Raw genomic sequence first — 57,671 nt, 5'->3', positions numbered from 1 at the left:
CCCCATGGCTCTCGCGCGATAGCCAGAAGTCCGGTGCCATCGATCTCGACCACGTGGGGCACTTCGAACTGAACAACAGGTACATCGCCCGGCAGCCGTGAAGGAAGCCCCAGCCGAAGCATCAGCTCACTCGTCGACGGTTCCAGTCCGAAATCCCGAAGGACCTGGGCACTCACCTCCAACGAACCCGAGGCATAAACGCGGGAGCATGCAGTTTCAGTCACGCATGAACCTCATGCAGTTTCAGCGGGCAGGGATCGACGCCGCGACGAGCGATTTCCCCGAACACCTGGCTTCCGCGGTCCCCGGGGCACCGGCACCTCCTCGCACAACCCGCCGGATGGTGCGCAGCGGCACCGATCCACCTGGCTCAGCAGACCGGCACCGCACATGCAATGTGGCTAGGTCGTCGCCCCGATGGTGCGCTTCTGAAGCGATTCGATCTTTGCCTGTATTTTCTTCAGACCCACCTTTCCGCAACCCACGAGCGTCAACTCACGAAGCGCGGAAAGATCATTGATGACCTCGATGTTGGCAATCTTCTTGCAGTACTGGATATCCAGTTTCTTGAGCTGCTCGAGCCCCACCAGTGCACGGATGTCTGTCAGCGAACTCAGATTCTTCAGCCATACCGACGTCAACGCGGCAAGTGTCTCGATGCCATCGAGGCTTTTCAGCTTCGTGCCACCCAACAGTCCCAGGCGTTCGAGGCCACCAGCCGATGCAGACAGGATGTTGAAGATCTCACCATCCACGGGGACATTCAGAATGTTCAGTTCTTCCAGAGGCAGGGCCAGGGCCTGCCTGAGATTCTTCAATGACCTGTCTGGATAGAGCGAAAGTACTTTCAACGCGGGGAAGCTTGATGTGTCGAAGCGCACCGGCACGTCGACATACAGCGTCCTCAGATTGGGTAGCACAACGCCCGGCCAGGCCAACGTCCCCGTGCCAAGATGGATGCTCAATGCCTCGATGCTCTCAGGCAGAAGCCCCTCCTCGAGTCCATCCATGATCGACGGTGCGATCGATCCCGGCCCGATGCTGAGCGTCTTGAGACCCCGCATTTCCCTGAGGATCTCCGGAAGCGCTTCGAGCTTGTCGCCGGGAGGTGACCAGAGGTGAACCTGCTCGATCCGGGCGAGCCTCTCAGTGTTGAAAGGGGCGTTGAAGAACACCAGCTCAGCACCCGGAGTCGGGAATGCTGCTTCGTGTCTGCCATGCATCAGAACAACTTTCTGCACGCGCTTTCCGATCTGGCCGATGCCCACGTGCTGCAGCCGCGTCTGCGCGCCAGCGGATGCTGCCGGTGCGCACCCGGCAACTAGCGCCCAAAGAATAGTTCGTCGTACTGGCCATTCATCGCCGCAGTGAGAAATTCGTCGAATGTCTCGGCAAGCCTAGTAACATTTTCAAACTCAGGCTCAACGCCGTGCACAACCGCCCCAGAGCTCCGGCCCAGCCCAACGAATTGATAGTCTCCGTCGACCGCCATAAAAATCGGCAAATACTCTGCCCAGAACTTTCGAACATCCTCGCCATCAGCATCCGTCATTGCAGCGTCAATGCTCATCTTCTCAAACTCATCCCAGGAGAACGCGCCATCCGAGACACCCGCAAACTCCTCGATTGAGACGAACCACCGTGACTCATCCTTGTTCGAGAGCGATGTGAAATTCGAAAGAAACTCCAAGTAAAAGGCCGGAACATCTGCATTTATCGAATCATCGATAACAGGTGGCGATCCATCACCACCATCCCTACCAACCAAAATCCAGCCCTTTCCCACAAGAAAATCCAGGAAATTCGAATACAGAATATTCATATCAGCTCCTACACTGCGCCTTTATCACATTTATTATTCTTCTCTGCAATCCAGTTGCAGCACTATGATTCGGATTCTTAATTTTTCTCGTTTCATTCGTAATCGTTAGTACCTGCCCCTCTGGCCCACCCAGCGCCAAGCCGTGAGGATGATGGCCACCGGATTCTCCAGGTTTAGCGCGAATAACGTCCACTTCCGATTTCGGCCGATAGAACACGGGCGTACTATCCGGGTCGATGCCCTGCCACTCAGGCGCGCTCTTGAATTTATCCCTAGCCTCCTGCAATAGATCTGGGTAATCCTTCAACCACTCAGCAAGTGTTTTTGTTACATAGAGCCCCAGCGCATCAAACCAGCGAAACGGATTCCTTGCATATCCATATATGTTTACTCCACCAGCAATAGCAATTGGATCCTCTGAAACATACGAACCCGCGTGCGGATCGTAATAGCGATATCTATTGTAGTGGAGGCCGGTTTCAAGGTCCGCGTACTGCCCTTGGAATCTGATGAAGTTGTGAACCCCGTCATCGAAGCGTTCCTCATGCAACTTGCCCCAACCATCATACGAGCCTGACCAGCCGCACCTCCCGTCGCGACAAAGCAGCCGGATGGGCCGTCCATTAGGATCAACTTGATAGACCCATACCTCCTTGCCCGGTTGGTTTTCCTTGACCTTGGCACCCGAAGATCCCAGCTCGCCCACTAGGCTTGAAACGGGATCGGCAAATGCCGCTTCACTGTGAAGCGGCTCGGGTGGCTTTTCACCGCGCTCGACCACCTCGGCGGCAATGATTAACCCACTTGAGCCCAATGATGCTCCACCGCCCAACAAACCGATACCGCTTTTACTGGCCCCAACTGTGGAACTCACTGGTATTGAAGCACGATTACGATGTAGCAGAGCATCTGCGCCGCTCGCTGCGGGAGTTGGAGCACTGCTAGTTGCGCTTACGCCCCTGCTGGAGCGCTCTACAACCAACGCCAACGGCACAAACGTACCCGGGTAGTACACATACTCCCGCACCCGCTCATGCAGCCTCTCCAGCTGCCGCTGCCGACGCCGTACCTCGACCAGGCTGCCCACATTCCCCACCCACACCGGCGCCGCCTCTTCGGCGTCATTGGTCTGCTGCACTTCGCCCAGCAACGCATCACCATCCCAGAAGAACCACGTCGTCTGCGTCGGGTTGCGCTTGAACACCCGCCGCCCCAGCGGGTCATAGCCGTAGTACGTTGACTGCCCGTTGCGGCGGCTCTCCGCCAACCGATGGTTGGCATCCCAGATCAGCGTCAGGTCATCCGGCGCATCCCCTTGCGGTGCGCCCTTGCGCACCAGATCACCCGCCCGGTCAAACACGTAGTGCACGCCCTGATAGGTGCCTTCGCGCGTCCAGGTGGTCAGGTCGTCGTCGTCGCCGCCTACCACCTTGCGCGCCTGCACCTGCTTCACTTCGGTGCGCAGCCGGTCGCCGGCCGGATCGTTGAAGTAGCGCTCGACCCTTCCCTTCGGGTCGATATGCTGCAGCAGGCGCCCGATCGCGTCGTAACGGTACTCATCGACGCCCTGTGCGCTGTCGCTACGTTTGGTCAGGTTGCCACTGCGGTCGTAGTCGTAACGCGTCTCGAACAACGGGGCGGCATCTTTCAACACCGACTGTGAGGTCAGCAGGTTGCGGCTGTCGTAGGTGAACTCGCGTTGCAATTGCGGGCTCAGCTGCTCGCGCGTGGTGCGGCCCAGCGCGTCGCGCTCCATCGAGATCGGCGGCTCGTCATTGATGGCCACCGATACGGTCTGGTCGCGCAAGTCGTAGCCGAACGCTAACCGATTGCCGGCAGCGGTCTCGCGCAGTACGCGGTTGCCTACTTCATCATAGGCATAGCCGACGCGGAACCCGTCCTGCAGTTCCTCCAGCAATTGCCCCAGCGGGTCATACCGGCGCTTCACTGTACGCACCGGATTGCGCAGCTCGACAATCTGGCCCTGCACGTCGTAGACAAAGTGTTCCTGTACCTGCTGTCCAGGATGGCGTACATCCGGCAGCGTCTTGCGGGTGATGCGCCCGAGCTTGTCGGTGGTGAAGGCGATGCGCTGGCCCAGCGGATCCACGGTGGCGGTCAGTCGTCCGGCCGCGTCATAGGTATAGCGCCGCGACTGCCCCCAGTAGTCCACTTCCTCGACGATGCGGCCCAGCGCGTCGCGCACCAGCTGATAGGTTTCGCCGCGCTGGTTGACGACCGCGATGAGCTGCTCTTCGGTGTCGTAGCGGTACTCCACGCTGTGCCCATCGGCCTGCAGGCGCTTGCTGATCTGTCCGATGCCCACGTACTGCAGCCGCGTCTGCGCGCCCGCTTCGTCGGTATAGCGCAGCAGCTGATCTTCGGCATCATACTCGCAACGCACACCGTTGCCGTCGGGGCCAGCGGTGGCCAGTAGGCGTCCCTTGGCGTCGTACTCGTAGCGGCTGACCTGCCCCAGCGGATCGACCTGGCGCAGCAGGTTGCCGAGTGGATCATGCTCAAACCGGCTCTGATGGCCCAGCGCATCGATAACCGCGGCCACCAGTCCATGACGGTCATAGCGCAGTTGCGTGACCGCGTGCCGTGCGTTGGTCTGCGCCTGCAACTGGCCCTGTGCGTCGTAGTCGAAGCGGGTGGTTGCACCCAATGGATCGGTCTGGCTGACCAGCAGGCCCTGGCCATTGTAGGCCTGCTGCCAGTCGACACCATCCGGCGTACGCAACGACACCATGTGGTCGTCCAGGTCGTACTCCATCTGGATCGACGTGCCATCGGCGCGGGTCAGGCAGACCAGGTTGCCATGCGCATCATAGGCAAACGCCGTGCGCAGCCCCTCCGGGTCGGTCACGGCCACGGTGCGCCCGAAATCGTCGTACTCGAACAGCGTCACGCCATCGAGCGGATCGATCTCGCACAGTGGCAGCTGGTTCTCGTCAAATTTGACCACGCTCAGGTGACCCAGCGAGTCGGTCACCCGGGTCTCGCGCAGCAGCGCGTCGTACTCGAAGTGATAATCGTAGAGACCACCATCGCCCCACGAATGCACCACCCTGCCCTGCGCATCGAACGCATAGTGGAACGACAGGCCCACGCGGTCGGTATGCCGCACCATGCGGTGACGTTCATAGGCAAACGTGCGTGGCGCCCCCAGTGCGTCGACTGCCGCCAGCAGGTCACCTTCGGCACTGTACCGGTAGCTCACCAGCGGATGGGCCAGGCCGGTGGCGGGGTCGTGCAGGGCCATGCGCTCAATGTGGCCGTGGCGCGCCTCCACTTCGATGAAGCGGCCCTGCAGGTCACCGATACCGCTCTCGACGATGCGCACCAGATGGCCGTCGCGACGCTCGAAGCGCCAGTGGTTGCCATGCGCATCCTCGATGCGCTCGATCGGCCAGGACTGCGGGCCCGGCAGCGCGCTGACACCTGCAGGCAGCTCGCCACCGAACACGTACTGCAGGCCGTTCTTGAAGCGCACCCGCCACTGCCCGCGCCGCCTCAGCAGGCGCGCGCCATCGACGAAATCGAGAATCGCCCCAGCCTCTCCCTCAGCGGGCGGCAGCTCGGGGAAGAACGCGACCTGGTCGGGGCCGGACAGCCAGACGCTGCCATCGGCCAGCAGCTCCAGGCGGATGTCTGCCGGCGTCTGCCAGCCCGCGCCGCACAGACCCGGCGCGTCCGCGTGGCGCGAGCCGTAGCTGCGTTGCCAAGTGAGCGGCAAGCGGCCCGGTACATCGAAATCCTGGTGGTTGACCACCACGCTGCCATCACGGATATCCACCGGCTCGGCGCGAAGCACCTTGCACTTCAGGAAACCCGAGGGCAGGTTTCCCCACTTGCCCCGCCGCCAATTGGCAAAGGCATCCATCTTCTTGCGGAAGAACGCACTCTTGCGCAGCTTGCCCAGGCCTGCGAACGCCGCGCGGAACGCGAGCGCGGTCCATGACACCGTCGGTGGTCCTCCCACCTTGACGCTGGTGGGAATGGCCACGTTCAGGCCGGTCGGCAGTGACATCGCCCGAAGTGGCTTCTTCGGCTTCTTCACCCGGAACGGGTTGATCATGCCGGCCAGATTGCAGTCCAGCACCGGCATCGCCAGCCGCGAGAACGGCTCGCCATCGGCCGACACGGTACGACTGCCCATGAAGATCTCTTCGCCGTCGAACTGCGGCCCCATCGGTGCCGCCAACGGCGGCCCCCACACACCGAGCGGGATGTGGATGTCCAGACCGCCGGTACCGGCGGTGCCACGATGCACGCCGTTGACCTTGATGGTCGAACCGATGAACGGGATGTAGTCGAACGGATCGAGCACCAGGCCGATGTGCGGCGTCGGCAGCGGGCACGGCGGCACCGCATACATGTGGATGTCGATACCCAGCTGCGGATCGAAATGCTTGGCGGCGATGCTCACGGCAACACTCCCTGTTGCGTTACAAGGCGCGGAACAACGCGCGCAGGAACGCCTTTACTTCGTCACGGTACTCGGCGCTGATCCAGGTCACGACGATGATGCCAAGCACGATGGCCACCAGCATCACCACGGTCTTGTTCGACTTCATGCAACAGCCACTCCTGTAACGGCGGGCCCTGCAGCCGCCGCCACGGGCGACTGCAGCAGGCCACTGGGATCGGGCAGCGGCTGCATCGCCGGGGGCTCGCTCCACACCGGAATCTCGTGGTCGAGCGGGTGTTCGATCGCCGGCAGGCCGTTCCAGCCCGGGTCGAGGAAATCACGGCCGACGGCCACGATCTTGCGGAAGAATTCGTCACCGCCCTGGATCAGCCGCTCGCGTTCCTGCTGCGCACGATGAAAGCCGCGCTCCAGCGCGGCATCGAGCTCGGCGTCGATGGCATCCAGCGCCGGACGCGGAGGACGCGGGCCGAGTGCGCGCCCCTGCGCGTCCGCCTTCTCCAGCAGGCCGGTGCTGGCCTGCAGGTAGTCAGTGGCGACCTGCTGCAGTTGTTCGCAGCGTCGTGCGTCCTGAAGCTGCAGCAGATCCCACAATGCCTGCGGCAGCGTCGTTGCCTTGCGGTCGGCCGGCGCCAGCGGCTTGGCGATGCGGATCGCCTCCAGCAGCTGCGTGCGCGCCGCCTCGCGCTGGCCCGCCTGCACGTGACACCAGCCCGCCATGCGCTGGCCCTCCAGTGCGAACATGGGATGCGGAATGCTGGCTGCGGACGCGGATGCCTGCAGGTAGGTGTGTGCCGCACGCTCGGGTTGCTTGGCCGCCAACCAGCAGCCCGCTTCACCGAACCAGCTCTGCATCACCAGTTCCGGCGCGGCAGGATTGCCGCTGGCACGTGCACCTTCTGCGGCGCTGCGTGCCTGCCGGTAGCTGTTGATCGCCTGGCTGTGATCGCCATGTTTCAGCCAGGCACCAGCCACCATCATCTGCACCACCGACTGCTGGTCCTGCCAGCCATGCCGCTGCGCCAGGCCCTGCGCGCGTCCGGCGCGGGCCACCACCTGCGACGGACTGCCTCGCTCCAGCAGCAGCATCAGGTCCGCCAGCAGCTGCCGGTACAGCACTTCCGGACCGCGACCACCGGATTGCGCGGCGGTATCCCGGGCAATCGCAAACATGTCGACCGGTGCGGTGACCACCCGTGCGGTCCTGGCATGACGCTCCAGCAGCGGCTGCCAGCGCGGGTCCTCTTCGGTATCCACCAGCACCAGTCGCAGGCGCTCTCCCGGCGCAGCGGCCAGCGCCGCATCCAGCCAGCGCTCGAAGCCTTCACCGGGCACGCAACGCTCCGGTTCCAGCACGGCAGCCAGCAGGCGCAGATGCTCGCCGTGATGGTCGATGAAACTCTCCAGCACATCGACCACACCCTGCGCGCTGTCCGGATGCGCCTCGCTCGGGCCACGCCAGCCCAGTGGCACCTGCTGCGCGCGCAGCTCGTCCTGGCTGGCCAGATAACGGTCGAGCAGATCCTGCTTGACCTGCCGGCTGTAACGGAAGCCCAGCTCATAGGCGGTATCGATGCGCAGGAAGCAATCCGGCGTATCACGCCCTGCGTCGTTGCGCTGCATCTCGAAGAACGCGGCCAGCAGGCGGCTGGCGGCAGCCGGCAGACGCCATACCAACAGGCGCCTGCTGCTGTCGGCGCTGGCCTCCAGCCAGGCATCGCGCAATGCGTTCAGGCCGCGCAGCATGGGGGTGTCCTGCATGGTGTATCTCCCGTGCTGTTCAGCAGTTGAGCTTGATCTCGCTGCCGTTGACTGACACACCGCCTGCGTCGATGACCACTTCCGAGCCACCGGCGGTGATCTTGATGGCGCTGTCGGTGATCTCGATGACCGAGCCACCCACCTTGGTGGACAGCTTGACCGCCGACTCCAGGCTCATCGCGCCATCCGAGCCCTGGCTGTGCGTACCGGTCACGTCCTGGCTGAAATTGCCGGTGACGTCGATCACCCGCTCGCCGACATTGCTGTCGTCGACCTTGCCCTGCACGCTGCGCTTGTCATGACCGGTAATGGTCACCTCCCGCGCGGCGTTCAGCGTCTCCGTCACCAGTCCGCCAACCGTGCGACTGGAGGTCGAGGTGACGGTCTCTGTCCACGTGCCGGTGCGCTGGCTGGTGAAGTTGCCGGTCAGGGTGGTCTTGAAGTCGCCGGTGATGGTTTCGGTATAGCCGGCTGCGGAGATCGTCTTGGTTTCGCCTGCTTCGTACTTCTCGGTCACCGCGCCGGTCACATTGGTGGTGCGGGTGCCGGTAACGCCGAGCGTGTCGGTGCCGGTGACCGTGATGCCACGGTTGCCGCCGACGCTGATGTCCTGGTTGGCGCCGACGTCCATTCGATGGTTGACCGACACCGATGTGGACTTGTTGTTCTTGACGCTGGCGTTCTGGTCGTTGAGCACGGTGGTGACCATGTCACGCTGCGCCCGCATGTTCAGCAGCTCGCCACCGGCGCCATCATGCATGGTGATCTCATTCCAGCCCGCGCCCTTGACCGTCTTCGACTTGAGGCCGCTCACCTCCATGCCGAACGGCGGCATGTTGTCCTCGTTGTAGACACGACCGGTGATGATGGGGCGGTCCGGGTCGCCATCGAGGAAATCGACGATCACCTCCTGGCCCACGCGCGGCGGCGACACGCCACCCATGTCGGCGCCTGCCCACGGACTCGCACTGCGGATCCAGCACGAGGCATTCTCGCGGCGATCCAGCTGGCGGTCCCAATGGAACTGCACTTTCACCCGGCCGTAGCGGTCGGCATGCAGCTCCTCCCCCGGCGGACCGACCACGGTGGCGGTCTGCGGACCCGGCATGCGTGGCCATGGCGTCCGCCGCAGCGGCCTGTAGGGGATGCGACGGCGCAGCACCTCGGCCTGCACTTCGACACTCGGGGCTTCAGCGCTGCCGAAATCGGCAGCGAAATTATTGTGGCCTTCCCGCTGCACGCTCACCACGAAGAAGCTGCGGTCGGTATCGTCACGTCCGATGAAATCCGGGTGCCGCTCCAGTTCGAAGCAGGCGCCGGCATCGAGCTCACCGGCGTTGCCCGCGCACTCGAACAGCTTGGTCGGCCACGCCACTTCCTCGTTGCGCACCGCCGCCAGCGCCTGGCCAATGCGGCTGTTGGTGAAACGCGCCGCACCGTCGTAGCGGTACTGCTCGAGCGGCGGCAGCAGGCCCAGCGGCACCTGATTGCCCTGGTTGCCATCCAGCGTCTGGCCCGGCTGCTTGAAGTCGAAACTGCGCAGGGTCTGCACGCTGGGCCCGACGCGTCGGCGTGCACCCCAGCGGTGCAGACCGGTGCTGGCCAGCGTGCCCTGGTCGGACACGAACGCGATGGGCTGCGGTTCGCCGTGCGCGGTGCTCAGCGTTGAATCGTCGCTGATCACCATCGTATGGCCCTCTTCGTCATGGACGAAGCTGTAGTACAGGCCGGCATCTTCCAGCAGGCGACTGACGAAGGCGAAATCGGACTCGTTGTACTGCACACAGTACGGCAGTGGCGGCAGCTTGCCGGCATTGAGGTCGTAGCGGAACTTCGCCAGCTGTGCGTAGCCCTGGAACACCTCCTCGATGATCTGCAGCACGTTGCGGTCCTGGAAGATCCGGCAGTTGCAGGTGTAATCGAGGAAGGCGAACCAGGGCGCGAGCTCGGCCCGGTAGGCACTGAACTGGGCCTGTTGGCCGGTACTGGCGAACTCGCGCACGTAGCCGTGCACGCTGCGGTTGCCGAATTCATCGCCCAGCTGCAGGCGCAGCGGCTGCCCGACCAGCTGTTTCAGTTCCAGCCGCGGCTGGACCGACAGCAGTTCGATACGGTAGGCGAACGGGCTGGACACCGCCTCGCTGCCCTCGAAACGCTTGACCAGGAAAGTGTCCGGATCCAGAGCGGTTTCGACGCGGATCAGGCGTCGGTCCTGGTGCAGGCGCTGCAGTGCGGCGCCGGGAAGCAGTGATTCGGCGTACATCGGGCGTTCCGTCGTCCCATGTTGGTCGTGGCCCGACTTTGCCACCGGCAGGTGACATGCGCCAGCTTTTTGACGCTTTTGCCTCTGAATAAAGAGATGAATTCATTAAGGAAATTCAAGGAACTGCGAATTTCCTCACATTTCCTTCCCCGCGACCCCGTCGCCAACGCTGGCCCCGGCGGGAGTGCGCGAACGCTGCCTCACGCCGGCAGGCAATGCTCGACAATCAGCTGGATGGCGCTACCACCGCGATAGTCGTCGCAGGCCAGCCGGTAGGCCAGATGCACATGGCGGCTTGGCGCATTGCCGTGCCAGCCGCCAAAATGGATCGCGTTGATCGTGCCAGGCACGCCAGGCAGGCGCAGTTCCAGCTTGAGGTGGCGTTCCTTCAGCACGCGCCAGTTGGCCACCTCGAAATGGCCATCGAACAGCGGCTCCGGGAAGCCCTGCCCCCAAGGACCGGCCAGGCGCAGCGCATCGGCATGGCGATGGTCGAGCTCGTCCGCTGCCAGTTCGCCGTCGCTGAGCACCTGCTGTTGAAGTGCCGCTGGGTCGAGCATCTCCAGCACGACGGCAACGAAGGCCGCCTTGAAGGCGTCGACATGATCGAGCCGCAGGCTGAGGCCGGCCGCCATGGCGTGACCGCCGAAGCGCTCGATCAGGCCGGGATGTCGTGAATCGACCAATGCCAGCGCGTCACGGATATGCAGGCCCGGAATCGAACGCGCGGAGCCACGCAGGGTGTCGGCACCGGGCTCGGCCGGCGCGAAGGCGATCACCGGCCGGTGCAGGCGATCCTTCATCTTCGAGGCCACCAGACCGACCACGCCCGGATGCCACTCGGCATCGAACAGGCATGCCGCCACCGGCCGCTGCCCGGCCATGTCCAGCACAACTCGGGTCAGCGCCTGCTCGGCATCGTCGGTCATCGACTGCTGCACGGCGCGGCGTTCCGCATTGATCTGCTCCAGCGTCTGCGCGATCTCCCGCGCCTGCCGCGGGTCCTCGGTCAGCAGCAGCGCGATGCCCAGCGCCATGTCTTCCAGCCGACCGGCGGCATTCAGGCGTGGGCCCAGGGCGAAGCCGATGTCGGTCGCGGTCAGACGCGCCGCGTCGCGCCCACTGGCTTCGATCAGCGCCTTCAGGCCGACACAGCCCTGCCCCGAACGCAATCTGCGCAGGCCCGCACTGACCAGTGCGCGGTTGTTCGGATCCAGCGCCACCAGGTCGGCCACGGTGCCGACCGCCACCAGGTCCAGCAGCGTGGTCAGGTCCGGGCCCTTGCCATCGGCGAACACGCCGGCCTCGCGCATCCGCCGGCGCAGCGCCATCAGCACGTAGAAGATCACGCCGACACCGGTCAGCGACTTGCTGGGAAATGCGTCGCCATCCAGGTTCGGATCGACGATCACGTCGGCCGCAGGCAGCTGCGGGCCCGGCAGATGATGGTCGGTGACCAGCACCTGCCAGCCACGCGCCTTGGCGGCCGCGACGCCGGCATGGCATGCAATGCCATGGTCGACGGTGACCAGCAGGTCCGGCTTCAGCGCGACCAGTTCCTCCACCAGCGAGGGCGACAGTCCATAGCCGTGCACCATCCGGTTGGGCACCGCGTGGAAGACATGCTGTGCGCCGAGCATGCGCAGGCCGCGCACGCCGACCGCACAGGCGGTAGCGCCATCACAGTCGAAATCGCCGACCACCAGGATGCGCTTGTCATTGGCGATGGCCTCGACCAGCAGGTCGACCGCAGCGTCGATGCCGGTCAGCAGTTCGGGGGCATGCAGATTGCCCAGCTTCGGCAGCGCCAGTTCCGGCGTCCCCGCGCCACGGCTGGCATAGAGACGTGCAAGCAGTGGCAGCGTTCCCTCCGGCCATGCAGCCGGCGTCGCTGCCTCACGGCGTCGGATTGTCGGCGTATCGGAAGACGGCAGCGCTGGATCGGCGGCAAGGGACATCGGCATCGCCGGTTACGAAAGACAGAGGGATGATACCGCGCGTGGGAGAGGCTGGCGGGATTGCGCCCGGCACCTGCGGTAGTGCCGGCCGCTGGCGGCAACCCCGGCAAACATCGGGGTCAGAGCCGTTCTCCGATGGAAAACGGATCCGACCCCCGCTCGACCGAGGCCCCGCTCAATCGTGCAGCTGCCGTGGCTTCTTCCAGAACTGCCAGCGCTGTCCGCGATCCAGCTGGAACTGCAGGCCGTCCTCGAAATCGAGCACCAGCCGCTGCAGTTCGCCACGCTTCAACGCGGCCAGCAGCGGGCGGATCGCCTCGTTGCCCAACTGCTGCAGCGAACGCAGCTGGCGCAGGTCAACCAGCGCATCGACAGCCTGCTCACCATCCACCGCCACGCCAGCGGCCTGCGCCAGGCTCTGCAGCAGCGCATCGCGGCTGCGCACCTGCGCATGCACCGTGCTGACCGACACCGGCATCACGCCACCGCCCCAGAACCACAGCGAATTAATCGGCTGCTGGCCCTGCGCGGCGCGCTGCTGGTTCCAGGAGTGGTTGTGCAGCAGCACCTGCGCCTCGGTCATCAGCGCCCGCCAGCGGCGGCCGCCCTCGCCTTCCGGCAGGTGCGAGAACAGGTCATCGCCGAGCACCTCGTCGGGACCGTCGAACGCCGGCAGTGCGGTATCGATCGGCAGCCGCAGATACCAGCGCGACGGATCAGGCGCGTCGAGCACGAAGCCGACCTCGGCGAACAACGGCTGCAGCACCGGCAGCAGGGCGAGGCTGTCTGCCAGGGTTGGTCGCAGGGTTTCGCCGTAGGCCATCATCCGCGCGCCATGCATGTCCGGCACCATGCAGGCCGGATCGGCGCGCAGCCAGCTGGCACCGGCCGCATCGCCCACGTCACGCTGGCGGGTCAGCGCGGCCACCGGCCAGTGCGGCGCGGCGACCGTGAAATGGCGCATCAGCTGCGCCCGTTCACCCGGCTCGACCTGCACCGTAGTGGCACGGCCGAGCGCACGTGCCACATCGTCCGGCAGCGCAGCCGCGGCAAAGCGGCTGCGTGCGGGCAACAGCAGGGTCGCCGTCGCCACGTGCTCAGTCCACGTAGCTGACGCTGACGATCTCGTACTCGCGCTGCCCAGCCGGGGCGTCGATCACGATCGAATCGCCTTCCAGCTTGCCGATCATCGCGCGCGCCACCGGCGAGGAAATCGCGATCAACCCCAGCTTGATATCCGCTTCGAGGTCACCCACGATCTGGTACTTCTTCTCTTCGTCGGTTTCCACGTCGGCCAGGGTCACGCTGGCGCCGAACACCACCTTGGAGCCGGCATTGAGCTTGCTCACGTCGATGATCTCGGCGTGCGACAGCTCGCCTTCCAGCTGCTTGATGCGGCCTTCGATGAAGCCCTGTTCCTCGCGCGCGGCGTGGTACTCGGCATTCTCCTTCAGGTCGCCATGCTCACGCGCTTCGGCGATCGCGGCGATCACCTTCGGCCGCTTGACCGACTTCAGGTGATCCAGTTCGTCGCGCAGCTTCTGCGCGCCCTTCATCGTGATGGGGGCTCTCATGCATTCAACTCCTTGTGCAGCTCCTGCAGCGACCAGACGGGGCCGGTGCCGCGGAATTCCAGTGAATCCACCAGCGCCTTGGCGCCGGCAATGGTGGTCGAGTAGGTGACGCGGTGCTGCAGCGCCTCGCGACGGATCGAGAACGAGTCGTTGATCGCCGACCGACCTTCGGTCGTGTTGACGATGTAGACGATCTCGCCGTTCTTGATCGAATCGACGATGTGCGGACGACCCTCGACCACCTTGTTGATGATCTCGCACTGCATGCCATGCTGCTGCAGCCAGGCGGCGGTGCCACGGGTGGCCACCAGGCTGTAGCCGCGCGCCAGCAGCGCCTTGGCGACCGGCAACACGCGCTTCTTGTCCGGGTCGCGCACCGACACGAAGGCCTTGCCGATCGGCGGGGCCTTGATGCCGCCGGCTTCCTGCGCGCGTGCGAAGGCGGCGTTGAAGCTGCGACCGACGCCCATCACCTCGCCGGTGGACCGCATTTCCGGCCCGAGGATCGGATCGACGCCCTGGAACTTGGCGAACGGGAAGATCGCTTCCTTCACCGAGTAGTAGTCCGGCACGATCTCTTCGGTCGCGCCCTGCTCGGCCAGGGTCTTGCCGGCCATGCAGCGTGCGGCGATCTTGGCCAGCGGCATGCCGGTGGCCTTGGACACGAACGGCACCGTGCGCGAGGCACGCGGGTTCACTTCAAGCAGGTAGACGGTGTCGTCGCCCTCGTCGCTGGTCTGGATCGCGAACTGGGTGTTCATCAGGCCCACCACGTTCAGCGCCTTGGCCAGCTCCACCACCTGGCGACGCAGCTCGGCCTGGGTCTCGGCCGACAGCGAGTACGGTGGCAGCGAGCACGAGGAGTCGCCCGAGTGCACGCCGGCTTCTTCGATGTGCTCCATCACGCCACCGATCAGCACGTTGCCATCCTTGTCGGCGATGATGTCGACATCGCACTCGACAGCGTTGTCGAGGAAGCGGTCCAGCAGCACCGGCGAATCGTTGGACACCTTCACCGCATCACGCACGTAGCGGGCCAGATCGGCTTCGCCGTACACGATCTCCATCGCACGGCCACCGAGCACGTAGCTCGGACGCACCACCAGCGGGTAGCCGATCTCGCGGGCCAGCAGCAGGGCTTCCTGGTCGTTGCGGGCGATACGGTTCGGCGGCTGCTTCAGGCCCAGCTTGTCCACCAGCTGCTGGAAACGCTCGCGGTCCTCGGCCAGGTCGATGGAGTCCGGGCTGGTACCGATCACCGGCACGCCATTGGCTTCCAGCGCGCGCGCCAGCTTCAGCGGCGTCTGCCCGCCGTACTGCACGATCACGCCCTTCGGCTGTTCCAGCTCGACGATCTCCAGCACGTCTTCCAGCGTCAGCGGCTCGAAGTACAGGCGGTCGGAGGTGTCGTAGTCGGTCGAAACGGTTTCCGGGTTGCAGTTGACCATGATGGTTTCATAGCCATCCTCGCGCAGCGCCAGCGCCGCATGCACGCAGCAGTAGTCGAACTCGATGCCCTGGCCGATGCGGTTCGGACCGCCGCCCAGGATCATGATCTTGTCGCGGTTGCTCGGCGCGGCCTCGCACTCGTCCTCGTAGGTCGAGTACAGGTAGGCGGTGCCGGTGGCGAACTCGGCAGCACAGGAGTCCACGCGCTTGTAGACCGGGCGCACCTTGTGGGCACGACGCAGTGCGCGGATGGCCGCTTCGTTGGTGCCGGTCAGCTGGGCCAGGCGGGCGTCGGAGAAACCGGCACGCTTGAGCTTGCGCAGACGCGCAGCGTCGAGCGCGTCGATGCCGTCGGCAGCCACTTCGCCTTCGGCAGCGATGATTTCCTCGATCTGGTCCAGGAACCAGTGGTCGATGAACGACAGCGCATGGATCTCTTCCACGCTCATGCCGGCGCGGAACGCGTCGGCCACGTAGAACAGGCGCTCCGGACCCGGAGCCTTCAGCTCGCGGCGCAGGGTCTGCAGGTCTTCCTCGTTGGCCAGGTCCAGGCCGGTCGGGTCGAAGCCGACCTTGCCGGTTTCCAGGCCGCGCAGCGCCTTCTGTACCGATTCCTGGAAGGTGCGGCCCATCGCCATGACTTCGCCCACCGACTTCATCTGGGTGGTCAGGCGCGCATCGGCGGCCGGGAACTTCTCGAAGGCGAAACGCGGAATCTTGGTGACCACGTAGTCGATGGACGGCTCGAACGACGCCGGGGTCAGGCCACCGGTGATCTCGTTCTTCAGTTCGTCCAGGGTGTAGCCCACGGCCAGCTTGGCGGCCACCTTCGCGATCGGGAAGCCGGTGGCCTTGGAGGCCAGCGCCGAGGAGCGCGACACGCGCGGATTCATCTCGATGACGACCACGCGGCCGGTCTTCGGGTTGATGCCGAACTGCACGTTGGAGCCGCCGGTATCGACGCCGATCTTGCGCAGCACGGCGATGGAGGCATCGCGCAGGCGCTGGTACTCCTTGTCGGTCAGGGTCTGCGCCGGGGCCACGGTGATCGAGTCACCGGTGTGCACGCCCATCGGATCGAGATTCTCGATCGAGCAAACGATGATGCAGTTGTCGGCGGTGTCACGCACCACCTCCATCTCGAATTCCTTCCAGCCCAGCACCGACTCTTCCACCAGCACTTCGGTGGTCGGCGACAGTTCCAGGCCGCGGCTGACGATTTCCACCAGCTCTTCGCGGTTGTAGGCGATACCACCGCCACTGCCGCCCAGGGTGAAGCTCGGACGGATGATGGTCGGGTAGCCGACGCGGGTCTGGATCTCCAGCGCTTCGTCCAGCGTGTGAGCGACGGCGGCGGTCGGGCACTCCAGGCCGATCTCGCCCATCGCCACGCGGAACAGCTCGCGGTCTTCGGCCATGCGGATCGCTTCGCGCTTGGCACCGATCAGCTCGACGTTGTACTTCTCCAGCACGCCGTTGTCGGCCAGGTCCAGCGCGCAGTTCAGCGCGGTCTGTCCCCCCATGGTCGGCAGCAGCGCGTCGGGCTTCTCCTTGGCGATGATCTTCTCGACCGTCTGCCAGTTGATCGGCTCGATGTAGACGGCGTCGGCCATCTCCGGGTCGGTCATGATCGTGGCCGGGTTGCTGTTGACCAGCACCACGCGGTAACCCTCGTCGCGCAGGGCCTTGCAGGCCTGGGCGCCGGAGTAGTCGAACTCGCAGGCCTGGCCGATGACGATCGGGCCGGCACCGATGATGAGGATGGTCTTTAGGTCAGTGCGCTTGGGCATTTTCTTCTCTAAGTCAGTACAGCGTGACAAGGGGGAGTGATCGCACGCTGTCGATCAGGAATCTCGATCCGCAGCGCCGCGCCGGGAGGCAGCAGCAATGCGGGGGCTTACGGTCCATCGCGGTGCCACCGGTCGCCGGTGGCCTGCGGATCACGCCTTGGCCTGTTCCATCAGGGTCACGAAACGGTCGAACAGCGGACCGACGTCGTGCGGGCCCGGCGACGCTTCCGGATGGCCCTGGAAAGAGAACGCCGGCACATCGGTGCGTGCGATGCCCTGGTTGGTGCCATCGAACAGCGACCGGTGGGTCACGCGCAACGTCGCCGGCAGGGTGGCTTCATCGACCGCGAAACCATGGTTCTGCGAGGTGATCATCACCCGGCCACTGTCCAGGTCCTGCACCGGATGGTTCGCACCATGGTGGCCATGGCCCATCTTGACGGTCTGCGCGCCCGAGGCCAGGCCCAGCAGCTGGTGGCCCAGGCAGATGCCGAAGGTCGGAATCTTCACGTCGATGAAGGTCTTGATCGCGGCGATCGCGTAATTGCACGGCTCCGGGTCACCCGGGCCATTGGACAGGAAGACACCGTCGGGCTTCAGCGCCAGCACTTCAGCCGCCGGGGTCTGCGCCGGCACCACGGTCACTTCGCAGCCGCGTTCGGCCAGCATGCGCAGGATGTTGGTCTTCACGCCGAAATCGTAGGCCACCACCTTGAAGCGGGCCGGCACGCTGACGAAGGCGTTGGCATCCAGGTCCAGCTGGCCCTCGGTCCAGACATAGGTCTTCTCGGTAGTGACGACCTTGGCCAGATCCATGCCCTTCAGGCCTGGGAACTTGCGGGCGGCTTCCAGCGCCTTCTCAACATCGATGTCACCTGCCATCAGCGCACCGTTCTGGGCGCCGTTCTCGCGCAGGATGCGGGTGAGCTTGCGGGTATCGATGCCAGCGATGGCCACCACGCCACGCTGGATCAGCCAGTCCTGCAGCGACACCTGGCTGCGCCAGTTGCTGGGGCGGCGCGGCACATCGCGCACGATCAGGCCGGCCGACCACACCTTGGAGGCTTCGTCGTCCTGGTCGGTCATGCCGGTGTTGCCAATATGCGGATAGGTCAGCGTGACCATCTGCCGGGCGTAGGACGGATCGGTCAGCACTTCCTGGTAACCGGTCATGGCGGTGTTGAACACCACTTCACCGACGGACAGGCCGGGCGCGCCTACGGATTCGCCCTCGAATACGGTGCCGTCTTCGAGGACGAGGATTGCGGCTTGGGTCACGGAAATCTCACTTTGGCTACCGAGGGGGTGCCGAAGTCACGCCTGTGCTTCACGGAAATCCGGTTGCAAAAAAGCGCGGACGTGCGGTTCAGGACCGGTCCGGCTTTGGTGATTCGGCGAGTGCGAATTGTAGCGCTGCCGGAGCGCTCGCGCCAGCGGTTGAATCGTTTCATGAACAGGCGACTGCGTATTCATTTCAATACGCCCGCGTGTGCAAAGCGCGATGGCCGGGGTCGGATCCCTTTTCATGCGGGAAAAGGGCTCTGACAGCAATCGCGGCGAGGGGTCAGATCCCTTTCCGTGGGAAAGGGATCCGACCCCGTGAATCAGTCCGCCGGGGTGTCCAGCAGGTCGCGCACCCGGTAGCTCCCGGGCGCCCGCCCCTGCAGCTGGCGGGCGGCAAACAGCGCACCGCGGGCGAAGATGTCGCGGTTGGTCGCCCGGTGGACCAGTTCGATGCGCTCGCCCAGGCCGGTGAACTGCACCAGATGCTCACCCACGATATCGCCGGCCCGCAGGCTGGCGTACTGCGGATCCGCCCCACCCCGCTGCGCGGCTGCGCCCAGGGTCAGTGCCGTTCCCGAGGGCGCATCCTTCTTCTGCGTATGGTGCGATTCCACGATGTCGCAGTCCCAGCCCGACAGAGCCTGCGCAGCGCGCTCGACCAGCTCGTCCAGCACCGCGACACCGAGGCTGAAGTTCGAAGCCCACACCAGCGGAATGCGCGCCGCGGCGGCGTCCAGCGCTTGGCGCTGCGCACTGGAGATGCCGGTGGTACCCGATACCAGGCCTGCGCCGCGTTCAACGCACAGGGCCAGCATCGCATCGAAGCCTTCCGGCAGGCTGAAGTCGATGGCCACATCGAATGCCGGCGCCCCTGCCAGCTCGCTGGCGGCAAAGAACGGCACTCCGTCGACCACCCGCTGGGCCGGCGCGCGGCCGGTCACCGCCGCCACGATCTGCAGGGTTTCGGGATGATCGGCGGCCAGCCGCAGCAGGGCCTGGCCCATGCGCCCGGAAGCGCCGTGAATGAGCAATCGCAGGGGAGTCTGGTTCATGCCCCGCAGGCTAGCGGCAGCATGCCCGGTCCGGCAAGCATCATCGCTGCTACGCTGCAGGACTCTTCATGCAATGGACCGCATTTCCCATGCAGATCAGCGAACAGCTGGTACTGGTCACCGGCGCTGGCCGCGGCCTTGGCCAGCATATCGCCCGCGCATTCGCCGCGCAGGGTGCCCGGATCATCATCAACTATCACCGCAGCGAGGCGGCCGCACGTGCATTGGCGGTGGAGCTGGGCGGGCAGGCACTCGCGCTCCGCGCCGACGTCACCGACCGGGGCCAGATCGAGGCACTCCTGCAGCAGGCGCTGGCGCATTTCGGCCAGGGCGTGACCACTGTGGTCAACAATGCATTGGCCGACTTCTCCTTCAATGGTGATGCGCGCGACGGCGCTGCCGACATTGGCTGGCCGGCGTTCCAGGCGCAGTTCGAAGGCAGCGTGCGCGGCGCGCTCAACACCGTGCAGGCCGCCCTGCCCGGCATGCAGGCGCGCGGTTTCGGCCGCATCATCAACATCGGCACCAATCTGTTCCAGAACCCGGTGGTGCCCTATCACGACTACACGGCCGCCAAAGCCGCCCTGCTTTCGCTGACACGCACCCTGGCCGGCGACCTGGGGCCGCACGGGATCACCGTCAACATGCTGTCCGGCGGCCTGCTGCGCAGCACCGATGCCAGCGCCGCGACACCGCAGGCGGTGTTCGATTACATCGCCGCCAACACGCCACTGCGCAGCGTGACCACGCCGGCCGAGTTCGCCGACGCCGCGCTGTTCTTCGCCAGCCCCTGGGCGCGCGCGGTCACCGGCCAGAATCTGGTGGTGGACGGTGGGCTGGTGCGGGATTGACGCTTCGGCGAGCGCAGCAGCCCCCGCTCTCTCCCGGCATCGTCAGTGCTGCTTCGGCGGCGTCGGCCCGCAGCTGTCGCAGCCACCACAGGCACCGCCGCCGCCACTGACAGGGGGCGCGATCCTGCGGCCCAGCGCCTGCAGCCAGCCGGCGCGGCCGGGCTTGAGCAGCGCCAGTGCCAAGGCACCGCGCATTCTGCGCACGGTGCCGGGGAACTGCTTTTTCAGTACGACCCACGCGCTGACCAGCACGGCCAGCGCAACGAGCAGGTACTGGAGCAGCAGTCCTGCGTCCATCAGCCGCCTCCCAGCGCCACGGTCACCTGGTAGGTGATCAGCGCTGCAACGTAGGCCGCTGCGAACAGGTAGAACGCCGCGAAACCCATCTTCTTCCACGAGTTGGTCTCACGCTTGATGGTGGCCAGCGTGGAGATGCACATCGGCGCATAGATGAACCACACCAGCAGCGACAGGCCCGTGGCCAGCGACCAGCCATCGGCCACCACTGGCGTGAGCGCCGAGATCGCCGCATCGTCGTCGGCCGCGGACAGCGCGTACACGGTCGCCAGCGAGGAAACCGCCACTTCACGCGCGGCGAGGCCCGGAATCAGTGCGATGCAGATCTGCCAGTTGAAACCCAGCGGGGCGAAAACCGCGGTCATCGCATGGCCGATGCGGCCGGCGTAGCTGTAATCGATGACCGGCAGCGTGGCGTCGGCGGGCGCACCGGGGAACGACAGCAGGAACCACAGCAGCACGGTCAACGCCAGGATGATGCCGCCCACGCGCCGCAGGAAGATCATGCCGCGCTCATACAGGCCGACTGCCAGATCACGCGGATGCGGAATACGGTACGAGGGCAGCTCCAGCATCAACGGATGCTCGCTCTTGTCGCGGCGCCACTTCTTCATGACCCACGACATCGCCAGCGCGCTGAGGATGCCGGCCACGTACAGTCCGAACAGCACCAGGCCCTGCTGGTTGAAGATGCCGACCTTGCCATCGGGAATGAAGGCGGCGATCAGCAGGGCATACACCGGCAGGCGGGCCGAACAGGTCATCAGCGGTGCCACCAGGATCGTCGCCAGCCGATCGCGTGGATCCTGGATGCTGCGGGTGGCCATGATGCCCGGCACCGCGCAGGCGAAGCTGGACAGCAGCGGGATGAACGAACGCCCCGACAGGCCGGCCGCGGCCATCAGCCGATCGAGCAGGAACGCTGCACGTGGCAGGTAGCCGGACTCTTCCAGCGCGAGGATGAACGCGAACAGGATCAGGATCTGCGGCAGGAACACCACCACGCCTCCCAGGCCGGCGATGATGCCGTCGGTCAGCAGGCTGGTCAGCGGCCCCTCTGGCAGCGCGCCACCGACCACCTCGCCCAGCCAGCCGAAGCCGGCCTCGATGCCATCCATCAGCGGTGTCGCCCAGGCGAACACCGCCTGGAAGATCAGGAACATCACCACGACCAGCGTCACCAGTCCGAACACCGGGTGCAGCAGCCAGCGGTCGAGCGTGTCGTCGATCTTCGCGGTGCGTGCCGGCATGCGCACGGCCACCGCCAGGATGTCGCGTACCCGGGCGTGGTAGTCGATGCCGTCCTCGGCCGGCGGCACCGGCGCATCCAGGTGCGGCACCATGCGGTCCAGGCGCTCGACCAGCGCACGCGCGCCCTGCTTGCGTACCGCCACGGTCTCGACCACCGGCACGCCCAGCTCGCGCTCCAGCGCTGCCACGTCCAGCTGGATGCCACGGCGCTCGGCCGCATCCACCATGTTCAGCGCCACCACCATCGGTTTGCCCAACTCGCGCAGTTCCAGTGCGAAGCGCAGGTGCAGGCGCAGGTTGGTGGCATCGATCACGCACAACAGTACGTCCGGCGCGGCCTCGCCCGGATAGAAGCCCCGGCACAGGTCGCGGGTGATCGCCTCGTCCAGGCTCGCCGGGTGCAGGCTGTACGCACCCGGCAGGTCAAGCACGGCGAACTCGCGGCCGGAGGGTGCGCGCAGGCGTCCTTCCTTGCGCTCGACGGTCACGCCGGTGTAATTGGCGACCTTCTGCCGGCTGCCGGTCAGCTGGTTGAACAGGGCGGTCTTGCCGCTGTTCGGGTTACCGACCAGCGCGATGCGCAGGGGGGCGGCAGTGGCGGATGCGGTCATGCACGTCTTTCCTGGCTGGCAGCGTCGATCACGACGCGCTTGGCTTCACTGATACGCAGTGCGAAACGGGTGAACCCGACCTGCACCAGCAACGGCTCTCCCCCCAGTGGGCCCTTGGCCACCAGGCGGACCTCCTCGCCCTTGACGAAGCCCAGCTCGCGCAGGCGGCGGGCAATGGCATCGTTGGCATGCAGGTCCTGCACGGAGTCGACCACGGCCGAGGTATGCAGGGGCAGTTCGGACAGCGTCATCTAGCCTGTTCTCTGCTGGATGTAAATGGTTCTCGATTCTAACATTCCCGCGTCGCGTCATGGCCCATGACCAATGGCCCGCTATGATCCATACAGGTATGGAGTGACCCTGGAATCCCATGAACGATGCTTTGCAGATCGAGCGCAGTGGCGCCGTCCTCACCCTCTGGCTGAACCGGCCGGAGCTGCACAACGCCTTCGATGCCGGCCTGATCGCCCGGCTGACCGCCGCGCTGGAGGCGGCCGGGCGGGAAGACGCGGTGCGCGCGGTGGTGGTGGCCGGCCACGGCGCATCCTTCTCGGCCGGTGCCGACCTGCAGTGGATGCGGGGCATGGCCGCTGCCAGCGAGGCTGACAACCGCGAGGATTCGCTGGCCCTGGCGCGCCTGATGCGCACCCTGGACGAACTGCCCAAGCCGACCCTGGCCCGGGTCCACGGTGCCGCCTTCGGCGGGGGTGTCGGCCTGGTCGCCTGCTGCGACATCGCCATCGCCAGCACCTGCGCCCGGTTCGGCCTGACCGAAAGCCGCCTTGGCCTGCTGCCCGCCGTGATCTCACCGTACGTGATCGAGGCGATCGGGCCGCGTCAGGCCCGCCGCTGGTTCGCGACCGGCGAGCACTTCGACGCCGACACCGCGCTGCGCATCGGCCTGGTGCACCAGCTGGTGGAACCGGAGCGGCTGGACGAGGCGGTGCAGCGCCAGCTGGCCCTGCTCGACAAGGCCGGCCCGATCGCCTCAGCGTCGGCCAAGCGCCTGGTCCGGCAGGTCCGTGACAGCCATGACCGCGATGCGCTCGACCGCGACAATGCCGCCCTGATCGCGCGCCTGCGGGTCTCGGCCGAGGGTCAGGAAGGCCTGGGCGCCTTCCTCGACAAGCGCGCCCCCCATTGGGTCACGGAGGCCTGAACATGCTCGATCATCTTGGTTTGACCAGCGCCGACCTGGCGCGCAGCAGGGCGTTCTTCAGCCAGGCACTGGCCCCACTGCAGATCGGCGTGGTGATGGAAGTCACCGCGGAGCAGACCGGCACCCACGACCAGGTCGGCTTCGGCCGCGATGGCAAGCCGTTCTTCTGGATCGGCAATGGCGGCAGCGTCAGCCATGGCGTGCACGTCGCCTTCGCCTGTACCGGCCGCGCGCAGGTGGACGCGTTCCATGCCGCCGCCCTGGCCGCCGGAGGACGCGACAATGGTGCTCCCGGCGTACGTCCCTGGTATCACCCGAACTACTACGCCGCCTTCGTGCTCGACCCGGACGGCAACAACATCGAGGCGGTCTGCCAGCGCCCCGCTGCGGAGACGGAGGCATGAGCGACTACGTCCGCATCGTCGAGGTCGGCCCGCGGGACGGGCTGCAGAACGAAAAGCAACCGGTCTCTACGGCCGACAAGATCGAGCTGATCAACCGCCTGTCGGCCACCGGCCTGCGCAGCATCGAAGCGACCAGTTTCGTCAGCCCGAAGTGGGTGCCGCAGCTGGCGGATGCCGCTGAGGTCTATGCCGGCATCCAGCGCCGGCCCGGCATCCACTATCCAGTGCTGGTACCGAATGAACAGGGCTACGAGCGGGCGCTCGCGGTCGGCGTGGAGGAAGTGGCGGTGTTCACGGCCGCCTCCGAGGCGTTCAACCGCACCAACACCAACGCCGGCATCGACGAGTCGCTGGCACGCTTCGAGCCGATCCTGCGCCGCGCCGCCGCCGATGGCGTACGGGTGCGCGGCTATGTCTCCACCGTGCTGGGGTGTCCCTACCAGGGCGAGGTCCCCCTGGCCGATGTGGTGCGGGTGGCGCGCGCCCTGCACCAGATGGGCTGCTATGAGATCTCGCTGGGCGACACGATCGGCGTCGGCACGCCGCGCAAGGCACGGGCGATGCTGCAGGCAGTCGCCGCGGAGATCCCGATGAGCGCGCTGGCCGTGCACTTCCATGACACCTACGGGCAGGCCATTGCCAACATCGCCACCTGCCTGGAAGAAGGCGTGCGCGTGGTCGACAGCGCCGTCTCCGGCGCGGGCGGCTGCCCTTACGCGAAAGGCGCCAGCGGCAACGTCGCCAGCGAGGACGTGGTCTATCTGCTGCAGGGCCTTGGCCTGGACAGCGGGGTGGACCTGCCGGCGCTGGCGGAAACCGGTCGTTGGCTGGCCGGCCTGCTCGGGCGTGCGACCGCCAGCCGCACCGGCCAGGCCCTCGCGGCCGTCTGATTCATCAGGGCGCGTCGCCCGGGCTCCGGGCGGCGCGGTGCACAACGGCAGCGGTCGTGGCTTCCGTTAGAATCGGCGGTTCTCGAACCTGCAGGACCGTGCAATGCAGCTGTCTTCCGTACGTGCCGTGATCACCGGCGGCGTTTCCGGCCTTGGCCTGGCCGTGGCCGAGCACCTCGTCGCCCAAAGCGGCAAGGTGGCCCTGTTCGACCTCAACGACGACAAAGGCAGCGCCGCCGTCGCCACGCTGGGTGCCGACAACGCCCGCTATTTCAACGTCAACGTCAGTGATGAAGCTGCCGTGGCGGCGGCCATCGACCAGGCCCACGATTTCCTCGGCGGGCTCAACGTGGCGATGAACTGCGCCGGCATCCTCGGCGCTGGCCGTGTGCTCGGCAAGGAAGGTCCGATGCCGCTGGCCGGCTTCCAGGGCACGGTGATGGTCAACCTGGTCGGCAGCTTCAACGTGGCCAAGGCCGCCGCCAACCGCATGCAGCACAACGAGGCCGGCGCCGATGGCGAACGGGGTGTCATCATCAACACCGCCAGCATCGCCGCCTATGAGGGCCAGATCGGCCAGGCCGCGTACGCCGCCAGCAAGGGCGGTGTGGTGTCGATGACGCTGCCGATGGCCCGCGAGCTCTCGCGCTTCGGCATCCGCGTCAACACCATCGCCCCGGGCGTGTTCTGGACACCGATGGTCGATGGCATGCCCGAAGCCGTACAGCAGTCGCTTGCCGCCTCGATCCCGTTCCCGTCGCGGCTGGGCAAGCCGGAGGATTTCGCCAGCCTGGTCGGCTTCATCCTCGGCAACACCTACCTCAATGGCGAGACCATCCGCCTGGACGGCGCTACCCGCCTCGCTCCGAAGTGATTCCCCCGGGCGCCGGGACGGCGTCCACCCCCAACGACCCAGATCACCATGAAAGCCAACGACATCAAGAAGGGCAACGTCGTCGAGTACAACAACGGCGTCTACCAGATCCGCGACATCGAGCGCAGCTCCCCGCAGGGCCGGGGTGGCAACGTCCGCTTCCGCTTCATCATGTACAGCGTGCCGGGCGGCAACAAGCTCGATGCCAGCTTCGATGCCGACGACAATCTGGTCGAGGTCGAACTGCTGCGCCGCCAGTCCACCTATTCGTACAAGGATGGCGATGCGTTCGTCTTCCTCGATGACGAGGACTACACCCCCTACACCCTGGATGCGGACGTCATCGGCGACGACGCCGGCTACATCACCGATGGCCTGACCGGCATCTACGTGCAGGTGATCGACGAGCAGCCGGTGGCCATCCAGTTGCCGGCCTCGGTGGTGCTGGAAGTGATCGAGACCCCGCCGGAACTGAAGGGCGGCACCGCCACCAAGCGTCCGAAACCGGCCAAGCTCAATACCGGGATCGAGATCATGGTGCCGGAGTACATCGTCAATGGCGAACGCGTGCTGGTGAACACTGCCACCGGCGAGTTCGCAGGCCGCGCGGACTGAGCTGACCGCACGCGCCTGGCAGAGCCGAGCCCCGCTCGGCTCTGCCGACCAACTTACGGCTGCCTGGCGCCGAAATTGCCACACCCATGGTACTGGCGCGTGCCGACGGTCAGCATCGCCTTCGCCTCGAACGGCTCGCCGCTCATGTCGTCCGTGCACGTCGTGCGCTGGAAGGTGAGCTTGATGTCGGTACCGTCCGCAGCCTTGCCACTCCATCCGTCCGCCCCCTGGTTGGGCGCGCCCACGTCGAAGTGCCGCTGGCCATAATCGACCTGCACCTGCAGGCCCGGCGTGTCACCGTCGACCACCGCCAGCCAGCCCGGTTCGTTGCCGGTCGCCCTGAACGCGGCAGCACCGGCACGGCCGTCGCCTTCCGTGGTCTCCACCGCGCGGCACTCGCGGTCCACTTCGCCCTTCAGGCTGAGCAGCCCGTCGTCGTGGCCCTTCGTCCAGAAACTGTTGCCCTGCCCGTCGCCGTACTTCGCCCCCGAAGTAGCACGCTCGGAGGTCATGGCGAACGTGCGATCCCCGATCACCACGGTGGCTGCGTCCTCGCCGTTGAACGTCGCACGCACGGCCAGATCGCCACACTGATAGGCCGTCTGGCTGGCGGTCGAGTTCGTGGACAGCGGCTGCGGCTCCGGCGGCGCCGGGTCAGCCGTGCCACCTGCTGCGGCAGGCGGCGTCGATGGCTGGCAGGCCGCCAGCACCAGGGCCAGCGAAGCCGACGACAGACTGGAAACTACACGCATGACTCGACTCCTTGTCGACCGTACTGAAGATAACCACCCTATCATCCGGCGATGAGCCGGCGCTGAAACCGATGTGATCGCGTTCACGCCGCGAGCACCGTCATCGACAGCAGCTGCGCGCCCTCCCCGCCGGAACTACAGGCCCAGACCCGCAACAGACGCATCCGCAATGCCTGCTCCTTCCCGTGCCGGACGACCACCATCTGCACCGGGCTGGACAGCAGCGCCAGCCGACCGCACAGCAGGGTGTCCACCGCCTGCAGATGCAGCGCCCGCACCTGCAGGTGCCCGCCCAACCAGTCATCCAGCCAGGGCAGATCAAACAGACGCCCGCCATCGCCATCCATCATGAACATCGCCGGCGACAACAGCAGCGACAGTGCCTGCCGATCACCCTCGATCAGGGCCTGGCACAGGCGCCGTTCCAGCGCCTTCAGCTGTACGTCGTGCAGCCTTTGACCGTTATCCGTTCCCATCCACAGATCCTTCCGGCAGTGGCCGGCGCCTGCGCAGGCGCCGCGCGATCCGTTGCCGCACCCCCTGCACCACCACATAGAACACCGGCACGAAGAACACCGCGAGCACGGTCGCGCTGACCATGCCACCGAACACACCGGTACCGATTGCCTGCTGTGTTTCCTTCGAGGCACCCTGCGCCACCATCAAAGGCACCACGCCGAGCGCGAACGCCAGCGACGTCATCACGATGGGCCGCAGGCGCAGGCGCGCTGCCTCCACGGCCGCTTCCACCAGCCCGCGTCCCTGCTGCTGCAGCTGTCGCGCGAACTCGACGATCAGGATCGCGTTCTTCGCCGACAGGCCGATCACCGTGATCATGCCGACCTTGAAGAACACGTCGTTGGGCATGCCCCGCAGCAGCACCGCCGCTACGGCTCCCAGCAGGCCCAGCGGCACCACCAGCATCACCGCCATTGGTATGGACCAGCTCTCGTACAGCGCCGCCAGGACCAGGAACACCACCAGCATCGACAGCAGCAGCAACCACGGGGCCTGCGCGCCGGACTCGCGCTCCTGCAGCGACTGACTGGTCCACTGCAGTGCGAAGCCCGCCGGCAGCTGCCGGGCCAGGCGCTCCATCTCGTCCATCGCCTGCCCGGTGGAAACGCCCGACGCGGGCGCGCCGGACAGATTCAATGCCGGGAAGCCGAGATAGCGCTGCAGCTGCAGGGGCGCTTCCGTCCACTGCGGATCGACCAGCTCCGACAGCGCCACCATGCCCCCTTCGCTGTTGCGGACATACAGCTTGAGCACGTCGCCCAGCTCCATCCGGTACGGCGCATCGGCCTGGACGATGACCTGCTGCAGCCGTCCCTTGTTCGGAAAGTCGTTGACGTATTGCGAGCCCATTGCCGCCGACAGCGTTCCGCTGATCTCGCTGAACGCCACGCCCATCGCCTCGGCCTTGGCGCGATCGATGTCAAGCCGGACGCTGGTACCTGCGGGCATTCCATCGGCATGCACATCGGACAGCAGTGTGCTGGACTGGGCCAGCTGCAGCAGCTGCTGGAGGGCAGCGCGCAGCTCGGCCTGGGTCTGCCCGGTCCGCGCCTGCAGCGCCAGCGAGAAGCCTGACGAGCGGCCGAGGCTGTCGATGGCCGGCGGCATCACGCTCATGACTTCGCCCTCGACCAGCGTCGACATCGCCTTCCGTACCGCCTCCACTTCGCCGGCAGCCGTCGCACCGGCACGCTCCCCCCAATCCTTCAGCATCGTGTAGGCCAGTGCAGCACTCGGCCCCGAGCCGGAGAAGCTGTACCCGAGGATCGACTGGTTGGATGCAACGCCGGGGCGCGAGGCCACGTGACGTTCGTACGCTTCAACGACGGCAAGCGTGCGCTCGGTGGTCGCCTCGGCCGGCAGCTGGATCGAGGTCATGAAGTACCCCTGGTCCTCCTCCGGCAGGAATGCCCCGGGCAACCCGTTCAGGCCCAGCAGAAGCGCTGCCACCAGTGCGACGAACACCCCCATCACGCGCCCGCTTCGCTGCAGCACAGCGGCCACGCCACGCTGGTAGCGGCCGGTCATCCGCTCGAAGCCGCGGTTGAAGGCGCCGAACAGTCCACTGCGGCCATGATGCCCGCGTGTACTTCCGCGCAGCAGCGTGGCGCACAGTGCAGGCGTGAGGCTGAGCGCCAGCAGTGCGGAGAACAGGATCGATACCGACATCGCGACGGTGAACTGACGGTAGATCGCGCCTACCGAACCACTGGCGAACGCCATCGGAATGAACACCGCGGTCAGTACCAGGGTGATGCCGATCACCGCGCCGGTCAGTTCGCGCATTGCCTTGATCGTCGCCTCGCGGGGTGGCAACCCCTCCTCGGCCATGATCCGTTCCACGCCTTCGACCACCACGATCGCATCATCGACGATGATGCCGATCGCCAGCACCATGCCGAACATGGTGAGGACGTTGATCGAGAACCCCAGCGCCAGCATCGCTGCGAACGTACCCAGCAGCGCAATCGGCGCGACCACGGCAGGTATCAGCGTATAGCGCCAGTTCTGCAGGAACAGGTACATCACCGCGAACACCAGCAGCATGGCCTCCAGCAGTGTCTGCACTACTTTGCGGATCGAGATGCTGACGAAGGGTGCGGTATCGAACGGAATGCTCGCCTCGACACCACGCGGCAGCAGCGGCGCCAGCTCGGCCATCCTTTCGCGCACCGCTGCCGCAGTGCGTACGGCGTTCGCTCCGGGCCGCAGCTGGACGCCCGCCGCCGTCGCAGGCTGACCATCCTCTCGGGTGCCCCAGGCGTAGCTCTGCGCCCCCAGTTCGACCCGGGCGACGTCACCCAGCAGTACCCGCGAGCCATCCGCCCGCCCACGCAGCACGATCGAAGCGAACTGCGCGGGCGTGGACAGCTGGCCATCGGCGCTCAGCGGCACGGTCAGGCGCTGGCCGGGCAGACCGGGGGAGTCGCCGATGCGACCCGGTGCGATCTCCAGGTTCTGCTGCTCGATGGCGCTGGCAACGTCACCGATGGTCAGGCCGTACCCGGTCAGCCGCGTGGGATCGAGCCAGACGCGCATCGCCTGCTCCGCGCCGAACAGCTGCACGCGCCCGACACCGTCGATGCGGCGCAGTTCCTCGATGATGTTGCGCGCCATGAAGTCACCCAGCGCGGCCTCGCTGACGCTGGCATCCGGCGAACGCAGGCCGACCAGCATCAGGAAACCGGAATCGGCCGCCTCCACGTACAGCCCGTTCTGGCGCACGCTGCGCGGCAACCGCGGCTCGATCGCCTTGATCCGGTTCTGCACATCGACCTGGGCCAGTTCGGGGTTGGTTCCCGGCTGGAAGGTCGCCGTGATCGACGCCTCCCCGGAGGTATCCACCGACGATTCGAAGTACAGCAGGTGCTTGACGCTGGACAGTTCGCGCTCGATCAGCGCGACCACCGCATCGTTCAATGTCTGCGGGCTTGCGCCTGGATAGCTCGCATAGATGCTGACACTGGGCGGAGCGACTGCCGGGTAACGCTCCACGGCCAACCGCGGAATCGCCAGGACACCGGCAAGGATGATGAAGATCGCCAGCACCCAGGCGAACACCGGGCGATCGATGAAGAAACGTGCCATGTTGGATTTTCCTGGATCGGCCGGGTCCTGGCGGACTCAGCCCTGACGACCTGACGGTGCAGCCCCGGCAATGGCGACGGGCCGTGACCAGTCGTGCATCTGGACCACCACGCCTTCCTGCAGGCGCTCCTGGCCTTCGACGACCACCTTCTCGCCCGCCTTCAGGCCATGCCGGACCAGCCACTGCCGATCCACGCTGCCATCGATCTCCAGCGTGCGGATCACCGCCTTGCCGTCACTGCCGACCACCCAGGCGTAGGCCTGACCACCGGCACTGCGCAGTACGGCCTGCTGCGGCAGAACCAGCGCACTGGACGGAGCACCGCGCGGCACTCTTGCCCGTACATACATTCCGGGCAGCAGCTGGCGCTGCGGGTTGTTCACCAGGATGCGCAGCATCACGTCGCCCGTACGCGCATCGACGCTGATGCCGGAGAACAGCAGCTCGCCACGTTCCGACAACGGCCGGCCCGCCGGGCCGATGATCGCCACCGACGACTGTCCACCGCTCGCGGCGCTGCGCTGCAGCGACTCCAGCTGGGACGCAGGCTGGCGAACATCCACGTAGACCTGGTCGATCTGCTGCACCACCGCCATCGGCTCGGCATCGGCCACGCCGACCAGCGCTCCCTCGGTCACCCATGCCTGATCGATGCGTCCGCTGATCGGCGCGCTGACCGTCGCATAGCGCAGGTCCAGCTGGCGGCGGGCAAGAATCGCCCGGGCTTCATTCACCGCGGCGCGCGCCTGCTCGTACTCGGCGCTGGCGTCGTCGCGATGCTGCTGGCTGACGGCCTGCGCCGCCGCCAGGGCGTGCAGCCGCTGCGACTGCACACGGCTGCGGGCAAGCGCCGCCTCGCTGCGCTGCAGGGCCGCCAGCGCCGAATCGACGTCCGCACGGAAGGCCGCCGGATCGATCTGGAACAACGCCTGCCCGGCGGTGACTTCGGCCCCCTGCTCGAACAGGCGACGCTGCACGATGCCGCCGACCTGCGCACGGATCTGTGCGGTACGCACGGCCGTCACGCGGCCCGGCAGCTCATCGTCGCGCTGCACGACCTGTGGGCCGACGGTGACCACACTCACGCGCGGTGCGGGTTCGGGGCTGGCTTCGGGAGAGGAACAGGCCGTCATGGCCAAGGCGAGGACCGCGATCAACGCGGCCGGGGTCCTGAAGGTTCTCATTGCTGTGCACAATGCCGCGGGCGCGGCGGATAGGTCATGAAGCGCGCAGTCTGCGCGGCGATGATGGGGTTTCGATGGAGGAAGTGTGGAGATACGATGGAGGCAAGCACCATATGGCCTGATCCACGCATGCACGCCTCCACCGCCCTCGCCGCCCTGGTCCTGATCGTGGAGGACGAGGCCGAGATCGCCGACATCCTCACTGCCTATCTTGAACGTGAGGGCCTGCGCACCCTGCGCGCCGGCGACGGCCACAGTGCACTGGACCTGCACCGCAACATGCGTCCGGACCTGGTCCTGCTGGATGTACAACTGCCGCGGCTGGACGGATGGAGCGTGCTGAGCCAGCTGCGCCAGCGCGGGGAAACGCCGGTGATCATGCTGACCGCGCTCGACCAGGACCTGGACAAGCTGACCGCGCTGCGCATGGGCGCCGACGACTACGTGGTCAAGCCGTTCAACCCGGCCGAGGTGGCTGCGCGCGTGCGCGCGGTGCTGCGGCGGACGCTCAGATCCTCACGCGTGGATGCACCGGCGGCACTGCGCATCGGGCAGCTGCTGATCGATCCGGCAACCCATGCCGTGCATGTGGAGGGCGATGGCTACAGCCATGAAGTCCTGCTGACGCTGACCGAGTTCAAGCTGCTGCACTGCATGGCCCTGGCACCGACCCGCATCTTCAGCCGCAGCGAACTGATGCATGAATGCCTGCCTGAGAGTGAAGCGCTGGAGCGCACGGTCGACAGCCATGTCAGCAAGCTGCGCCGCAAGCTGGACGACGTGGGCATGGTCAACATCCCGGCCAGCGTGCGCGGCGTCGGTTACCGCCTGATGGCCGACCGCTGATGCGCCGGTCCGGGCTCAGCCGGCACATCGTCGTCTCGATGTCGCTGATGGTGATCGGCGTCATCGTGATGATGATCCTCTCGTCCTGGCTGCTGTATGCGGTGCTGGTCGAGTTTTCGCCGGCCAGTACGGTCGAGCCGGAAAGCTGGCTGCCCACCGGACCCGAACTGGCCTGGATGGTCGGTGTCATCCTGACCGGGCTGGCCCTTGCGATCGCCGCATCGTTCCGCCTCGCCCACCGTATCCTGTCCCCGTTGAATTCGCTGGTCGACAGCGTGCGCGCGCTGGCCAGCGGCGACCTGGGCGCACGCGCCAGCGCCGACGGCAACTCTCCCGGCGAGGTCGCCGCGCTGGTCGACGACTTCAACGCGATGGCGCGCCGCCTGCAGCACATGGAAAGCGAACGGATGATGTGGCACGCCGCCATCGCCCACGAACTGCGCACGCCGGTCACCATCCTGCGTGGTCGCCTGCAGGGCCTGGCCGAAGGCGTGTTCCACCCCGACGAATCGCAGTTCCGCAGCCTGCTGGCGCAGGTGGAAGGGCTGTCGCGGCTGATCGAGGATCTGCGCGTGCTGAGCCTGGCGGACAACGCCCGGCTGGACGTGCGCCGCGCCCGTACCGATGTGGTGGCCGAAGTGCACTCGGTGATGACCCTGGTCGATCCCCAGTTCCGCGCGGCCGGCTTCGTGCTGGAACTGGAGACCAGCCGCGAGGAGCACAACGCCCACTGCGATCCGACCCGCCTGCGGCAGGCGCTTCTTGCGTTGCTGGAGAACGCACGCCGCTACGCCAGCCCGGGCCGGGTGCGGATCGCCGTGCATGACACCCCGGGACACGTGCAGGTTGCCATCGAGGATGAGGGCCCCGGCATCGATCCGGCACTGCACGCGGACATCTTCAGCCCCTTCATGCGCGCCGACGGTTCACGTTCGCGCCAGGGCGGTGGCAGCGGCCTGGGCCTGGCCGTGGTCAAGGCCATTGCCGATGCACATGGCGGAAAGGTCTACTGCGCGCCCGGTGGCAGCGGCGGCAGCCGCTTCGTCATCGAACTGCCGCGTCAGTAGGCGTCGCCTGCCGTCGCAGACGCTCACCCAGCGCCGCCAGGTTCGCGTCGATGTCATCGAGTTCCCCCCGCTGCGACGCCGGCAGCTGCTGTCGCAGCTGCATGCGCAGGGTCCGCCATGCCGGCACCGCCTGGGCGCTGGCCAGCGCAACGCGGTCGGCCAGCAGTACCTGTTCCTCGGGCAGCGGCAAGCCGTAGCCGCCGTCCGCCAGCAGCTCCCCAGGACGCAGCCACTGCCCGCTCAGGTCCAGCAGTTCACGCAGACTGCGTGCCTCAGCGCTCTCCGGCGCCGCCAGCAGACTACGCTTCAGCACGTCACGCGCGCGCAGCTCCGCGCGTCGCTGCGCGGCCTGTTCCAGCAGCAGCAGGCCAGCACTTGCGCGCAGATCACCCTGCAGCAGCCAGGGGCCGCGCTCGCGCGCGGGCAGATTCAGCCATGCGCGCACGTCGCGCGCCGGCAAGGCGAGCTGGGTGGCAGCCACGGAAAAAAGCTGCTGGTAATGATCACGCGCGGAAGCAAAGTAATACCCCTGCGCCTGCGCACCCGCCCGATCCGCCAGGACCTGGTCGTCCAGAACATGCAGCCGTGCCAGCCGACGCCGCAGTCCCCGCGGGGTGAGCTGGGCGAGCCCGGCCTGGCCGAGCCGGGGCACGCCGGCCTGCAGCAGTTTCGCAGTCTCCACCGCGCAGTTGTTGCTGACGAAGTAGTAGCGTCCATCATAGGTCCAATGCACCTGCGCGGTGCGTTCCAGCAGGCTGGCGATTTCTTCGCGCTGCAGGCGCAGGGGCAGCGACTGCAGGCCACGCAGCTCGACCTTGGTGTATTCATCCACCACCTGTTGCAGCGGCAGCACGAACAGGCGCGAAGGATAGTCGCCGGTCAGGCCACGCCAGTTGGAAATCTGCACATCGCCCACGAACGCGCGGAAGGACAGCACGCGGTGATGTTCGAGATCCAGCCGGCACGCCGGTCCCGGCGTCCGGCCCGGCCGGCAGATGACCAGCCGCAGCATGCTGTGGCCCCAGCGGCTCATCGGCTGCCGGCTGCCTTCGGCGAACAGGTAGTCCACCGCATAGACGCGCGCGGGATCCAGCTGCAGCAACGAGGCTGCCCCCTCCTCCGCTTCGGCCTGCAGCAATGGGAGGGTTGCCTCACAGTGCGGGCGTGGCAGCGATGGCGGCGTGCCGAAATGCGCCCGGTACCACTGCGCCAGGGCTGGACGGCGGCAGGCGAACGCACCATCGAGCACGAAATGCTCGGCATTCACTGCCAGGTACTCGGCCGCATCCGTCAGCTCGTAGGGATCCGGGCTGCGGTCACGGAAATCATTGTCACCGCGGCCCAGATGCCACGGCCTGCGCTGCCAGCCGGACAGATCGCGCCAGCGCGCGCTGCGCGACCAGCCTGCACCGTTGCGGTCGGCAACGTGGGCCAGTTCGTGCACCAGCGCGCTGCGTCGCGCGCGGCGGGCGCCGGGCACCTCCTCATCCAGCAGGTCGCGACGCAGCGACACGCGTCCGCCAAAGGCCCGACCGTGCACATCGGCCGGCAGGGCCTCACTCCAGCGAACCTGCACCTGCGGCGGCAACGCGCGCAGCAGCCCCTCGGGCAGCAGCGACTGCACGTCGGCCAGGGTCTGCCGGGCCAGCCGTTGTTGTGTTGGGTCCAGGCCTGCGGGGTCCAGCTGCAGGCGGTCGGTCGCATGCGCCACCGGTATCGCCAGCCACGCCAATGCGATACCCCATCCTGCATGCAGGGCACGCTTGGACAGCGCCGGGTCGCGGCCGGCATCTGCTGCTGCCCGCGTACGCAAGACGTTCAGCCGTGCATCGGCCGGCGCCACGGCAAGCGAAACCGCGGGCGGCATGCGGCCCGGATCAACGCGCCAGCAGGGCGCGCGCCAGTTCCAGATCGCTCTGCTGCTGCGCGGCAGCGTCCTGCTCGCGCAGATGGACCAGCGCGGCCTGCAGGCGCGCGCCACGGATCTGGCCGTCGCTGGCGACAAAGGCCGCGGCATCATCGCGCGCAGCGCGCACGACCTTGTCGTCACCCGAGCTGCTGCCCGACGAGCCGGACGATGCACCGGTTGCCGAACCGGCCGAGGTGCCGGCGAAGCTGGAAGCGAAGCCGGCCAGCGGCAGGGACAGCAGGGCAATCAGCAGGAACGGTCGGATCATCGGTCGCAGGCCGGTTGAAGGAATGGGTGGAGCGTAACGGGTGCGTGAAGGGTTTGCCCAGATCAGGCGTCGAACAGCTTGCCCGGGTTCAGCCGCCCTTCGGGATCGAACGCACGCTTGACCGCCTTCATCAACGCGATTTCCGCCGGTCCGCGCGTGCTGTCCAGGTAACCCTTCTTGACCAGGCCGATCCCATGTTCGGCCGAAATGCTGCCATCGAAACGCGCCAGCACCTGCGCCAGCAGCTTGGTCACCTGCTCGCACTGGGCAAGGAACTCGGCGTCGCTGGTGTCGTCCGGCTTCAGCACGTTGATGTGCAGGTTGCCGTCGCCGATATGGCCGAACCAGACCACATCGAAGTGTGGATAGGCCTGGCCGATCAGCGCCTGGGTCTCGGCCAGGAACGCCGGCATCGCCGAGATACGCACCGAGACGTCATTCTTGTAGGGCTTGTAGCGCGCCAGTGATTCGGTGATGCCCTCCCGCAGGCGCCACAGCTGGGCCGCCTGGGCGTCGCTGGCGCTGATCACACCGTCGCTGACCCAGCCGTTGCCCATGCAGTCCTCGAAGGCCGCCATGGCCGCGGCTTCCTGTGCCTCATCATTGGCAGCGAACTCGGTCACGACATAGTACGGATGCACTTCGTCGAACGGCGCCTGCGCACCATGTGCCAGCACGTGTTCCAGCGCCCGGTCGGTGAAGAACTCGAACGCCTGCAGCTGCAGGCGCGCGCGGAAGGCGGCGAATACCTGCATCAGCACCTCGAAGCTGGGCAACGCCAGCAGCATCACGTTGCTGGCCGGCGGGGGATCGGTCAGCTTCACCGTTGCCTCGACGATCACGCCCAGCGTGCCTTCTGAACCGATCAGCAGCTGGCGGAAGTCGTAGCCGCTGGAGTTCTTGATCAGGCCCTTGTTCAATTCCAGCAGCTCGCCGCTGGCAGTGACCACCTTCAACCCGGCGATCCATTCACGGGTGTTGCCGTACCGGATCACGCGGATGCCGCCGGCATTGGTGGCGATGTTGCCGCCGATCGAACACGATCCGCGCGCGGCGAAATCGACCGGATAGATCAATCCATGCTCCAGCGCGGCGTTGTGCAGCGCTTCGAGCGGCATGCCGGCCTGTACCACCAGGGTCCGGTCGACCGCGTCGTAGGCCAGGGCCTTGTTCATCCGTTCCAGGCTCAGCACCAGTTCGCCGTGGGCGGCTACCGCGCCGCCGGACAGCCCGGTACGGCCGCCGGAGGGCACGACCGCAACCGCTTCGGCCGCGCTCCAGCGCATCACCGCCTGCACCTCCTCGACCGTGGCCGGCAGCGCGATCGCCAGCGGCGCCGGCGTCCAGCGCCGGGTCCAGTCGCGACCGTAATGCTCCAGGTCGGATGGGTCGGTCTTCAGCTTCAGGCCGGGACAGGCCTGCAGCAGCGAGGCAATGCGGGAATCGGTCATGTCGGTCCAGCGCGGTGCGTGACGAACGGGCAAGCGTGCCAGTGGCACGCGCCAGCGTCCAGCCCCGCAGTGCCGCACAGATAGCTACGGATGCAACCAATTGCGCACTGCACCATGGGCGGTCCGATCTGGCATAGTGGTCAGCCCCTGTCCCACTGGCCGTGTTGCCCCATGTCGCCGAAGAAGACCTCGTTCCCGAAGCAGGATATCCGCGTGCTGTTGCTGGAGGGGGTCAGCCAGACCGCCGTGGAGGTATTCAGCGCCGCCGGCTACAGCCAGATCGAGGCGCACACCAAGGCGCTGCCCGAGGACGAACTGAAGGCGCGCATCGCCGAGGCGCATATCGTCGGCATCCGTTCGCGCACCCAGCTCAGCGCCGAGGTGCTGGCCGAGGCCAAGCGCCTGATCGCGGTGGGCTGCTTCTGCATCGGCACCAACCAGGTCGATCTGGACGCGGCCGAGCTGGCCGGCATCCCGGTGTTCAACGCGCCCTATTCCAACACCCGCAGCGTGGCCGAACTGGTGATCGCCGAGGCGATCATGCTGACCCGTGGCATCCCGCAGAAGAACGCTGAATGCCACCGCGGCGGCTGGTCGAAGTCCGCCAGCGGCAGCCATGAGGTACGGGGCAAGACGCTGGGCATCATCGGCTACGGCCACATCGGCACCCAGGTCGGCGTGCTGGCCGAATCGCTGGGCATGCAGGTGATCTTCCACGACGTGGAAACCAAGCTGGCGCTGGGCAATGCGCGTGCCGCGGCCAGCCTGGACGACCTGCTGGCACGTGCCGACATCGTTACCCTGCACGTGCCGGAGACCCCGGCCACGCAGTGGATGATCGGCAGCACCGAGCTGGCGAAGATGCGCAAGGGCGCGCACCTGATCAATGCGGCGCGCGGCACCGTGGTCGACATCGATGCGCTGGACGCAGCGCTGGCCAGCGGCCATGTCGGTGGGGCTGCACTGGATGTGTTCCCGGTGGAGCCGAAGGGCAACGGCGACATCTTCGAATCACCGCTGACCCGCCACGACAACGTGATCCTGACCCCGCATGTCGGCGGCAGCACGCTGGAAGCGCAGGACAACATCGGCGTGGAAGTCGCCGCCAAGCTGGTGCGCTACAGCGACAACGGCAGCACCCTGTCGGCGGTCAACTTCCCGGAAGTCACCCTGCCCGAACACGAAGACAGCCTGCGCCTGCTGCACATCCACCAGAACGTGCCGGGCGTGCTGTCCAAGGTCAACGAGATCTTCTCGCGCCACAACGTCAACATCGACGGCCAGTTCCTGCGCACGGACCCGAAGGTGGGTTACGTGGTGATCGACATCACCGCCAGCGAGGAGCAGGCCGCCGCGGTGCGCGAAGAACTGGCGGCCATTCCGGGCACGTTGCGCACCCGCATCCTGTATTGATTGAAGGTTCGCCGGGCACGGCCCGGCGCTACCCACGCGATCACGGTAGCGCCGGGCCATGCCCGGCGGCCCGCGCATGAGGTGGACGTCCCCGTCAGCGCGCCAACCACCGGCGCGCCATGCGCTGCATCGATTCGTCCGATTCCGGGTCGGCCGCGACTTCGGTCACCGGCCGCCAGGCCAGGTCCAGCGATTCCTCGCTGAGCACGAAGTCCTCGCCCCCCAGCGCCCGGATCACGAAGCGCACGTCGTAGTGCCAATGCCCCGGCACGTCCCCGCGTTCGGGGATCCAGTGCTTGTCCAGGTCGAAGATCGCCGGATCGTCCAGCACCAGCCCGGACAGCCCCGACTCCTCCTCTGCCTCCTTCAGCGCCACCCGGGCCAGGTCGCGGTCGCCGTCGGCGTGGCCGCCCAGCTGCAGCCAGCGCTGCAGCTTGCGGTGGTGGGTCAGCAGCAGGCGCTGGCCATCGGCGCTGACCAGCCAGCAGCTGGCGGTGAAGTGGCCGGCCAACCGCTCGCGCCGGAACGGATCTTCCGGATCGTCCAGTAATGTGCCGAATTCGGCAGCCAGGGCGTCGTGGGCGGGCTCGAGGCGCGCATGGTCCCGCAGCAGACTGCGCAGGCGATCATCAAGCGCGGCAAGGGTTTCGGCGGTGTGGCTCATGAATGGGGGTGGTTCGGAAAAATACTGTTCATTATCGCCGCTCATTGTTGCGATTGCGCTTGTGCGTTGGCTTCAGCTTTGGCTAAGGTACAGCGGGCCGTTCGCGCGGTCTTCACCATTCAGGGCTGCCGGCAACGTATCGACGGCCCCCAAACCGATCATTAGGGAAGTACTGCATGCTGAAAGCTCTGTTGAGGGTCAAGCCGGTGCAACCGGCCGGGCACGTCGATGCCGGCGAACCCATCGAAGGCAGCCTGGACGGCGAAGCCACGCTGAAACGGACCCTCACGGCGAAACACCTGATCCTGCTTGGCGTAGGGGCGGTGATCGGTGCAGGCATCTTCGTACTGACCGGTCAGGCCGCGGCCAACCACGCCGGCCCGGCAGTGATGCTCTCGTTCGTCTTCGCCGGCATCGCATGTGCACTCGCCGGCCTGTGCTACGCCGAGTTCGCCGCGATGATGCCGGTATCGGGCAGCGCCTACTCCTACTCCTACGCCACGCTCGGCGAGGGCATGGCCTGGTTCATCGGCTGGTGTCTGGTACTGGAGTACCTGTTCGCCTCGGCCTCGGTCGCGGTGGGCTGGTCGGCCTACCTGATCAGTTTCATCACCACCACGCTGCACATGCCGTTCCCTGACGCACTCAGTGCGGCACCGATCGCATGGACCGGCAGCGAGTTCATTTCTTCCGGCAAGCTGTTCAACCTGCCGGCGGTCCTGATCGTCGCTGCGGTCTCGGGCCTGCTGTACGTCGGCGTGACCCAGTCGGCCTTCGTCAACGCCATCATCGTGGCCATCAAGGTCACCGTGATCTGCCTGTTCATCGGCTTCGGCGCCGCCCACATCGATCCGGCCAACTGGCAGCCCTTCATTCCGGAGAACACCGGCGTATCCGGCGAGTTCGGCTGGAGCGGCGTGTTCCGTGCCGCCACCATCGTGTTCTTCGCCTATATCGGCTTCGACGCGGTTTCCACCGCAGCCGGCGAAACCAAGGACCCGCAGCGCAACATGCCGATCGGCCTGCTCGGGTCGCTGGCCGTGTGCACCCTCGTCTACATCATCGTCTGCGCCGTGCTGACCGGCATGATGCCGTATCACCTGCTGGGCACCGACAAGCCCGTGGCCACCGCGCTGGAGCCCTATGCCAGCCTGTCCTGGCTGAAGACCGCAGTCGAGATCGGCGCCATCGCCGGCCTGTCCTCGGTGGTGCTGGTGATGATGATGGGCCAGACCCGCATCGCCTACACGATCTCCCGCGACGGCCTGCTGCCGAAGTTCTTCGGCAAGGTCCATGCCCGCTTCCGCACCCCGTACTGGGCCACGATCGTGGTCGGTGTGATCGCTGCGGCACTGGCCGGCCTGATGCCGCTGAACGTGCTGGGCGAACTGGTCTCGATGGGTACCCTGCTGGCGTTCGCAACCGTATGCATCGGCGTGCTGGTTCTGCGCTATACCCGTCCGGAGCTGCATCGTCCGTTCCGCGTCCCGGTGGTGTGGATCATCTGCCCGCTGGGCGCGGCGGCCTGCCTGTTCCTGTTCTGGCAGGCCTTCGTGGTGCACTGGCATCTGTTCGTCGGCTGGACGGTGCTGGGCCTGCTGATCTACTTCGGCTACGGCATGCGCAACAGCAAGCTGGCCAAGTCCGCCTGAACCTGCGGGCCGGCCCTGCGCCGGCCCGTCTGCGCCTGCCAGTGTTTCCGCCCGCGCGCCCACCCGGCGCGCATCGACAAGATCCCCACACATGTTCAAGCAACTCTGGGCCACCAAGCACCCGCATGCCGCCCATGAAGACGCCAATGGCCTGAGCCTGCGCCGCCACCTCGGACCCTGGGGGTTGACCGCCCTGGGCATCGGCGCAGTGATCGGCGGCGGCATCTTCGTCATCACCGGGCAGGCCGCAGCCAACCATGCCGGCCCGGCCATCATGCTGTCCTTCGTGCTGGCCGCCATCTGCTGCGCGTTCTGCGCCATGGCCTACGCCGAGTTCGCCTCGATGGTGCCGGTCTCGGGCAGCGCCTATACCTACACCTATGCCACCTTCGGCGAGCTCTCGGCCTGGTTCATCGGCTGGATGCTGGTGCTGGAGTACGGCGTGTCCGCCTCGGCAGTGGCGGTCAGCTGGACCGGCTACTTCCTCAGCCTGCTCAGTCACTTCGACATCCACCTGCCGGCCGCGCTGGTGAGCGCACCGCTGGACGGGCAGCTGCGCCCGACCGGCGCGATCGCCAACCTGCCCGCGGCCATCCTGGTGCTGCTGCTGACCTGGCTGTGCTACGTGGGCATCAGCAAGTCCTCGGCCATGAACATGGCCATGGTGGTGCTCAAGACCGGCCTGATCGTGCTGGTGATCGTGGTTGGCTGGAAGTACGTCGATCCGGCCAACTGGACCCCGTTCATTCCGGAGAACCAGGGGCCCGGCAAGTACGGCATGGAGGGCGTGCTGCGTGGCGCTGCCATGGTGTTCTTCGCCTATATCGGTTTCGAGGCGGTCTCGGTGGCGGCACAGGAGTCACACCGTCCGCAGCGCGACATGCCGATCGGCATGATGCTCTCGCTGGTGGTCTGCACGGTGCTGTACATCGCCATGGCGGCCGTCATGACCGGCCTGGTGCCGTACACCCTGCTCGGCACCGATGAGCCGGTGGTCACCGCCGTCGCGGCGCATCCCCAGCTGGGCTGGCTGCGGGTGGTGGTGGAAATCGGGGCACTGGTCGGCCTTTCTTCGGTCGTACTGGTGATGGTGATCGCGCAGCCGCGCATCTTCATGATCATGGGTCGCGATGGCCTGCTGCCGCCCGTGTTCACCCGGATCCATCCGAAGTACCGCACTCCGCATATCAATACGGTCATCACCGGAATCGGCATCGCCCTGCTGGCTGCGCTGTTCCCGCTGGATGTGCTCGGCGAACTGACCTCGATGGGCACGCTGATCGCCTTCGCGGCGGTGTGTGCGGGCGTGCTGATCCTGCGCCGCACCCAACCGGACCTGCCGCGCCCGTTCCGCATGCCGATGGCGTGGCTGATCTGCAGCCTGGGCGTGCTCAGCTGCCTGGCGCTGCTGTCGGCGATGACGATGCACAACTGGATGCTGATGGGCGTGTGGACGTTCTTCGGGTTCGTGATCTATTTCTGCTACGGCTTCCGGCACAGCCGCCTGCGGGTGAAGTAAGGGGTTCTGCATTGCAGGGCCTGCGGTCCTGCACCCGCCTTTGAAGCCGGAGCAACGGCAACAGCAACAGCGGAGCCGAGGGTTTGGCGGGACGGGTTGGGTTCGCGGGGGACGCCGTGAATCCATCCCTGGAGGCTTGGCCGCGGCATCCATGCCGCGGACACCCCCGCGAACCCAACCCGCCCCACCTCCGACAGTCTCCTGGCGCGTCTGGTTGGTCCACGTCATGCGTGGATGAATTCGTCCAGGAGATGAATTTTCGTAGGTCGATGAATCCTCTGTAGAGCGGAGCCATGCTCCGCTCCGAGCAAGTGCAGCGAAGCGACCCGCTTTTCGCTTTTCCTTCTTCACTCCGTGGCTGACACGCACGGAACCTGTCCGTGGCCGGGCGGGTGGGTTGTGCAGGGGTGTCCGCGGCAGGGATGCCGCGGCCAAGCCCCCAAGGATGGCTTTACGGCGTCCCCTGCACAGCCCACCCGCCCGGCCAAAGCAAGAAATCCCGCCCGGCGAGACAGCCACGAGGGGCTCAGCCGTTGGCCGAATCCAGTAAAATCGCCCGCATGAACGCCGCCCCCCTCCCCTATGACACCGCGCGCCTGAGCGAGCTCGCCCAGCTGCTGATCGACAACGTCCGCGAACTGGCCCAGGCCGGCTGGACCCCGGCCACCAGCAGCAACTTCTCCCATCGGCTCGACGACCGCCATGCGGCAATCACCGTCTCCGGCAAGGACAAGGGGCGGCTGATCGAGGACGACATCATGGTCGTGGACTTCGATGGCCAGGCCGTCGGCCGTCCCCTGCGCCCGTCCGCCGAGACGCTGCTGCACACGCAGCTGTACCGGCGTTTCCCGGAAATCGGCTGCGTCCTGCATACGCATTCGCCGGTGCAGACCGTCGCCTCGCGCCTGTATGCACCACAGGGGCACATCCGCCTGGAAGGCTATGAGCTGCTGAAAGCCTTTGCCGGCAACAGCACGCACGAGATGGCCATCGACGTTCCGGTGTTCGCCAACACCCAGGACATGAACGTGCTGTCGGCCCAGGTCGAGGATCTGCTGGACCGCCAGACGCTGTGGGGCTACCTGATCGATGGCCACGGCCTGTACGCCTGGGGCCGCGACATGGCCGAAGCGCGCCGCCACCTTGAGGCATTCGAGTTCCTGCTGCACTGCGAACTGGAACTGCGCAGGCTGCGTGGCTGAGCAGATTCCAAACCGCAATCTGCGCCCGCCCGCCACCCTGCTACCCTGTCCTCCCCCCGAGACGTTCAAGCTGCCGCCATGAGCCGACTGCGCATCTACGACGACACCCGCCCCGAATCCCCGCTGCTGGACAGCCAGGACGGCGCCATCATCGCTGCCGAGCTGCAGAAGATCGGCGTGACCTTCGAGCGCTGGCAGGCCACCGCACCGGTCGCGCCGGGCGCCAGCCAGGACGAGGTGTTCGCCGCTTACCGCGCCGACATCGATCGCCTGGTCGCCGAACGCGGCTTCAAGAGCGTGGATGTGGCGTCGATCGCGCCGGACAATCCCAACCGCGCCGAGCTGCGCAGGAAGTTCCTCGACGAGCACTTCCACAAGGAAGACGAAGTGCGCTTCTTCGTTGCCGGCTCGGGGCTGTTCACCCTGCACGTGGGTGACAAGGTCTACGAGATCGAATGCGTGAAGGATGACCTGATCGCCGTGCCCGATGGCACCACACACTGGTTCGACATGGGCGAGGAGCCGAGTTTCGTGGCCATCCGCTTCTTCACCGAGCCGGATGGCTGGGTCGGCCACTTCACCGGCACCGACATCGCGCAGAAATTCCCCCGTTACGTTCCGACCCAGGCATCCTGATCCATGCAGCCCCGCGTCATCCTGACCGACATCGAAGGCACCACCAGCAGCATCTCGTTCGTCAAGAACGTGCTGTTCCCCTATGCGCGCCAGGCGCTGCCCGGCTTCGTGGCCGAGCATGGCCAGCGACCGGACGTGCGCCGCTGGCTGGACACGGTGGCCAGCGAAATCGGCGGCGCCTGCCAGGACAGCCTGGTCGCCGAGACCCTGCAGGGCTGGATCGACCAGGACCGCAAGCACACGGCGCTGAAGGCGCTGCAGGGCCTGATCTGGGACGCCGGCTATCGCCGTGGCGACTACACCGCGCACTTCTATCCGGAAGTGGCGCCGGTGCTGAAGGGATGGCATGCCTCGGGCCTGCCGCTGTACGTCTACTCCTCCGGTTCGGTGCCGGCGCAGAAGCTGTTTTTCGGTTTCAGCGACGCGGGCGATCTCAGCCCGCTGGTGTCAGGCTGGTTCGACACCGAGATCGGCGGCAAGCGTGAGGCCGACAGTTACCGCCGCATCGTCCAGTCCATCGGCGTGCCGGCAGGCGAGATCCTGTTCCTGTCCGACGTGGTGGAAGAGCTTGATGCCGCGCGCGAGGCCGGTCTGCAGACCCGCCTGCTGGATCGTCTGGACGACTACCCGATGCCGCGCGTCGGCGACGCCGCCCACGGTCACGAGCGGGTCGAGAACTTCCAGCAGATCCAGCTGTAACACGATCCCTTTCTGGTCGCAGCCAACCCGGGTTGGCACCGGCCCAGGCCAGGTACCGCCGACGGCGCAGCCTCAACGATCGTTGAGGCTGCGCACCTCCAGCGCCTCGCGCAGCGTGGCCAGATCCACCGGGCCGCGCACGTTGATGTCGCGGCTCTCGCCCGGCAGCAGATCGAGCAGGTTGTCCTCCAGTTGCACCTCCAGGGCACCGAAGTCCACCCATGCCGCGCGCACGAATGCCCTGCTCTGCAGCCGCAGCCGGTAGTGGTCCCCCTCGACATCCAGCGTGGCCCTGAGCGCCTGGCGGGGCAGTACCTGATCCTTCGCTTCGACGAATCCAACGACCTGACGCGCAGTCGTCTTCCTTCCCTGCAGCACCTCGAACACGGCAATCGTGCGCTTCGGATCGGCACCCGCCAGCAGTTCGGCATCACTGAAATCGCCGACCGCCGTCACGCCCGCGGCCGCCAGGGTCACCGCCTGCTCGCGACGACGTAGCACTTTGCCGTCGACATCCATCACCCGCAGCCGCCAGCGCGCCTCGCCGGCGTCGCCATCGTTGAGCAGACGCACGCGTGTCGTGCCCTCGTCACGCAGCGCCGCCACGGCAACGGGAGCGAAGAAGCGCCGCGCCTGGTAGTGCAGCGCCTTCCAGCGCCCGAAGTAGTCCACACTCGACCAGGACGCACCCGGCCATACGTCATTGAGCTGCCAGTAGAGCGAGCCCATCGTGTAGGGGCGTGAGGCGCGATGGTGCAGCGCTGCCAGAGCGATGCCATCGGCCTGCATCACCTGGCTGAGATACACGAAGTCCCCGAAATCCTTCGGCGTACCGTAACCCCGCTCGATATAGTGCAGCAGACGGCTGTTGCCCTCGCCCGCCATGAATTTCTGGTGCGCGCGAATCACCGGGCTGTCGATCCGCTGCTCGGCGCGGGTTGCGATCTGGTCCACCGTAGCCACGGCCGGCCACGCCTGCAGGCCGTACTCGGACATGAAGCGCGGCGTCTCGCGCAGATAGGCCTGCACCGGCAACGCCGGATTGCCCCACACCTGCCAGTAGTGCTTGTCGCCACGGGTGGAGTCGTTGGCCTTCTCGTCGAGGTCGTTGCTGGGCGAACTGGACCAGTACGGCACCCCCAGCCCTTCTTCACGGACCACCGCACGCAGGTCATTGCCGAACAGGTCCACATAGCCCTGCCAGACCTTTGCGGCGAAGACCGGATCTGCGGCCTTCAGGTCGCGGCCATGGCCCCAGTCCTTCCACGCGGTTTCCTCTTCGTTGTTGCCACACCACAACACGATGCTGGGGTGATGGCGCAGGCGGCGCACGTTCTCGCGCGCTTCGGCAACCACGCTGGCGCGGAATGCCGGGTCGTAGCCGGGCTGCATGCCGCCGCCGAACATGAAGTCCTGCCAGACCAGCAGGCCCAGTTCATCGGCAATATCGAAGAACACATCGTTTTCGTAGTAGCCGCCGCCCCAGTTGCGCAGCATGTTCATGTTGGCGTCGCGCGCGGCGGTCAGCACCTGGCGCACGCGCGCGGAATCCACATGGGCCGGGAACGCGTCGAAGGGAATCACGTTCGCACCCTTGGCGAAGACCGGCACGCCGTTGATCACGAATGCGAAGCCCTGGCCGCCATCAGCGTCCTTGTCGCGGCGCAGTTCGACCGTGCGCAGGCCGATGCGCTGCTCGCGCGCGAGCGACTCGCTATCGCCGCTGTCCAGGCGGACCGCCACCACGTAGCGATCCTGTGCCCCGTAGCCGACCGGCCACCAGCGGCGGGGCTGGGCAAGCGCCACCGGCAGCTCCACCGTATTCGCTCCCGGGGCCACTGCAACGTGCCGCTGCACCCGCGCGACACTGCGCATCTCCGGATCGAACACCTCCACATCGACGGCCGCGGTACCCACGGCAGCGTCCTGTTCCACCTGCAGCACTACCGCAAGCTTCGCCTGCTGCGCGTCCAGCATCTCGGTGCGTACGGCCACATCGCCGAGGCGGCGCTCCCCCCAGGACTCCAGGTCGATGCCACGCCAGACCCCGGCGGTGACATAGCGCGGACCCCAGTCCCAGCCGAAATGGTAGGCCGGCTTGCGCGCGAAATTACCGACCATCGCATCCTTCGGCTCGTCACCGTAGGGCGAAGGATAATTGCCAGCAATCCTGTGCGGCATCGCCTGGACAGCGGGCAGCAGCGTGCGGATCGGCGAACGGAACACGATCTGCAGCGTGTTGCCCGTCGCCTTCAGGCGGCCGTCCACGCGCACGCGCCAGCTGCGGTGAGCGTTGTCGGCGCGCAGCAGCGGCCTGCCGTTGAGGGTGACTTCCGCGTACGTATCCAGACCGTCAAAGCGCAGTTCCGCGTTCGGCCTGGCCAGGGTCGCGGCGTCCACATCAAAGCGTGCACGGTATTCCCATGCCGCCAGGCCGATCCACTGCAGCTCGGCCTCGGCGGCGCCGACGTAAGGATCACGGATCAGTTCGTGCGCCAGCAGGTCGGTGTGGATGCTGCCCGGCACCTGCGCGCTGCGCCATTGCTGCAGGCCGGGATGCGCCGCGCCCTGCGCGTCGCCCGGCAGCATGCGGAACTCCCAGCTTGCCTGTAACGGAGCGGCCGCTGCCGGGAATACGAGAGTGGCAATCCACAACAGGACCAGAGAGGCGAATGGGCAAACGGCACGGAAAGGGCGATGCACGGGCGGGACTCCTGTTGTGTCCGCCGGGCATGGCCCGGCGCTACCGATCATGCTTCGACGGGCATGGCCCGGCGCTACCGATCATGCTTCGCCGGGCATGGCCCGGCGCTGCCGGTCATGCTCAACGCACGACGTTCAGCACTTCGTAGCAGGCACCCATGGTGTGGTAATCCACCTTGCCTGCGGGGCTCTTTTCATCGCTGTACTTGCGGTTGTCTGCATCGAGGATCCGGAACCAGGCGCCGTAGCGGTGATCGACGAAGTGCTCCCAGGAATAGGCCCAGATGCGGTCGTACCACTGCCAGTAGCGGTCATCACCGGTGCGCGCAGCCATCAGCGCAGCGGTTGCCAGGGTTTCGGCCTGTACCCAGAAGTACTTGTCGTCGTCGCAGACGAAGCTGTCGCCGCCGATCGGCGCGCCGTCCATGCCCGGCTGCCGCCGTGACTCCGGCGCGAAACCGTAGTACAGGCCACCACGGGCCTCGTCCCAGCTGCGCTCCACGGCCACGTCGAACAGATGACGCGCCGTCGGCACCAGCCAGTCGGCCTGCACGTGCCGATCCAGGATCAGCAGCAGTTTGGCCCACTCCGTCTGGTGGCCCGGCTGGAAGCCCCAGGGACGGAACAGATGCTTGGGGTCGTCCAGGTTGTAGTTCCAGTCGATCTCCCAGTTGGAATCGTAGTGCTCCCATACCAGGCCACCGGCCTTGGCTGCCTGTCGACGGGTCATGTTGTCGGCCAGCTGCAGGGCACGTTCCACATAGCGCTGTTCGCCACTGGCCTCGAACGCAGCCAGCATGGCCTCGCACATGTGCATGTTGGCGTTCTGTCCACGGTAACCGGTGAAGTTCCACTGGCCGTCCGCCTCGTCCCGGTACAGACCGTGCTGCGGCTCCCAGAAGCGCGCCTCCAGCAGCTGCCAGGTCTCATCCATCCACGCGCGGGCCTGCTCGATGCCGGCCTTCAACGCGCAGCTGTAGGCCAGCAGGACGAACGCCACGCCATAGCAGTGATTCATGTCGTCCTCGACCTGGCCATCGCGCAGGGTCCAGGCATAGCCACCGGTGGCCGGATTGCGGTGCACCTCACGCAGATAGCGCACGCCATGCTCGACGGCCTCGCGGTACTCGGCCTTGCCGAACTCGCGATAGGCCATCGCGTAGTTGAAGACGAAACGGGTGCTGCTTACCAGATGGCGATGGCTGGCATCGTAGACGCTGCCGTCGTCACGGAAATAATGGAAGAAACCACCGGCCGGATCGATGCAGCGCGGATGATAGAACGCCAGGGTATCGGCGATATGCGCGCGCAGGAACGCGGGCGAACGGAAGTCGGGCGAGGTGCTCATGCGGTAATGTCCTGTGCCTGCAGCAGCTGCTGCACTTCGTCGAGCGAGGGCATCGCGGCGAACGCGCCCTTGCGGGTAACTGCCAGCGCGCCGACCGCGGCACCGAAGCGCAGCGTGGCGTCGATGGCCTGCGGGTCCCGGCAGAACGCATTGAATCCCGCGCCTGCGCCACCCCGCTCCAGCAGTCCCACCAGCACACCTCCCACGAAGGCATCACCGGCTGCGGTGGTATCGACAGCCGCGACCTGGAAGCTGGTCACCGTGCCCTGCGCCTGGCGGGTGTACCAGTGCAGCGTTGCCGCACCATCGGTCACGATCACCCAGCGAGCCTGCGCCGCCAGCAGCCGCTGCAGCACCGCGTCGTCGCCGCCGTCGCCCAGGGGCGCCGCCAGGTAGTCCAGTTCTTCGCGCGACAGCTTGACCAGGTCCGCGCGTTCGAGCGCCTGCCACAGGCGCGGCGACGGATCGACATCGGCCGGCCACAGCGCCGGCCGCAGGTTGAGGTCGAGACTGACCACAGCCCCGGCAGCGCGCGCGCGCTCCATGCCCGCGAAGGTTGCGTCCGCGATGGCCGCCTCGGTCAGGCTGTTGGAGCAGACGTGGAAGCACTGCGCACTGTCGAAGCAGGCGGCCTGGAAATCACTGTCGCGGAACAGCAGATCGGCCGCCGGCGGACGGTAGAAGCTGAAGCTGCGCTCCCCCTCTGCATCGAGAGCGACGAACGCCAGCGCGGTCTTGGCGGCATCGGTGCGGACGATGTAGTCGGTACCGACACCGTGCTCGGCCAGGCTTTCGGCCAGGAAGTCGCCGAACATGTCGCGGCCCAGCATGCCGACGAACTGGGTCTTCGCGCCCAGCCGCGCGGCAGCCACCGCGACGTTGGCCGGTGCCCCGCCGGCGTATTGCAGGAACGCGCGCGGCGTGTCCGCATTGGCCGGCGGCTGCGCCAGTAGATCGATCAAAATTTCGCCGAAGCAGACAATCGCACCCATTCCGGACTCAGCCTCCCTGCGTTGCGGAGGCCGGCGTACGTGCGCCGACCAGTCCGTAGAAAATGATGTAGACGTAGCACAGCAGCGGCAGGATGAAGCTGGCCTGCACCCCGATGTGGTCGGCCAGCACGCCCTGCAGGTACGGCACCACGGCGCCGCCGACGATGGCCATGATCAGCAGGCTCGAGCCCTTGTTGGTCAGCGGCCCCAGGCGCTCGATGCTGAGCGCGAAGATGGTGGGGAACATGATCGAGTTGAACAGGCCGATCGCCACCACCGAGTACAGCGCGACACTGCCGGCGCTGGCCATGGTCAGCGCCAGCAGGCCGACGTTGACCAGTGCGAAGATCGCCAGCAGGCGGCTCGGCGAGAAGCGGGCCAGCAGCGCCGAGCCGGCAAAGCGGCCGACCATCGCCATCGTCCAGTAGGCGGAAACGTAGTGTGTGGCCTCCTGCTCGCTGAATCCGCCGATGTCGGGCATCGACAGGTAGTTCACCAGGAAGCTGCCGATCGACACTTCCGCACCGACATAGAAGAAGATGCCAAGCACGCCCAGCAGCAGATGACGCTGGCGCAGCGCATCCAGATAGCTGTGGTGATGCCCCTGGTCGGCCTGTTCGGTCGCATCGCTCAGCGCCGGCAGGCGGAACAGGAACACGAACAACGCCAGCAGCACCAGCGCCACCGCGAGGCCCACATACGGGCCCTGCACGGCCTGCGCCTCGGCAGCACGATAGGCCAGCTGTTCGGCGGCCGGCATCGCCTCCATTTCATCGGCGCTCTTGACCGTATTGGAAAGAATCAGCATGCCGCCGAAGATCGGCGCGATCGCCGTACCCAGCGAGTTCAACGCCTGCGCCAGGGTCAGCCGGCTGGAGCTGGTCTGCTCCGGGCCCAGCAGCGCCACATAGGGATTGGCCGCCACCTGCAGCACGGTGATGCCGGTGGCGAGCACGAACAATGCACCCAGGAAGGCGCCGTAGATCCGCAGTTCGGCCGCCGGCCAGAAGCCCAGCGCACCCACACCTGCAATCAGCAGGCCGGCCACGATGCCCTTCTTGTAGCCGAGAGCCGCGACCAGGCGGCCAGCGGGCAGCGACATCAGGAAGTACGTACCGAAGAAGGTGAACTGCACCAGCATCGCCCGCGCGTAGTTCAGCTCGAACACCGCCTTCAGGTGTGGAATCAGGATGTCGTTGAGGCAGGTCAGGAAGCCCCACATGAAGAAGATGGTGGTCACCACGGCCAGGGCCTTGCCGTTGGTGACGGCCGGTGCGTTGCCCGGGGAACCCGACGGACGGGGCGTTGCTGAGATCGGCATGCGGAACGCGCCTCGTTGCGCGGAATCGTTGTTGCGTGGAAGGAGTAACGGCAGTGAAATCAGGTCGGCCGGGCGGCACTGCTTTCGCGGATCCGCAGCTGCACCGGAGCCACCGTGCGCCGTGGCGGCGCATCCGGTTCGTCCAGGCGCTGCAGCAGCAGTGCCGCCGCCTGCCGGCCACGCTCGCGCGGGTCGGCGGTCAGCGTCGTCAACGGTGGCACCGCCACCGAAGCCTCGGAAATATCGTCGAAGCCGGTGACAGCGAAATCGCCGCCCGGCCGGATGCCGCGCGAGTTCAGGCCCAGCATCAGCCCCAGCGCGACGGTGTCGTTGTAGCAGACCGCTGCGCTCGGCCGATGGCCATCGGCGAACAGTTCGTCGGTGCGTGCAGCCGCCTCCAGCCGGTTCGGCGCCGATTCGATCATCCAGCCGGGTGGCAGCGACAGTCCAGCCTCAACCAGCGCCTGCTGGAAGCCGGCACGGCGCTGGTGGCAGGAACTGGACGCCGCGTGGCCGCCGAAGAAGGCGATATGGCGATGGCCGCGCTCGATCAGGTGGCGGGTGGCCAGATAGGCCCCATGCTGGTTGTCCAGCGTCAGGAAGTCCCAATCAGCCCCGTCCAGCTCACGGTTGAACAGCAGGACGTTGGCATTGGCTCCCAGTGCCTGGCGCAGCTGCGTGGCATCGCTGCCTTCGGCCGGCGACAGGATCAGCCCCGCCGGGGTGTGTTCCATCAGCGTGGACAGCACCGCCTGCTGGCGTTCCGGCGATTCGCCGGTGCTGCCCAGCAGGGTCACGTAGCCACGCCCACCCAGCGCCTCGTCGACGCCGGAGGCGAATTCGGCGAAGAATGGATTGGACAGGTCGTTGATCACCAGTGCGATGCTGGAGGACGTGCGCCGCCGCAGGTTGGCTGCTGCGCGGTTGTAGACATAGCGCTGGCGCCGCAGCTCGGCCTCGACCTTGGCCCGGGTATCGACGTTGACCAGCGGGCTGCCGCGCAGCACCAGCGACACGGTCGCCCGCGATACGCCGATGGCGCGCGCGATGTCGGTCACCGTCACTGCCTTGCCGGCGCGTTTGCTGGAAGTGCTGCTGCCGTTGTCGTTCATCGTATTCCCGGGCTCCGCTGAGGGCTCAAGCCTAATGGATCGCGGCCGTCTCGTGCCGTGCCGTTCGCTGGGTCGCCGCGAACGGCACAGCCCCGATCAACGCAGCTGGCTGCCAGGTGCCGCGCACCAGGACACCGGCAGATCCTTCACCGCCGTGCCCCACCCCTGGGTCGGCGCCTGCGCGTCGAGGGCGAAGTGCAGGCGCGGGCCCTGCTGCAGGCGCTCCCAGTCCAGCCAGACCGGGGCATGCGCCTGGCCATCGACCTGCACGCCCTGCACGTACTGCAGGCGGCGGCCGTCCGCCCCCGGGGCATTGATGCGCAGGGTGCGGCCATTGCCCATGTCGACCTCGACCAGGGCAAAGCGCGGCGTATGCAGCAGGAACTGGCCACTGCCCGGTACTGCCGGGTACATGCCGATCGCACTGAACAGGTACCACGCCGACATCGTTCCAAGATCGTCGTTGCCGGTCACGCCATTGGGCGCATTGGTGAACAGCTGCTGCGCGGCCCGCACCACCGCGGCGGTCTTCCACGGCTGGCCGATCAGGGTGTAGAGCCACGGCGCGTGCAGATCGGGTTCGTTGTTCGGGTTGTAGCGGAACTGGTTGTAGTAGCTGTAGGGTCCGACCACCCATTCGCGCCGCGCGGCATTGAGCGGGTCGGCCTGCAGTGCATCCATCGCGAAGAAGGCATCGAGCCGGCGCCCGGCCTGCTCACGACCGTCCATCGCCTCGACCAGCCCCGGCATGTCCTGCTGCGCCAGCCACTGGTACTGCCACGCGGTGCCTTCATGGAAGCCGTGGTGGGAACGTGGGCTGTAGTGCCCGTCGGCCGGGGTGTACCACTGCCCGTCCTCGGTGCGAGGCCGCGGGAAGCCGCTGAAGCCGGTCTCGGCGTCGCGGACCTGCGGGTCCCACACCTTGCGCCAGTTGCGGCCGCGCTCTCGCAGCGTCGCCGCATCCCGGGCGTGACCCAGGCCATCGGCCATCTGCGAAAGCGCGCAGTCGGCCAGTGCATATTCCAGAGTGGCCGAGCCGCCGTGATGCGGATCGACGTCCATGCCCTTGGACGGGAACGCACGGTCGTAGACCACGTAGCCCTTGTCCAGATAGGTCGGATTGCCCGACCGGCCCGCATGACGGGAATTCAACGGCGGGGTGCCGAACGCATTGCGGCGCAGCGCATCCCACGCCTGCGATTCACGGCCCTTGAACGCACCGAAACGCCACAGGTCGACCATGAACGGGGTCACCGGATCGCCGGTCATGATGTTCGTCTCAAAGTTGGCGTAACCCCAGCGTGGCAGCCAGCCCCCCTGCTCGTCGATCGCCAGCAGCGTGCGGCCGATGTCACGCGCCACATCGGGGCGGGTCAGCGCCAGCCATTGGTTCTGCGCACGGTAGGTATCCCACAGCGAGAAGTACTCGTAGTAGGTCCAGCCATCCGCGCGATGGATGCCATCGTCGTAGCCGCGGTAGCGGCCGTCGGCATCGCTGCCGGTCAGCGGCTGCAGCAGCGCGTGGTAGGCGGCGCTGTAGAACACCGTGCGGTCATCAGCACTGCCGCCCTGCACGCGCACCCGGCCCAGCTCCTCGCGCCACGCCTGCTGCGACAGCGCGCGCATGCGGTCGAAGCCCATCAGCGCTCCGCCCTGCATGCCCTCGGTGCGCAGGTTGGTGCGCGCGCCTTCGGCATCGACATGCGAAATCGCGCTCACCGCCGTGACCGACTGCCCCTTGGCCAGGTCGAAGCTCAACCAGGCACCGTTCGGCTTCTGCTCGCCTTCCATGCTGTGGCGCGCCCCCGGCAGGCCACCGGCCTCGCCCCAGGTCCCATGCGCCTTGAACGGGCGATCGAACTCGATGCGGAACCACGTCGTGTACTGGTGGCCACCGCAGAAACTCTTGGTGACCAGCTTGCCCTCGACCACGCGGTCGCCGACCACGTCGATCACGCTGCCGATCACCGAATGGCGTTCATTCGCCTGGCCGACATTCACCAGCACGTGGCCATCGCCGCTTCGCTGGCTGAAGGTGTAGCGCTCGGCGGCGGCACGGGTGCGCGCGGTCGCCTCGGCATCGACGCCACCGTAGCTGGTCAGGCGCACCTTGTAGTAGCCGGCCTGGCCGATTTCGCCGTCATGCGTGTACGACGCGGCATAGGTCTTGTGGTTGAAGCTCTTGGCGTCGGCGGTGTCGAAATCGCCACCGGGACCGATGCTGCCGGTCACGGGCAGGACCGAGACCTGGCCGCCCTGCTCCCAGCACCCGGCACCGGACAGGAAGGAGTGGCCGAAGCCACGGATCTTCTCGTCGTCGTAGCGCCACCCCGAATAGTGGCTGCCGATGGGGCTGACCTGGATCAGGCCGAAGGGTGCCGAGGCGCCCGGGAACGTGTTGCCATCGTCCTTGCTGCCGATGAAGGTGTTCACCTCGCGCTCGAGTGCGGCCGGGGCGGCCTGCAGCAGCACCGGCGACATCGCCAGTGCGAGCAGCCAGGCCAATCGCGTCAACGGGCGCGGCGTCGAGGGGACAGCGGGAGCGGACGGCACTGGGCGCATGTCGGGTTCCTGTGGTCGATGGTGCGGTGGCAGACGGCTGGAGCCTGCAACGCCTTCCGCTGAGCGCTGCCTGCAGGCAGCCTGCTCCCCGTGGAATGGCGCGAGACCCGCGCAACCGTGAATTTAGATCGATTCAAGTAGAGCATGGCGATTCGCGCCAATGCATTCTGCGCCGCAGCATACGTCCCGCCGCGCGGCCTCTTGGCCGGCCTGCCGGGGAATCGCGCGAGAAAACGTTTCCAGCCGATTCAGAAAAACGTCATGCCCCCGCCACGGCAATACCATATTGCGCAGCAGCATGCGCCGACGGGCAACCCATGCTAAAAAACGCCCGCCCATCGCTTAGATCGATCCAAGACGACGTTGCGGTGGCCGGGAGTTTGGGGAAGCAGCGACAGGACGGGCCGGCACAGACAAAGGATGCAGTTGCAACTGCGTAGCGACCGCACCGGCATCACCACAGATTAGATCGATTCAAGTCATCCGCACCACGTCACACGTCACCGGATCAATCCAGGAGAGAGGGAGAGATGGGAATGAGTCACTCAATACGCATGCATGGCCAGGACGCGCTGTCGCTGGCCATCGCGCTGGCATTGGCCGCCGCCGTCCTGCCGGCGGGCGCCGCCGCGCAGCAGGCCACCACCGGCACGCCCGACGCCACCACGCTGGACAGCGTCCAGGTCACCGGCTACCGCTACGCCATCGAAAAGAGCCTTGAGCAGAAGCGCGACGCCAACGCCGTGGTCGAAGTAATCACGGCCGAAGACGTCGGCAAGTTCCCCGACAAGAACGTGGCCGACGCGCTGCAGCGCGTACCGGGCGTGGTCATCACCCGCGACGGCGGCGAAGGCAAGACGGTCAGCGTGCGCGGCCTCGCTGCAGACCTTACGCTGACCCAGTTGAACGGCAACTACGTCGCCACCTCCGAGACCAACGACGAGGCGACCCGCTCTTTCAACTACACCCTTCTGCCGTCCAACATGCTGTCCAGCGCCGAGCTGTTCAAATCGCCGGAAGCGCGCATCGATGAAGGCGGCATCGGCGGCACGGTCATCCTGCACACCCGGCGCCCTCTGGACATGGAGTCCAACTCGGGCTTCGTCACCCTTGAAGGCACCTCGTCGGATACCAGTCACGACATCGATCCGCAGGCCTCCGCACTGTACTCGTGGCACAGCAAGGACGAGCGTTTCGGCGTGCTGGTCGGCGTGACCCAGCAGAAGCGCACCAGCCGCACCATGGAAGTCACCACCGAGAACTATCAGTGGTACGGCACCGATACCGATGCGCGCGACGTGCATGGCAACCCCATGCTGCAGGACGGCATCGAGTACTGGTGGGGCAACTCCGGCTTCAACAACCAGAACGGTCGCAACTACACCGACTTCTTCATGCCGACCTCGGTCAATTTCGCGGTGAAGGAGGAAACGCGCGAGCGCAAGGGCGGGCAGCTGACCTTCCAGTTCAAGCCGGTCGACAACGTGACCATGACGGCCAACTACTTCCGCTTCGAGCTGGAGGGCAACTACGCCCAGCACATGCTGAAGGTGCCGGAGTGGAGCATGGCCCGCTTCAATGGTGACGGCAACTGGGCCGGCGGCCGCATGCTCAACGGGCTGGACTTCGATCCCAGCGGCACCGTCGTCACCGGCGCGCAGTTCGAGAAGCTGGCCGGCAAGACCTATTACTGCAATGAAGCCGAGGCCGAAGCGGCCGGGCTCGAGCCGGGGGGCTGGGGCCCCGATGACTGCACCATTCCGACCCCGCAGCTCACCGGCGGCTACAGCCGCGAAAAGGCGCTCTCGCAGACCGCCGACCTCAGCATCGACTGGGACATCAGCCCGCTGTGGAAAGCGTCGTTCACCGGCGGCCGTACCTGGTCCGAAGGCGGTCCCTCGATGAACTTCCGCATGTCGGCCAAACCGCGTCGGCAGACCAATGGCGTGTGGGAATCGTCCAGCAGCACCTCCTGGGACCTGACCGGCACGCCGTCGGGCACCTTCGCTCCCGACCTGCAGCAGCAGCTCATGGCCGGCATCGCCGAGATCGACACCGGTTCGACCGACTCGTCCTGGAAGCAGACCGAGATCAAGCAGAACTATTTCCAGGCCGATGTCACCAAGCTGTTCGAATCCGGCTGGCTGGACTCGATCCAGTTCGGTGCCAAGTATCGTGACGGCACGGTGCACCGCAACACCGGCAATACCTACTGGGTGTGCCAGGGCCGAGACCCGTCGGACTACGACAACAACCGCTACCAGAGCGGCTGCGACCCTACGGCCAATATCGCCCAGCCCGGCTTCTTCCTGTCCAACCCGATCAGCAACATCCCCGGCGGCTTCAATACCAACGTGTTCCCGGGCATCAACTATCCGGCCTACATCGATTACCTGAACAAGACCTACGGCGGTTCGCACAACCGTG

Annotated in this window: 45 protein-coding genes (2 of these 45 only partly in view); 15 read left to right on the top strand and 30 right to left on the bottom strand. The window is 66.4% G+C overall.

What is annotated here, in order from left to right; all coding sequences use genetic code 11:
• From ACZK08_RS08870 to ACZK08_RS08810, 13 genes are all read right to left on the bottom strand, one after another.
• A protein-coding gene (locus tag ACZK08_RS08870) for an SUKH-4 family immunity protein (RefSeq protein WP_196768760.1) crosses the window boundary here: on the bottom strand, nucleotides 1-176 show its 5' end (the start). 364 nt of this gene lie to the left of the window's left edge; 176 of the gene's 540 nt are visible here — the first part of the coding sequence; its start codon is at nucleotides 174-176; the stop codon falls past the left edge of the window.
• A gap of 225 nt (nucleotides 177-401) precedes the next feature.
• Nucleotides 402-1,268, bottom strand: a complete 867-nt coding sequence (locus ACZK08_RS08865; RefSeq protein WP_155761060.1) for a leucine-rich repeat domain-containing protein — start codon at nucleotides 1,266-1,268, stop codon at nucleotides 402-404.
• Between the two features lie 53 nt (nucleotides 1,269-1,321).
• Nucleotides 1,322-1,822 carry an SMI1/KNR4 family protein gene (locus ACZK08_RS08860; protein WP_065182674.1) on the bottom strand — a complete coding sequence of 167 codons (501 nt, stop codon included), beginning with the start codon at nucleotides 1,820-1,822 and terminating at the stop codon, nucleotides 1,322-1,324.
• Nucleotide 1,823: 1 nt separating this feature from the next.
• The gene (locus ACZK08_RS08855) at nucleotides 1,824-6,254 is read right to left on the bottom strand and encodes an RHS repeat-associated core domain-containing protein (RefSeq protein ID WP_081284435.1); all 4,431 of its coding nucleotides are present in this window, start codon (nucleotides 6,252-6,254) and stop codon (nucleotides 1,824-1,826) included.
• Between the two features lie 19 nt (nucleotides 6,255-6,273).
• A complete protein-coding gene (locus tag ACZK08_RS08850; protein ID WP_006441023.1) occupies nucleotides 6,274-6,402 on the bottom strand; it encodes a hypothetical protein in 129 nt (42 codons plus the stop codon).
• Nucleotides 6,399-8,015: a hypothetical protein gene (locus ACZK08_RS08845; protein ID WP_460256524.1), complete on the bottom strand. Its 1,617-nt coding sequence runs from the start codon at nucleotides 8,013-8,015 to the stop codon at nucleotides 6,399-6,401. Before ACZK08_RS08845 ends, ACZK08_RS08850 begins: the two co-directional genes overlap by 4 nt.
• A 19-nt stretch (nucleotides 8,016-8,034) precedes the next feature.
• Nucleotides 8,035-10,278, bottom strand: a complete 2,244-nt coding sequence (locus ACZK08_RS08840; RefSeq protein WP_065175609.1) for a type VI secretion system Vgr family protein — start codon at nucleotides 10,276-10,278, stop codon at nucleotides 8,035-8,037.
• 200 nt (nucleotides 10,279-10,478) lie between these two features.
• Nucleotides 10,479-12,236: a single-stranded-DNA-specific exonuclease RecJ gene (gene recJ, locus ACZK08_RS08835; RefSeq protein WP_478452690.1), complete on the bottom strand. Its 1,758-nt coding sequence runs from the start codon at nucleotides 12,234-12,236 to the stop codon at nucleotides 10,479-10,481.
• Nucleotides 12,237-12,411: 175 nt separating this feature from the next.
• Entirely contained in the window at nucleotides 12,412-13,329 is a 918-nt protein-coding gene (locus ACZK08_RS08830; protein ID WP_065182677.1) for a phosphoglycerate mutase, read from the bottom strand.
• A gap of 4 nt (nucleotides 13,330-13,333) precedes the next feature.
• Nucleotides 13,334-13,798 carry a transcription elongation factor GreA gene (gene greA / locus ACZK08_RS08825; protein WP_026347191.1) on the bottom strand — a complete coding sequence of 155 codons (465 nt, stop codon included), beginning with the start codon at nucleotides 13,796-13,798 and terminating at the stop codon, nucleotides 13,334-13,336.
• Between the two features lie 8 nt (nucleotides 13,799-13,806).
• Nucleotides 13,807-17,049, bottom strand: a complete 3,243-nt coding sequence (gene carB / locus ACZK08_RS08820) for a carbamoyl-phosphate synthase large subunit (RefSeq protein WP_065182678.1) — start codon at nucleotides 17,047-17,049, stop codon at nucleotides 13,807-13,809.
• 150 nt (nucleotides 17,050-17,199) lie between these two features.
• On the bottom strand, nucleotides 17,200-18,327 hold the full coding sequence (gene carA / locus ACZK08_RS08815; RefSeq protein ID WP_478452688.1) for a glutamine-hydrolyzing carbamoyl-phosphate synthase small subunit: 1,128 nt from the start codon (nucleotides 18,325-18,327) through the stop codon (nucleotides 17,200-17,202).
• A gap of 326 nt (nucleotides 18,328-18,653) precedes the next feature.
• Nucleotides 18,654-19,337 carry a 4-hydroxy-tetrahydrodipicolinate reductase gene (locus ACZK08_RS08810; protein ID WP_065182679.1) on the bottom strand — a complete coding sequence of 228 codons (684 nt, stop codon included), beginning with the start codon at nucleotides 19,335-19,337 and terminating at the stop codon, nucleotides 18,654-18,656.
• Nucleotides 19,338-19,474: 137 nt separating this feature from the next.
• Between ACZK08_RS08810 and ACZK08_RS08805 the strand changes: the two genes are divergently transcribed.
• Nucleotides 19,475-20,236: a 3-oxoacyl-ACP reductase gene (locus ACZK08_RS08805; RefSeq protein WP_065182680.1), complete on the top strand. Its 762-nt coding sequence runs from the start codon at nucleotides 19,475-19,477 to the stop codon at nucleotides 20,234-20,236.
• A gap of 42 nt (nucleotides 20,237-20,278) precedes the next feature.
• Here ACZK08_RS08805 and ACZK08_RS08800 read toward each other — a convergent pair whose 3' ends face one another.
• From ACZK08_RS08800 to ACZK08_RS08790, 3 genes are read right to left on the bottom strand one after another with little or no spacing between them, the layout of a single operon-like run.
• Nucleotides 20,279-20,533, bottom strand: coding sequence for a DUF6587 family protein (locus tag ACZK08_RS08800; RefSeq protein WP_065175605.1), 255 nt, complete (start codon nucleotides 20,531-20,533; stop codon nucleotides 20,279-20,281).
• Nucleotides 20,533-22,395 (bottom strand): ferrous iron transport protein B, encoded by a 1,863-nt coding sequence (gene feoB, locus ACZK08_RS08795; protein WP_065182681.1) that lies wholly within the window; start codon nucleotides 22,393-22,395, stop codon nucleotides 20,533-20,535. Before feoB ends, ACZK08_RS08800 begins: the two co-directional genes overlap by 1 nt.
• Nucleotides 22,392-22,646 carry a FeoA family protein gene (locus ACZK08_RS08790; RefSeq protein WP_053519514.1) on the bottom strand — a complete coding sequence of 85 codons (255 nt, stop codon included), beginning with the start codon at nucleotides 22,644-22,646 and terminating at the stop codon, nucleotides 22,392-22,394. The genes feoB and ACZK08_RS08790 overlap by 4 nt, the downstream gene beginning before the upstream one ends.
• Before the next feature lie 119 nt (nucleotides 22,647-22,765).
• On the opposite strand from ACZK08_RS08790, the gene ACZK08_RS08785 reads away from it, so the two are divergent.
• The 5 genes from ACZK08_RS08785 (at nucleotide 22,766) to yeiP (ending at nucleotide 26,337) form a co-directional block, all read left to right on the top strand.
• Nucleotides 22,766-23,554, top strand: coding sequence for an enoyl-CoA hydratase/isomerase family protein (locus tag ACZK08_RS08785; RefSeq protein ID WP_065182682.1), 789 nt, complete (start codon nucleotides 22,766-22,768; stop codon nucleotides 23,552-23,554).
• A 2-nt stretch (nucleotides 23,555-23,556) separates the two neighbouring features.
• A complete protein-coding gene (locus ACZK08_RS08780; protein ID WP_053519512.1) occupies nucleotides 23,557-23,958 on the top strand; it encodes a VOC family protein in 402 nt (133 codons plus the stop codon).
• Entirely contained in the window at nucleotides 23,955-24,848 is an 894-nt protein-coding gene (locus tag ACZK08_RS08775; RefSeq protein WP_053519511.1) for a hydroxymethylglutaryl-CoA lyase, read from the top strand. The genes ACZK08_RS08780 and ACZK08_RS08775 overlap by 4 nt, the downstream gene beginning before the upstream one ends.
• Nucleotides 24,849-24,951: 103 nt before the next feature.
• On the top strand, nucleotides 24,952-25,722 hold the full coding sequence (locus tag ACZK08_RS08770; protein ID WP_065182683.1) for an SDR family oxidoreductase: 771 nt from the start codon (nucleotides 24,952-24,954) through the stop codon (nucleotides 25,720-25,722).
• A gap of 48 nt (nucleotides 25,723-25,770) precedes the next feature.
• On the top strand, nucleotides 25,771-26,337 hold the full coding sequence (yeiP, locus tag ACZK08_RS08765; RefSeq protein WP_005409468.1) for an elongation factor P-like protein YeiP: 567 nt from the start codon (nucleotides 25,771-25,773) through the stop codon (nucleotides 26,335-26,337).
• 53 nt (nucleotides 26,338-26,390) lie between these two features.
• Here yeiP and ACZK08_RS08760 read toward each other — a convergent pair whose 3' ends face one another.
• The 4 genes from ACZK08_RS08760 to ACZK08_RS08745 form a co-directional block, all read right to left on the bottom strand.
• Complete coding sequence (locus ACZK08_RS08760) at nucleotides 26,391-27,089, bottom strand: MliC family protein (protein ID WP_065182684.1); 699 nt, start codon at nucleotides 27,087-27,089, stop codon at nucleotides 26,391-26,393.
• 83 nt (nucleotides 27,090-27,172) lie between these two features.
• Nucleotides 27,173-27,565 carry a nuclear transport factor 2 family protein gene (locus ACZK08_RS08755; protein ID WP_065182685.1) on the bottom strand — a complete coding sequence of 131 codons (393 nt, stop codon included), beginning with the start codon at nucleotides 27,563-27,565 and terminating at the stop codon, nucleotides 27,173-27,175.
• Nucleotides 27,552-30,695 carry a multidrug efflux RND transporter permease subunit gene (locus ACZK08_RS08750; RefSeq protein WP_065182686.1) on the bottom strand — a complete coding sequence of 1,048 codons (3,144 nt, stop codon included), beginning with the start codon at nucleotides 30,693-30,695 and terminating at the stop codon, nucleotides 27,552-27,554. Before ACZK08_RS08750 ends, ACZK08_RS08755 begins: the two co-directional genes overlap by 14 nt.
• A 36-nt stretch (nucleotides 30,696-30,731) precedes the next feature.
• Nucleotides 30,732-31,880 (bottom strand): efflux RND transporter periplasmic adaptor subunit, encoded by a 1,149-nt coding sequence (locus tag ACZK08_RS08745; RefSeq protein ID WP_065175598.1) that lies wholly within the window; start codon nucleotides 31,878-31,880, stop codon nucleotides 30,732-30,734.
• A gap of 129 nt (nucleotides 31,881-32,009) precedes the next feature.
• Between ACZK08_RS08745 and ACZK08_RS08740 the strand changes: the two genes are divergently transcribed.
• Nucleotides 32,010-32,726: a response regulator gene (locus tag ACZK08_RS08740; protein ID WP_180876004.1), complete on the top strand. Its 717-nt coding sequence runs from the start codon at nucleotides 32,010-32,012 to the stop codon at nucleotides 32,724-32,726.
• Entirely contained in the window at nucleotides 32,726-33,793 is a 1,068-nt protein-coding gene (locus ACZK08_RS08735; RefSeq protein ID WP_053519504.1) for an ATP-binding protein, read from the top strand. Before ACZK08_RS08740 ends, ACZK08_RS08735 begins: the two co-directional genes overlap by 1 nt.
• On the opposite strand, the gene ACZK08_RS08730 is transcribed toward ACZK08_RS08735, so the two are convergent.
• From ACZK08_RS08730 to ACZK08_RS08720, 3 genes are all read right to left on the bottom strand, one after another.
• Complete coding sequence (locus ACZK08_RS08730; protein ID WP_081284437.1) at nucleotides 33,771-35,660, bottom strand: DUF7844 domain-containing protein; 1,890 nt, start codon at nucleotides 35,658-35,660, stop codon at nucleotides 33,771-33,773. The two genes, ACZK08_RS08735 and ACZK08_RS08730, sit on opposite strands and share 23 nt — an antisense overlap.
• A gap of 10 nt (nucleotides 35,661-35,670) precedes the next feature.
• Complete coding sequence (locus ACZK08_RS08725; RefSeq protein ID WP_053519503.1) at nucleotides 35,671-35,970, bottom strand: DUF2388 domain-containing protein; 300 nt, start codon at nucleotides 35,968-35,970, stop codon at nucleotides 35,671-35,673.
• Between the two features lie 62 nt (nucleotides 35,971-36,032).
• Nucleotides 36,033-37,421, bottom strand: a complete 1,389-nt coding sequence (locus tag ACZK08_RS08720) for an FAD-binding oxidoreductase (RefSeq protein WP_053519502.1) — start codon at nucleotides 37,419-37,421, stop codon at nucleotides 36,033-36,035.
• A 171-nt stretch (nucleotides 37,422-37,592) separates the two neighbouring features.
• On the opposite strand from ACZK08_RS08720, the gene serA reads away from it, so the two are divergent.
• The gene (gene serA / locus ACZK08_RS08715; protein ID WP_053519501.1) at nucleotides 37,593-38,834 is read left to right on the top strand and encodes a phosphoglycerate dehydrogenase; all 1,242 of its coding nucleotides are present in this window, start codon (nucleotides 37,593-37,595) and stop codon (nucleotides 38,832-38,834) included.
• A 94-nt stretch (nucleotides 38,835-38,928) separates the two neighbouring features.
• Here serA and ACZK08_RS08710 read toward each other — a convergent pair whose 3' ends face one another.
• Entirely contained in the window at nucleotides 38,929-39,543 is a 615-nt protein-coding gene (locus ACZK08_RS08710) for an NUDIX hydrolase (protein ID WP_081279755.1), read from the bottom strand.
• A gap of 131 nt (nucleotides 39,544-39,674) precedes the next feature.
• On the opposite strand from ACZK08_RS08710, the gene ACZK08_RS08705 reads away from it, so the two are divergent.
• The 5 genes from ACZK08_RS08705 (at nucleotide 39,675) to mtnC (ending at nucleotide 45,206) form a co-directional block, all read left to right on the top strand.
• Nucleotides 39,675-41,150, top strand: coding sequence for an amino acid permease (locus ACZK08_RS08705; RefSeq protein WP_053519499.1), 1,476 nt, complete (start codon nucleotides 39,675-39,677; stop codon nucleotides 41,148-41,150).
• Nucleotides 41,151-41,241: 91 nt separating this feature from the next.
• The gene (locus ACZK08_RS08700) at nucleotides 41,242-42,669 is read left to right on the top strand and encodes an amino acid permease (RefSeq protein WP_053519498.1); all 1,428 of its coding nucleotides are present in this window, start codon (nucleotides 41,242-41,244) and stop codon (nucleotides 42,667-42,669) included.
• 560 nt (nucleotides 42,670-43,229) lie between these two features.
• On the top strand, nucleotides 43,230-43,871 hold the full coding sequence (locus tag ACZK08_RS08695) for a methylthioribulose 1-phosphate dehydratase (protein ID WP_065182687.1): 642 nt from the start codon (nucleotides 43,230-43,232) through the stop codon (nucleotides 43,869-43,871).
• 78 nt (nucleotides 43,872-43,949) lie between these two features.
• On the top strand, nucleotides 43,950-44,507 hold the full coding sequence (locus ACZK08_RS08690) for a 1,2-dihydroxy-3-keto-5-methylthiopentene dioxygenase (protein ID WP_053516703.1): 558 nt from the start codon (nucleotides 43,950-43,952) through the stop codon (nucleotides 44,505-44,507).
• 3 nt (nucleotides 44,508-44,510) lie between these two features.
• Nucleotides 44,511-45,206: an acireductone synthase gene (gene mtnC, locus ACZK08_RS08685; protein WP_065182688.1), complete on the top strand. Its 696-nt coding sequence runs from the start codon at nucleotides 44,511-44,513 to the stop codon at nucleotides 45,204-45,206.
• Nucleotides 45,207-45,278: 72 nt separating this feature from the next.
• On the opposite strand, the gene ACZK08_RS08680 is transcribed toward mtnC, so the two are convergent.
• The 6 genes from ACZK08_RS08680 to ACZK08_RS08655 form a co-directional block, all read right to left on the bottom strand.
• Complete coding sequence (locus tag ACZK08_RS08680; RefSeq protein ID WP_231107789.1) at nucleotides 45,279-47,795, bottom strand: beta-mannosidase; 2,517 nt, start codon at nucleotides 47,793-47,795, stop codon at nucleotides 45,279-45,281.
• Between the two features lie 235 nt (nucleotides 47,796-48,030).
• Complete coding sequence (locus ACZK08_RS08675; RefSeq protein WP_065182689.1) at nucleotides 48,031-49,257, bottom strand: AGE family epimerase/isomerase; 1,227 nt, start codon at nucleotides 49,255-49,257, stop codon at nucleotides 48,031-48,033.
• Complete coding sequence (locus ACZK08_RS08670; RefSeq protein ID WP_065182690.1) at nucleotides 49,254-50,249, bottom strand: carbohydrate kinase family protein; 996 nt, start codon at nucleotides 50,247-50,249, stop codon at nucleotides 49,254-49,256. Before ACZK08_RS08670 ends, ACZK08_RS08675 begins: the two co-directional genes overlap by 4 nt.
• Nucleotides 50,250-50,256: 7 nt before the next feature.
• Nucleotides 50,257-51,570, bottom strand: coding sequence for an L-fucose:H+ symporter permease (gene fucP, locus ACZK08_RS08665; protein ID WP_065182691.1), 1,314 nt, complete (start codon nucleotides 51,568-51,570; stop codon nucleotides 50,257-50,259).
• A gap of 59 nt (nucleotides 51,571-51,629) precedes the next feature.
• Nucleotides 51,630-52,682, bottom strand: coding sequence for a LacI family DNA-binding transcriptional regulator (locus tag ACZK08_RS08660; protein ID WP_065182692.1), 1,053 nt, complete (start codon nucleotides 52,680-52,682; stop codon nucleotides 51,630-51,632).
• Between the two features lie 96 nt (nucleotides 52,683-52,778).
• On the bottom strand, nucleotides 52,779-55,244 hold the full coding sequence (locus tag ACZK08_RS08655) for a GH92 family glycosyl hydrolase (protein ID WP_065182693.1): 2,466 nt from the start codon (nucleotides 55,242-55,244) through the stop codon (nucleotides 52,779-52,781).
• 530 nt (nucleotides 55,245-55,774) lie between these two features.
• Between ACZK08_RS08655 and ACZK08_RS08650 the strand changes: the two genes are divergently transcribed.
• On the top strand, nucleotides 55,775-57,671 hold the 5' portion of the coding sequence (locus ACZK08_RS08650; protein ID WP_065182694.1) for a TonB-dependent receptor. 1,178 nt of this gene lie beyond the right edge of the window; only the first 1,897 of its 3,075 coding nucleotides appear in the window; it begins with the start codon at nucleotides 55,775-55,777; its stop codon lies beyond the right edge, outside the window.

The sequence above is a fragment of the Stenotrophomonas sp. 112478_Sma genome (genome assembly GCF_056479905.1).
This window is presented reverse-complemented; position numbering and strand designations above follow the sequence as displayed.

What these genes read in the sequence shown, in the direction of transcription:
- feoB (WP_065182681.1), bottom strand. Translation starts at nt 22,395, where the DNA reads ATGACCGCATCCGCCACTGCCGCCCCCCTGCGCATCGCGCTGGTCGGT.
- ACZK08_RS08705 (WP_053519499.1), top strand. Translation starts at nt 39,675, where the DNA reads ATGCTGAAAGCTCTGTTGAGGGTCAAGCCGGTGCAACCGGCCGGGCAC.
- ACZK08_RS08660 (WP_065182692.1), bottom strand. Translation starts at nt 52,682, where the DNA reads ATGAACGACAACGGCAGCAGCACTTCCAGCAAACGCGCCGGCAAGGCA.
- ACZK08_RS08755 (WP_065182685.1), bottom strand. Translation starts at nt 27,565, where the DNA reads ATGGGAACGGATAACGGTCAAAGGCTGCACGACGTACAGCTGAAGGCG.
- ACZK08_RS08670 (WP_065182690.1), bottom strand. Translation starts at nt 50,249, where the DNA reads ATGGGTGCGATTGTCTGCTTCGGCGAAATTTTGATCGATCTACTGGCG.
- ACZK08_RS08760 (WP_065182684.1), bottom strand. Translation starts at nt 27,089, where the DNA reads ATGCGTGTAGTTTCCAGTCTGTCGTCGGCTTCGCTGGCCCTGGTGCTG.
- ACZK08_RS08735 (WP_053519504.1), top strand. Translation starts at nt 32,726, where the DNA reads ATGCGCCGGTCCGGGCTCAGCCGGCACATCGTCGTCTCGATGTCGCTG.
- ACZK08_RS08675 (WP_065182689.1), bottom strand. Translation starts at nt 49,257, where the DNA reads ATGAGCACCTCGCCCGACTTCCGTTCGCCCGCGTTCCTGCGCGCGCAT.
- ACZK08_RS08775 (WP_053519511.1), top strand. Translation starts at nt 23,955, where the DNA reads ATGAGCGACTACGTCCGCATCGTCGAGGTCGGCCCGCGGGACGGGCTG.
- ACZK08_RS08805 (WP_065182680.1), top strand. Translation starts at nt 19,475, where the DNA reads ATGCAGATCAGCGAACAGCTGGTACTGGTCACCGGCGCTGGCCGCGGC.
- ACZK08_RS08770 (WP_065182683.1), top strand. Translation starts at nt 24,952, where the DNA reads ATGCAGCTGTCTTCCGTACGTGCCGTGATCACCGGCGGCGTTTCCGGC.
- fucP (WP_065182691.1), bottom strand. Translation starts at nt 51,570, where the DNA reads ATGCCGATCTCAGCAACGCCCCGTCCGTCGGGTTCCCCGGGCAACGCA.
- ACZK08_RS08725 (WP_053519503.1), bottom strand. Translation starts at nt 35,970, where the DNA reads ATGATCCGACCGTTCCTGCTGATTGCCCTGCTGTCCCTGCCGCTGGCC.
- ACZK08_RS08655 (WP_065182693.1), bottom strand. Translation starts at nt 55,244, where the DNA reads ATGCGCCCAGTGCCGTCCGCTCCCGCTGTCCCCTCGACGCCGCGCCCG.
- ACZK08_RS08720 (WP_053519502.1), bottom strand. Translation starts at nt 37,421, where the DNA reads ATGACCGATTCCCGCATTGCCTCGCTGCTGCAGGCCTGTCCCGGCCTG.
- ACZK08_RS08860 (WP_065182674.1), bottom strand. Translation starts at nt 1,822, where the DNA reads ATGAATATTCTGTATTCGAATTTCCTGGATTTTCTTGTGGGAAAGGGC.
- serA (WP_053519501.1), top strand. Translation starts at nt 37,593, where the DNA reads ATGTCGCCGAAGAAGACCTCGTTCCCGAAGCAGGATATCCGCGTGCTG.
- ACZK08_RS08845 (WP_460256524.1), bottom strand. Translation starts at nt 8,015, where the DNA reads ATGCAGGACACCCCCATGCTGCGCGGCCTGAACGCATTGCGCGATGCC.
- ACZK08_RS08810 (WP_065182679.1), bottom strand. Translation starts at nt 19,337, where the DNA reads ATGGGCCAGGCCCTGCTGCGGCTGGCCGCCGATCATCCCGAAACCCTG.
- ACZK08_RS08730 (WP_081284437.1), bottom strand. Translation starts at nt 35,660, where the DNA reads ATGCCGCCCGCGGTTTCGCTTGCCGTGGCGCCGGCCGATGCACGGCTG.
- ACZK08_RS08850 (WP_006441023.1), bottom strand. Translation starts at nt 6,402, where the DNA reads ATGAAGTCGAACAAGACCGTGGTGATGCTGGTGGCCATCGTGCTTGGC.
- ACZK08_RS08785 (WP_065182682.1), top strand. Translation starts at nt 22,766, where the DNA reads ATGAACGATGCTTTGCAGATCGAGCGCAGTGGCGCCGTCCTCACCCTC.
- ACZK08_RS08840 (WP_065175609.1), bottom strand. Translation starts at nt 10,278, where the DNA reads ATGTACGCCGAATCACTGCTTCCCGGCGCCGCACTGCAGCGCCTGCAC.
- mtnC (WP_065182688.1), top strand. Translation starts at nt 44,511, where the DNA reads ATGCAGCCCCGCGTCATCCTGACCGACATCGAAGGCACCACCAGCAGC.
- ACZK08_RS08680 (WP_231107789.1), bottom strand. Translation starts at nt 47,795, where the DNA reads ATGCTGCCGGGCGACGCGCAGGGCGCGGCGCATCCCGGCCTGCAGCAA.
- ACZK08_RS08690 (WP_053516703.1), top strand. Translation starts at nt 43,950, where the DNA reads ATGAGCCGACTGCGCATCTACGACGACACCCGCCCCGAATCCCCGCTG.
- ACZK08_RS08750 (WP_065182686.1), bottom strand. Translation starts at nt 30,695, where the DNA reads ATGGCACGTTTCTTCATCGATCGCCCGGTGTTCGCCTGGGTGCTGGCG.
- yeiP (WP_005409468.1), top strand. Translation starts at nt 25,771, where the DNA reads ATGAAAGCCAACGACATCAAGAAGGGCAACGTCGTCGAGTACAACAAC.
- ACZK08_RS08740 (WP_180876004.1), top strand. Translation starts at nt 32,010, where the DNA reads ATGCACGCCTCCACCGCCCTCGCCGCCCTGGTCCTGATCGTGGAGGAC.
- ACZK08_RS08800 (WP_065175605.1), bottom strand. Translation starts at nt 20,533, where the DNA reads ATGGACGCAGGACTGCTGCTCCAGTACCTGCTCGTTGCGCTGGCCGTG.
- ACZK08_RS08695 (WP_065182687.1), top strand. Translation starts at nt 43,230, where the DNA reads ATGAACGCCGCCCCCCTCCCCTATGACACCGCGCGCCTGAGCGAGCTC.
- ACZK08_RS08700 (WP_053519498.1), top strand. Translation starts at nt 41,242, where the DNA reads ATGTTCAAGCAACTCTGGGCCACCAAGCACCCGCATGCCGCCCATGAA.
- ACZK08_RS08710 (WP_081279755.1), bottom strand. Translation starts at nt 39,543, where the DNA reads ATGAGCGGCGATAATGAACAGTATTTTTCCGAACCACCCCCATTCATG.
- ACZK08_RS08790 (WP_053519514.1), bottom strand. Translation starts at nt 22,646, where the DNA reads ATGACGCTGTCCGAACTGCCCCTGCATACCTCGGCCGTGGTCGACTCC.
- ACZK08_RS08780 (WP_053519512.1), top strand. Translation starts at nt 23,557, where the DNA reads ATGCTCGATCATCTTGGTTTGACCAGCGCCGACCTGGCGCGCAGCAGG.
- carB (WP_065182678.1), bottom strand. Translation starts at nt 17,049, where the DNA reads ATGCCCAAGCGCACTGACCTAAAGACCATCCTCATCATCGGTGCCGGC.
- recJ (WP_478452690.1), bottom strand. Translation starts at nt 12,236, where the DNA reads ATGTCCCTTGCCGCCGATCCAGCGCTGCCGTCTTCCGATACGCCGACA.
- ACZK08_RS08745 (WP_065175598.1), bottom strand. Translation starts at nt 31,880, where the DNA reads ATGAGAACCTTCAGGACCCCGGCCGCGTTGATCGCGGTCCTCGCCTTG.